53 protein-coding genes and 1 pseudogene (1 of these 54 cut by a window edge) are annotated in these 57281 nt (G+C 66.6%); 28 read left to right on the plus strand and 26 right to left on the minus strand.

The features are described from left to right. The 4 genes from HBE63_RS08840 to HBE63_RS08855 all read left to right on the plus strand — a co-directional run. The coding region (locus tag HBE63_RS08840) for a pyridoxal 5'-phosphate synthase lyase subunit PdxS (protein ID WP_243858576.1) at positions 1–639 on the plus strand (639 nt) is incomplete at its 5' end. A gap of 9 nt (positions 640–648) precedes the next feature. Then, complete coding sequence (gene tesB, locus HBE63_RS08845) at positions 649–1497, plus strand: acyl-CoA thioesterase II (RefSeq protein WP_166904415.1); 849 nt, start codon at positions 649–651, stop codon at positions 1495–1497. Between the two features lie 22 nt (positions 1498–1519). Beyond that, on the plus strand, positions 1520–2101 hold the full coding sequence (gene pdxT, locus HBE63_RS08850; protein ID WP_166904416.1) for a pyridoxal 5'-phosphate synthase glutaminase subunit PdxT: 582 nt from the start codon (positions 1520–1522) through the stop codon (positions 2099–2101). Positions 2102–2162: 61 nt separating this feature from the next. Beyond that, positions 2163–4094, plus strand: a complete 1932-nt coding sequence (locus tag HBE63_RS08855; protein ID WP_166904417.1) for a glycosyltransferase family 39 protein — start codon at positions 2163–2165, stop codon at positions 4092–4094. On the opposite strand, the gene HBE63_RS08860 is transcribed toward HBE63_RS08855, so the two are convergent. The 6 genes and pseudogenes from HBE63_RS08860 to HBE63_RS08880 form a co-directional block, all read right to left on the minus strand. Beyond that, on the minus strand, positions 4084–4947 hold the full coding sequence (locus tag HBE63_RS08860) for an SDR family NAD(P)-dependent oxidoreductase (RefSeq protein WP_166904418.1): 864 nt from the start codon (positions 4945–4947) through the stop codon (positions 4084–4086). The two genes, HBE63_RS08855 and HBE63_RS08860, sit on opposite strands and share 11 nt — an antisense overlap. Continuing rightward, positions 4944–5834 (minus strand): NAD(P)-dependent oxidoreductase, encoded by an 891-nt coding sequence (locus tag HBE63_RS08865; protein ID WP_166904419.1) that lies wholly within the window; start codon positions 5832–5834, stop codon positions 4944–4946. The genes HBE63_RS08860 and HBE63_RS08865 overlap by 4 nt, the downstream gene beginning before the upstream one ends. After that, positions 5831–6217 carry a carboxymuconolactone decarboxylase family protein gene (locus tag HBE63_RS08870; protein WP_166904420.1) on the minus strand — a complete coding sequence of 129 codons (387 nt, stop codon included), beginning with the start codon at positions 6215–6217 and terminating at the stop codon, positions 5831–5833. Before HBE63_RS08870 ends, HBE63_RS08865 begins: the two co-directional genes overlap by 4 nt. A 39-nt stretch (positions 6218–6256) precedes the next feature. Beyond that, a complete protein-coding gene (locus tag HBE63_RS31340) occupies positions 6257–6565 on the minus strand; it encodes an aldehyde dehydrogenase family protein (protein WP_371815017.1) in 309 nt (102 codons plus the stop codon). 58 nt (positions 6566–6623) lie between these two features. After that, a pseudogene (locus HBE63_RS08875) lies at positions 6624–7613 on the minus strand (aldehyde dehydrogenase family protein); the annotation flags it as partial. Then, positions 7610–8251 carry a TetR/AcrR family transcriptional regulator gene (locus tag HBE63_RS08880; RefSeq protein WP_166904421.1) on the minus strand — a complete coding sequence of 214 codons (642 nt, stop codon included), beginning with the start codon at positions 8249–8251 and terminating at the stop codon, positions 7610–7612. The pseudogene HBE63_RS08875 and the gene HBE63_RS08880, both read right to left, overlap by 4 nt. A 66-nt stretch (positions 8252–8317) precedes the next feature. Between HBE63_RS08880 and HBE63_RS08885 the strand changes: the two genes are divergently transcribed. The 5 genes from HBE63_RS08885 (at position 8318) to HBE63_RS08905 (ending at position 12476) form a co-directional block, all read left to right on the plus strand. Then, positions 8318–9655, plus strand: coding sequence for a hypothetical protein (locus tag HBE63_RS08885; protein WP_166904422.1), 1338 nt, complete (start codon positions 8318–8320; stop codon positions 9653–9655). Then, positions 9652–11088: an acyl-CoA reductase gene (locus tag HBE63_RS08890; protein WP_166904423.1), complete on the plus strand. Its 1437-nt coding sequence runs from the start codon at positions 9652–9654 to the stop codon at positions 11086–11088. The genes HBE63_RS08885 and HBE63_RS08890 overlap by 4 nt, the downstream gene beginning before the upstream one ends. 28 nt (positions 11089–11116) lie before the next feature. Further along, positions 11117–11443, plus strand: coding sequence for a hypothetical protein (locus HBE63_RS08895; protein WP_166904424.1), 327 nt, complete (start codon positions 11117–11119; stop codon positions 11441–11443). Between the two features lie 77 nt (positions 11444–11520). Further along, complete coding sequence (locus HBE63_RS08900; RefSeq protein WP_166904425.1) at positions 11521–12276, plus strand: YebC/PmpR family DNA-binding transcriptional regulator; 756 nt, start codon at positions 11521–11523, stop codon at positions 12274–12276. After that, on the plus strand, positions 12276–12476 hold the full coding sequence (locus tag HBE63_RS08905; RefSeq protein WP_166904426.1) for a hypothetical protein: 201 nt from the start codon (positions 12276–12278) through the stop codon (positions 12474–12476). The genes HBE63_RS08900 and HBE63_RS08905 overlap by 1 nt, the downstream gene beginning before the upstream one ends. Positions 12477–12550: 74 nt before the next feature. Here the strand turns inward: HBE63_RS08905 and HBE63_RS08910 are convergent, their stop codons facing one another. Continuing rightward, positions 12551–13210 carry an NAD(P)H-binding protein gene (locus tag HBE63_RS08910; RefSeq protein WP_166904427.1) on the minus strand — a complete coding sequence of 220 codons (660 nt, stop codon included), beginning with the start codon at positions 13208–13210 and terminating at the stop codon, positions 12551–12553. A 94-nt stretch (positions 13211–13304) separates the two neighbouring features. On the opposite strand from HBE63_RS08910, the gene ruvC reads away from it, so the two are divergent. From ruvC to HBE63_RS08930, 4 genes are read left to right on the plus strand one after another with little or no spacing between them, the layout of a single operon-like run. Then, positions 13305–13874 carry a crossover junction endodeoxyribonuclease RuvC gene (gene ruvC / locus HBE63_RS08915; RefSeq protein ID WP_166904428.1) on the plus strand — a complete coding sequence of 190 codons (570 nt, stop codon included), beginning with the start codon at positions 13305–13307 and terminating at the stop codon, positions 13872–13874. After that, on the plus strand, positions 13871–14458 hold the full coding sequence (gene ruvA / locus HBE63_RS08920; protein WP_166904429.1) for a Holliday junction branch migration protein RuvA: 588 nt from the start codon (positions 13871–13873) through the stop codon (positions 14456–14458). Before ruvC ends, ruvA begins: the two co-directional genes overlap by 4 nt. Next, the gene (ruvB, locus tag HBE63_RS08925) at positions 14458–15513 is read left to right on the plus strand and encodes a Holliday junction branch migration DNA helicase RuvB (protein WP_166904430.1); all 1056 of its coding nucleotides are present in this window, start codon (positions 14458–14460) and stop codon (positions 15511–15513) included. The genes ruvA and ruvB overlap by 1 nt, the downstream gene beginning before the upstream one ends. A gap of 23 nt (positions 15514–15536) precedes the next feature. Continuing rightward, positions 15537–15920, plus strand: a complete 384-nt coding sequence (locus HBE63_RS08930) for a DUF1304 domain-containing protein (RefSeq protein WP_166909563.1) — start codon at positions 15537–15539, stop codon at positions 15918–15920. Here the strand turns inward: HBE63_RS08930 and HBE63_RS08935 are convergent. From HBE63_RS08935 to car (HBE63_RS08945), 3 genes are all read right to left on the minus strand, one after another. Further along, on the minus strand, positions 15917–17185 hold the full coding sequence (locus tag HBE63_RS08935) for a DUF222 domain-containing protein (protein WP_166904431.1): 1269 nt from the start codon (positions 17183–17185) through the stop codon (positions 15917–15919). The two genes, HBE63_RS08930 and HBE63_RS08935, sit on opposite strands and share 4 nt — an antisense overlap. 204 nt (positions 17186–17389) lie before the next feature. Next, entirely contained in the window at positions 17390–20878 is a 3489-nt protein-coding gene (gene car / locus HBE63_RS08940) for a carboxylic acid reductase (protein ID WP_166904432.1), read from the minus strand. A 171-nt stretch (positions 20879–21049) separates the two neighbouring features. Beyond that, positions 21050–24535 carry a carboxylic acid reductase gene (car, locus tag HBE63_RS08945; protein WP_166904433.1) on the minus strand — a complete coding sequence of 1162 codons (3486 nt, stop codon included), beginning with the start codon at positions 24533–24535 and terminating at the stop codon, positions 21050–21052. Positions 24536–24800: 265 nt separating this feature from the next. Here car (HBE63_RS08945) and HBE63_RS08950 point away from each other — a divergent pair, with 265 nt between their 5' ends. Continuing rightward, entirely contained in the window at positions 24801–25421 is a 621-nt protein-coding gene (locus tag HBE63_RS08950; RefSeq protein ID WP_166904434.1) for a hypothetical protein, read from the plus strand. Positions 25422–25425: 4 nt separating this feature from the next. On the opposite strand, the gene gabT is transcribed toward HBE63_RS08950, so the two are convergent. Continuing rightward, positions 25426–26766, minus strand: coding sequence for a 4-aminobutyrate--2-oxoglutarate transaminase (gene gabT / locus HBE63_RS08955; RefSeq protein WP_166904435.1), 1341 nt, complete (start codon positions 26764–26766; stop codon positions 25426–25428). A 182-nt stretch (positions 26767–26948) separates the two neighbouring features. Here gabT and yajC point away from each other — a divergent pair, with 182 nt between their 5' ends. The 6 genes from yajC to HBE63_RS08985 all read left to right on the plus strand — a co-directional run bounded on the left by yajC (position 26949) and on the right by HBE63_RS08985 (position 35139). Continuing rightward, on the plus strand, positions 26949–27302 hold the full coding sequence (gene yajC / locus HBE63_RS08960; protein WP_166904436.1) for a preprotein translocase subunit YajC: 354 nt from the start codon (positions 26949–26951) through the stop codon (positions 27300–27302). A 72-nt stretch (positions 27303–27374) separates the two neighbouring features. Continuing rightward, positions 27375–29237: a protein translocase subunit SecD gene (gene secD, locus HBE63_RS08965; RefSeq protein WP_166904437.1), complete on the plus strand. Its 1863-nt coding sequence runs from the start codon at positions 27375–27377 to the stop codon at positions 29235–29237. Positions 29238–29241: 4 nt separating this feature from the next. Further along, a complete protein-coding gene (gene secF, locus HBE63_RS08970; protein WP_166904438.1) occupies positions 29242–30510 on the plus strand; it encodes a protein translocase subunit SecF in 1269 nt (422 codons plus the stop codon). Positions 30511–30516: 6 nt separating this feature from the next. Next, complete coding sequence (locus tag HBE63_RS08975; RefSeq protein WP_166904439.1) at positions 30517–32187, plus strand: ABC transporter substrate-binding protein; 1671 nt, start codon at positions 30517–30519, stop codon at positions 32185–32187. Continuing rightward, positions 32184–32711, plus strand: a complete 528-nt coding sequence (locus HBE63_RS08980) for an adenine phosphoribosyltransferase (protein ID WP_166904440.1) — start codon at positions 32184–32186, stop codon at positions 32709–32711. Before HBE63_RS08975 ends, HBE63_RS08980 begins: the two co-directional genes overlap by 4 nt. A 40-nt stretch (positions 32712–32751) precedes the next feature. Then, a complete protein-coding gene (locus HBE63_RS08985; RefSeq protein WP_166904441.1) occupies positions 32752–35139 on the plus strand; it encodes a bifunctional (p)ppGpp synthetase/guanosine-3',5'-bis(diphosphate) 3'-pyrophosphohydrolase in 2388 nt (795 codons plus the stop codon). A 21-nt stretch (positions 35140–35160) separates the two neighbouring features. Here HBE63_RS08985 and HBE63_RS08990 read toward each other — a convergent pair whose 3' ends face one another. Both HBE63_RS08990 and HBE63_RS08995 read right to left on the minus strand, forming a co-directional pair. Further along, positions 35161–36120, minus strand: a complete 960-nt coding sequence (locus HBE63_RS08990) for a peptidylprolyl isomerase (RefSeq protein ID WP_166904442.1) — start codon at positions 36118–36120, stop codon at positions 35161–35163. A gap of 5 nt (positions 36121–36125) precedes the next feature. Next, a complete protein-coding gene (locus HBE63_RS08995; RefSeq protein WP_166904443.1) occupies positions 36126–36992 on the minus strand; it encodes a peptidylprolyl isomerase in 867 nt (288 codons plus the stop codon). A 134-nt stretch (positions 36993–37126) separates the two neighbouring features. On the opposite strand from HBE63_RS08995, the gene HBE63_RS09000 reads away from it, so the two are divergent. Both HBE63_RS09000 and hisS read left to right on the plus strand, forming a co-directional pair. Continuing rightward, positions 37127–37807, plus strand: coding sequence for an MBL fold metallo-hydrolase (locus HBE63_RS09000; protein WP_166904444.1), 681 nt, complete (start codon positions 37127–37129; stop codon positions 37805–37807). Beyond that, complete coding sequence (hisS, locus tag HBE63_RS09005) at positions 37804–39069, plus strand: histidine--tRNA ligase (protein WP_166904445.1); 1266 nt, start codon at positions 37804–37806, stop codon at positions 39067–39069. The genes HBE63_RS09000 and hisS overlap by 4 nt, the downstream gene beginning before the upstream one ends. A gap of 38 nt (positions 39070–39107) precedes the next feature. On the opposite strand, the gene urtE is transcribed toward hisS, so the two are convergent. Genes urtE through urtA form a run of 5 tightly spaced genes read right to left on the minus strand, consistent with a single transcriptional unit; the run spans position 39108 to position 43926 of the window. Then, positions 39108–39800 carry an urea ABC transporter ATP-binding subunit UrtE gene (gene urtE, locus HBE63_RS09010; RefSeq protein WP_166904446.1) on the minus strand — a complete coding sequence of 231 codons (693 nt, stop codon included), beginning with the start codon at positions 39798–39800 and terminating at the stop codon, positions 39108–39110. Continuing rightward, complete coding sequence (gene urtD / locus HBE63_RS09015) at positions 39800–40555, minus strand: urea ABC transporter ATP-binding protein UrtD (RefSeq protein WP_166909565.1); 756 nt, start codon at positions 40553–40555, stop codon at positions 39800–39802. Before urtD ends, urtE begins: the two co-directional genes overlap by 1 nt. Before the next feature lie 35 nt (positions 40556–40590). Continuing rightward, complete coding sequence (urtC, locus tag HBE63_RS09020) at positions 40591–41742, minus strand: urea ABC transporter permease subunit UrtC (RefSeq protein WP_166904447.1); 1152 nt, start codon at positions 41740–41742, stop codon at positions 40591–40593. Continuing rightward, positions 41739–42623 carry an urea ABC transporter permease subunit UrtB gene (gene urtB / locus HBE63_RS09025; RefSeq protein ID WP_166904448.1) on the minus strand — a complete coding sequence of 295 codons (885 nt, stop codon included), beginning with the start codon at positions 42621–42623 and terminating at the stop codon, positions 41739–41741. The genes urtC and urtB overlap by 4 nt, the downstream gene beginning before the upstream one ends. A gap of 34 nt (positions 42624–42657) precedes the next feature. Continuing rightward, positions 42658–43926 carry an urea ABC transporter substrate-binding protein gene (urtA, locus tag HBE63_RS09030; RefSeq protein ID WP_166904449.1) on the minus strand — a complete coding sequence of 423 codons (1269 nt, stop codon included), beginning with the start codon at positions 43924–43926 and terminating at the stop codon, positions 42658–42660. Positions 43927–44171: 245 nt separating this feature from the next. On the opposite strand from urtA, the gene HBE63_RS09035 reads away from it, so the two are divergent. Continuing rightward, entirely contained in the window at positions 44172–44606 is a 435-nt protein-coding gene (locus HBE63_RS09035; RefSeq protein ID WP_166909567.1) for a hypothetical protein, read from the plus strand. A gap of 26 nt (positions 44607–44632) precedes the next feature. Here the strand turns inward: HBE63_RS09035 and HBE63_RS09040 are convergent, their stop codons facing one another. Further along, entirely contained in the window at positions 44633–46066 is a 1434-nt protein-coding gene (locus tag HBE63_RS09040; protein WP_166904450.1) for a hypothetical protein, read from the minus strand. A gap of 152 nt (positions 46067–46218) precedes the next feature. Between HBE63_RS09040 and HBE63_RS09045 the strand changes: the two genes are divergently transcribed. Then, a complete protein-coding gene (locus tag HBE63_RS09045) occupies positions 46219–47415 on the plus strand; it encodes a hypothetical protein (RefSeq protein ID WP_166904451.1) in 1197 nt (398 codons plus the stop codon). A 235-nt stretch (positions 47416–47650) separates the two neighbouring features. Beyond that, positions 47651–48661: an Rv2578c family radical SAM protein gene (locus HBE63_RS09050; RefSeq protein WP_166909569.1), complete on the plus strand. Its 1011-nt coding sequence runs from the start codon at positions 47651–47653 to the stop codon at positions 48659–48661. An 18-nt stretch (positions 48662–48679) separates the two neighbouring features. On the opposite strand, the gene HBE63_RS31700 is transcribed toward HBE63_RS09050, so the two are convergent. After that, positions 48680–48814 carry a hypothetical protein gene (locus tag HBE63_RS31700; protein ID WP_256367924.1) on the minus strand — a complete coding sequence of 45 codons (135 nt, stop codon included), beginning with the start codon at positions 48812–48814 and terminating at the stop codon, positions 48680–48682. A gap of 84 nt (positions 48815–48898) precedes the next feature. On the opposite strand from HBE63_RS31700, the gene HBE63_RS31345 reads away from it, so the two are divergent. After that, positions 48899–49078, plus strand: a complete 180-nt coding sequence (locus HBE63_RS31345; protein WP_243858577.1) for a hypothetical protein — start codon at positions 48899–48901, stop codon at positions 49076–49078. 79 nt (positions 49079–49157) lie between these two features. On the opposite strand, the gene HBE63_RS09060 is transcribed toward HBE63_RS31345, so the two are convergent. The 4 genes from HBE63_RS09060 to HBE63_RS09075 form a co-directional block, all read right to left on the minus strand. Beyond that, positions 49158–50432: an acyl-CoA dehydrogenase family protein gene (locus tag HBE63_RS09060; protein WP_166904452.1), complete on the minus strand. Its 1275-nt coding sequence runs from the start codon at positions 50430–50432 to the stop codon at positions 49158–49160. Next, the gene (locus tag HBE63_RS09065; protein ID WP_166904453.1) at positions 50429–51589 is read right to left on the minus strand and encodes an acyl-CoA dehydrogenase family protein; all 1161 of its coding nucleotides are present in this window, start codon (positions 51587–51589) and stop codon (positions 50429–50431) included. The genes HBE63_RS09060 and HBE63_RS09065 overlap by 4 nt, the downstream gene beginning before the upstream one ends. A 39-nt stretch (positions 51590–51628) precedes the next feature. Then, positions 51629–52858: an amidohydrolase family protein gene (locus HBE63_RS09070; RefSeq protein ID WP_166904454.1), complete on the minus strand. Its 1230-nt coding sequence runs from the start codon at positions 52856–52858 to the stop codon at positions 51629–51631. 112 nt (positions 52859–52970) lie between these two features. Beyond that, positions 52971–53609 carry a TetR/AcrR family transcriptional regulator gene (locus HBE63_RS09075; RefSeq protein ID WP_166904455.1) on the minus strand — a complete coding sequence of 213 codons (639 nt, stop codon included), beginning with the start codon at positions 53607–53609 and terminating at the stop codon, positions 52971–52973. Positions 53610–53719: 110 nt separating this feature from the next. On the opposite strand from HBE63_RS09075, the gene HBE63_RS09080 reads away from it, so the two are divergent. Both HBE63_RS09080 and HBE63_RS09085 read left to right on the plus strand, forming a co-directional pair. Then, a complete protein-coding gene (locus HBE63_RS09080; protein WP_166904456.1) occupies positions 53720–54556 on the plus strand; it encodes an LLM class flavin-dependent oxidoreductase in 837 nt (278 codons plus the stop codon). A 14-nt stretch (positions 54557–54570) separates the two neighbouring features. Continuing rightward, the gene (locus tag HBE63_RS09085; RefSeq protein ID WP_166904457.1) at positions 54571–55479 is read left to right on the plus strand and encodes an acyl-CoA thioesterase II; all 909 of its coding nucleotides are present in this window, start codon (positions 54571–54573) and stop codon (positions 55477–55479) included. A 15-nt stretch (positions 55480–55494) separates the two neighbouring features. Here the strand turns inward: HBE63_RS09085 and HBE63_RS09090 are convergent, their stop codons facing one another. Both HBE63_RS09090 and HBE63_RS09095 read right to left on the minus strand, forming a co-directional pair. Continuing rightward, positions 55495–56313, minus strand: a complete 819-nt coding sequence (locus HBE63_RS09090) for a mycofactocin-coupled SDR family oxidoreductase (RefSeq protein WP_166904458.1) — start codon at positions 56311–56313, stop codon at positions 55495–55497. Continuing rightward, a protein-coding gene (locus HBE63_RS09095; protein ID WP_166904459.1) for an NAD(P)/FAD-dependent oxidoreductase crosses the window boundary here: on the minus strand, positions 56310–57281 show its 3' portion. It continues 588 nt past the right edge of the window; only the last 972 of its 1560 coding nucleotides appear in the window; its start codon lies beyond the right edge, outside the window; its stop codon occupies positions 56310–56312. The genes HBE63_RS09090 and HBE63_RS09095 overlap by 4 nt, the downstream gene beginning before the upstream one ends.

Below are 57281 nucleotides of genomic sequence, written 5' to 3' on the forward strand. Positions count from 1 at the left end.
CGCATCGGTCACTTCGTGGAGGCGCAGATCCTGCAGAGCCTGGGTGTGGATTACATCGACGAGTCCGAGGTGCTCACCCCGGCCGATTACGCCAACCACATCGACAAGTGGAAGTTCACGGTGCCGTTCGTCTGCGGTGCGACCAACCTGGGTGAGGCGCTGCGTCGCCTGACCGAGGGTGCGGCGATGATCCGTTCCAAGGGTGAGGCCGGCACCGGGGATGTCTCCAACGCCACCACCCACATGCGCAAGATCGGCGGCGAGATCCGCCGGCTGACCTCGATGAGTGAAGACGAGCTGTACGTGGCGGCCAAGGAGCTGCAGGCCCCGTATGACCTGGTGGCGGAGGTGGCTCGGGCCGGCAAGTTGCCGGTGACGATGTTCACCGCGGGCGGTATCGCCACCCCGGCGGATGCGGCGATGATGATGCAGCTCGGCGCCGAGGGTGTGTTCGTGGGTTCGGGCATCTTCAAGTCGGGTAACCCCGCGCAGCGTGCTGCCGCGATCGTGAAGGCCACCACGTTCTACGACGATCCTGATGTGTTGGCCAAGGTGTCGCGTGGTCTGGGTGAGGCCATGGTCGGCATCAATGTCGAGGACATCGCCCAGCCGCACCGCCTCGCTGAACGCGGCTGGTAAATACCTCATATGGCGATTGAAGAGATCCTCGATCTGGAGCAGCTCGAGGTCAACATCTATCGCGGCGGGGTCTTCAGCCCCGAGAGCGGCTTCCTGCAGCGCACCTTCGGCGGTCACGTGGCCGGCCAGTCGCTGGTTTCGGCGGTCCGCACGGTGGAGCCGACGTTCCAGGTGCACTCCCTGCACGGCTACTTTCTGCGGCCGGGTGACGCCAGGGCACCGTCGGTGTACATCGTCGAGCGCATCCGCGACGGCGGCTCGTTCTGCACCCGTCGGGTCAGTGCGATCCAGCACGGCGAGACCATCTTCACGATGTCGGCGTCCTTTCAGACCGACCAGACCGGCATCGAGCATCAGGACGCGATGCCGGAGGCGCCCGGGCCCGATGATCTGCCTGGGTTCCGGTCCGGGGGAGCGTTCGACGACGCCGGCTTCGCGCAGTTTGCCGAATGGGACGTCCGTATCGTTCCGCGGGACCTGGTGACGCGGATTCCTGGCAAAGCCTCTCAGCAGCAGGTGTGGTTCCGCCACCGCGACCCGCTGCCCGACGATCATGTGCTGCACATCTGCGCGCTGGCCTACATGAGCGATCTGACGCTGCTGGGTTCGGCCCAGGTCAACCACCTCGACGTGCGCAAGCAGCTGATGGTGGCCTCGCTGGACCACGCCATGTGGTTCATGAGGCCGTTCCGTGCCGATGAATGGTTGCTCTACGACCAGTCCTCACCCTCGGCCTGCGGCGGGCGTTCGCTGACCCAGGGCAAGATCTTCAACCGCTACGGCGAGATGGTCGCCGCGGTGATGCAAGAGGGACTGACCCGCTTCCAGCGGAAATCCACCCCGGCGGAGGGCTCGTGACCCTCTGGGTCGGGGTGGGCTCGTGAGCCCCCGGGTCGGGGTGCTCGCGCTACAGGGCGACACTCGCGAGCATCTGGCTGCACTGCGTGCGGCCGGGGCCGAGGCCGGAACCGTGCGGCGGCTTTCCGAACTCGACGCGGTCGATGCCCTGGTGATCCCCGGCGGGGAATCCACGGCGATGAGCCACCTGCTGCGCGAATTCGAACTGCTCGAGCCGCTGCGGGCGCGGATCGCCGCGGGGTTGCCCTGTTACGGCTCCTGCGCCGGAATGATCCTGCTGGCCACCGAGATCAGGGACGCCGGCACCAGCGGGCGGGAGGCCGTTCCTCTGGCTGGCATCGATATGACGGTGCGGCGCAACGCCTTTGGTCGTCAGGTCGATTCCTTCGAGGGGGACATCGACTTCGAGGGGCTCGACACCGCGGTGCATGCGGTGTTCATCCGGGCGCCGTGGGTCGAGCGGGTTGGACCCGACGTCAAGGTGTTGGCCCGCGCCGCCGATCACATCGTGGCGGTGCGGCAGGGTTCGATGCTGGCGACGTCCTTTCACCCGGAGATGACCGGGGACCGTCGCATCCACAAACTGTTCGTCGATTCGCTCTGACCCCAGCAAACCCACGGCGGCCACATAGCTCAGTCATAGCCGGCGCCGACTTAATGGATGTGTGACGACGACGTTGGAGGATGCCTCCACCGAGCCTGCCCTCGAAGCCCCGCGAAGCACCCCGCGGATCGCTCGTGAGCGTCTGGCGCTGCCCGCTCTGCTGGCCGCGACGGCGCTGGCCTACCTGTGGAACATCACCGTCAACGGGATGGGCAACGACTTCTACGCGGCCTCGGCCTGGGCCGGCTCACTGAACTGGGAGGCACTCCTCTTCGGTTCACTGGATCCGGCCAACTTCATCACCGTGGACAAGCCTCCGGTGTCCCAATGGGTGATGGGCCTGTCCGGCCAGCTGTTCGGGTTCAGCAGCGCCAGCATGCTCATCCCGGAAGCGTTGATGGCCGTCGGCTCGGTTGCGCTGCTCTACGGGGCGGTCCGCCGGACCAGCGGCCCCCGCGCCGCGCTGCTGGCAGGTGCCGTGCTGGCGCTCATGCCGGTGACGGCGTTGATGTTCCGGTTCAACAATCCCGACGCGGTGATGGTCCTGTTGATGGCGGCCGCAGCCTACTGTGCGGTGCGGGCACTGGAGCACCACCGCGGACGCGAGGAGCAAAACCGGTACGGCGCCCGCTGGATGGCGCTCGCCGGTGTCGCGCTCGGGTTCGCGTTCCTGGCCAAGATGCTCGAAGGCCTGATGGTCATGCCTGCCATCGGGCTGGTCTACCTGATCGCCGCGCCGGTAGCGCTGCGTCGCCGGCTGCTCCACCTGCTGGGCTCGCTACTCGCGTTCCTTGCGTCATCGGGCTGGTTCGTGCTGCTGACCCTGATGTGGCCGTCCTCTTCGCGGCCGTACCTCGCGGGATCCACCGACAACAACTTCATGAATCTGGTGTTGGGCTACAACGGGTTCGGCCGGGTTCTCGGTCACAACCGCTACGGCACGCACGTCGACGTCGACCCGGTGGCCCCCGCAGGCCGGCATCACGGTGGCTTCGGCGGATTCGGCAACCAGACTCAGGGGCTGCCGCGATTGTTCACCGGTGAGTTCGGTTTCGAGATCGGCTGGCTGGTGCCTGCTGCCCTGCTGGCGGTGGTGCTGGTGCTGGTGTCACGGGGTCGCGCACCGCGCACCGACATCGTGCGGGCCGGGGCGATCCTGTTCGGCACCTGGCTGGTGATCGACGGCCTGGTGCTGAGCTTCATGAAGACCAACGTGCACCCGTACTACTGTCTGTCCCTGGCGCCCGCGGTCGCGGCGATGTTCGCGATCGGTGTCCACGAAATGTGGCGCCGGCGCGATGACCGGCTGGGCCAGGTCGGTTTGGCCACCATGCTTCTGGGTGCCGGGGTGTGGAGCTTCTGGATCCTGGCCCGCAACGCTTCCTGGCTGCCGCCGCTGCGGTGGACGATCTTGGTGGTGGCCGTGGCGGCCACCACGGTCCTGCTCTGGGCGCTGCGCGCTGGGTACCGCGCCGTGGCGATCATCGCGCTCGCGGTCGCACTGGCCGGTGGACTGGCCGGAACGACGGCCTATACCGTGGCCACCCTGGGACAGCCGCACACCGGAGGCGGCCCGAGCGTCGGACCCCCGGATCCCGACGACGGCCACGGACACGGTTGGTATTCCGACAACCCCGAGGTGAACGCGATGCTGCGGGCCACCACCACCAAGTGGTCGGCAGCCATCAACCGGTCTGGGGCTGCGGCCGGCCTGGAATTGTCCACTGACACAGCGGTCATGGCGATCGGTGGCTTCACCGGAAGTGATCCGGTGCCGACGCTTCAGCAGTTCCAGACCTATGTCGCCGACCGGCAGATCACCTACTACATCCTTGCGGAGCCCAAGGATCCCAAGTCGAACGGCGCCGGCCTCGGTGGGTTGTTCGGCAACAACTCGCACACCGACATTTCCGACTGGGTGAAGGCGAACTTCATCTCGACCAAGGTGGGCTCGGACACGGTGTACGACTTGAGCGCGCCGCTCAGGAAATAGGTGTCGCGCACAGGGATTCCGAAACCTCCCAGAGTCTTTCGGCCCGGTCCGGATCGGTGGCATAGGGTTCGGCATCGGTGCGCTCTGCGCAGTCAGCCAGGTACAGCCCGCCACGGCCGTCGAGGTCGGCGCTGGCGGCCGCCCAGACCTGGGTGGCCGCACCCTGCTCGGGCGTGGACACCTCGATGGCACGCGAGCGGGTCTGTCCGCTGACCGCGATGACATCTTCCCGCGACATGTGCCGGGCCAGGTTGGTGGCGACCATTCCCGGGTGCACGGCGAACGCGCGGATTCCCCGACCGCGAAGCCGTTGGTCGAGCGCGACGGCATGCAGGATGTTGGCGGTCTTGGCTGCGCCGTACGCGGCGAACTTGTCGTAATCGCGGCGCTCCCAGTTGGGATCATCCAGATCGACGTCATCGAGTCGATGGCCCTCGGAGGAGAGATTGACGATGCGGGTGCCCTCGACGAACTGTGGCCGCAATAGGTTTGTCAGCGCGAAGTGGCCCAGATGGTTTGTCCCGAACTGTGTTTCGAAGCCATCCTGGGTACGGCCGAACGGGGTGAACATCACCCCGGCGTTGTTCATCAGTACGTCGATCACCGGGGCGACCTCGGCGATCTGCGGTGCGGCCTGGCGAACACTGGTCAGGGAGGCGAGATCGATGACGACGCCGGACAGGTGCGCCGCGGGCATTTCGGTGAGGATGCGGTCACGGATGTTGGACAGTGCGTCGGCGTTGCGGGACGCCAACACCACGTGTGCTCCGGCCGAAGCCAGGGCGCGGGCGGACTCACGGCCCAGTCCGGAGGTGGCCCCGGTGATCACGATGGTCTTCCCACGCATGCTCATCGGTGCTCGCCCTCGACGATCACGCCCGCCGCCTTCTCCATCGGTTTGATGACGGAGGTGAAGTCGGATTCGGCACCTTCGGTGTTCAGCGTCTGCTCCCAGATCCGTTGCACGGTCGCGGCCATCTCGACCGGCAGGCCCAGGGAGGCAGCCTCATCCAGGTACAGTCCCACGTCCTTGGCCATCAAGCCGGTGGCGAACCCGTAGTCGAAGGTGCGGGGGAGTACCGCGCGCGGAAATTTGTCCCGGCTGGCGTGTGTCCCGCCAGACCCGGCATTGAGCACGTCGATCATCACGTCGGCGCTGAGTCCGGCCTTGACGCCCATCACCATCACCTCGGCGGTCGCGGCCAGGGTGGTGGCAGCCATCAGGTTGTTGATCAGCTTCATGGTTTGTGCGGCGCCGGGCTGTTCGGAGACGAAGATCGCCCGGCCAAGTGCCTCGAAAACCGTGGCCAGCGCATCGAATTCGGCGGGCGGACCGGACACCATCACCGCCAGGGTGCCGGCCCGGGCGCCGTGCATCCCGCCGCTGACCGGGCTGTCCAGCGCGGCAATGCCTTGTGCGGCCAGAACGGCGTGATTGCGTTGCGCCGCCTCGCCTCCCACCGTGGACAGGTCCACGAAGCGCTTGACAAGGGACCCGGCCGCGACGTCGGTCACCACGGCCTCGGAGATCTGCGGGGTGGGCAGACTGGCCAATATCGTCTCGGTGCGGTCCGCCACCTCGCGCACCGAAGTGGCCGGCTGGGCGCCCAGCGCGGTCGCCTTGGCGAGCACGTCCTTGCGGACATCGAAGGCCACCACCGGAAATCCCGCCGTCAGCAGCCGATTCATCATGGGCCACCCCATGTTGCCCAGTCCGATGAAACCGATCTCGGGATTCACGCACGCTCCTCGTCGAGGTCGGCGAACACGGCGCGGGCCAACCGGAAGCTGTCGACCGCGGCCGGGATGCCCGCGTAGATGCCGACCTGCAGGAAGATCTCGCAGATCTCCTCGCGGGTGACACCGTTGGTGAGCGCGCCGCGGATGTGCGTGCTCAACTCGTTCGGCCGGTTGAGTACCGCGATCATCGCCAGGTTCAGCATGCTGCGGGTCTTCAGTTCCAGGCCCTCACGACCCCACACCGCACCCCAACAGTATTCGGTGACCAGGTCCTGCAGCGGCTTGGAGAATGCGTCGACGTTTCCGGCCGCCTTGCGGACATACTCCTCACCGAGGACCGCTGTGCGGATCGCCAATCCCTTGTCGTACGTGTCTTGATCCATTGCGTGCCTTTCAGTAGTTCGAGCAGTAGCTCGGGCAGATCACAGGGCCACCACAACCGTCTTGGTGGCTGTCACGGCATCGAGTGCCTCGTAACCTTTTTCGCGGCCGTATCCGGACTTCTTGAAGCCACCGAACGGCAGCTCGACGCCGCCACCGGCGCCGTACGTGTTGACGTACACCTGCCCGGCGACCACCTCGGCGGCCAGTCGGTGCGCCCGGGACAGATCTCGCGTCCACAGTGCTGCCAGCAAGGCGTACTCGGTTCCGTTGGCCAGCGCGACCGCCTCCTGCTCGTCGTGAAAGCTGTTGACGGTCAGTGCCGGGCCGAAGATCTCCTGCTGGGCGATGGGCGATGGGCGAGGCCGGGTCGACGGCGTCGATCACCGTAGGGGCAAAGTAGGCGCCGTCGCCGAGTTCCTGCTCGTGCGGGGGTGCACCGCCGCAAAGGATTTCACCGGTGGTGTTGCCCGACACCAGAACGGTCACCCGCTGCTGCTGCCGGTGGGAGATCAGCGGACCCAGATCGCGATCGGCGATCCCGGGTCCCATGCTGACCTGCCGGAACCGGTCGAGAACCAGCTCCAGGAGCTCGTCGTGGATTCCTTCATCGACGAGCAATCGCGATCCGGCCGAACAGGTTTGCCCGGCATTCTGCAGGATCGCCTTGGTGATGAAGTCGGCTGCGCGGGGCAGATCGGCGTCGGCGAAAACAATCTGCGGCGATTTCCCACCGAGTTCCAGCACCACCGGAACCACCCGATCTGCGGCGGCCAGCGCGGCACCGGCTTCGGCTCCGATCCCGGTGACCACGTTGACGATCCCGGCAGGCAATCCCACCTCAACGGCGAGTCGGGCGAACTCGACTGCGGTGCGGGGTGTTTCATCGGCCGGCTTGACCACCACGGTGTTGCCTGTGGCGATCGCCGGTGCCACCGCCCGGGCGAGCAGCTGAATGGGGTAGTTCCAGGCGATGATGTGACCCGTCACGCCCAACGGCTCGCGCCGGGTGTAGACGTGCAGGTCCTCGGTCAGCGGGATGGTCTGGCCGTGGTAGCTGTCGATGGCGTGGCCGTAGAACCGGAAATATCGTGCGGCCACGGTGATGTCGGTTCGGGCCTGGCTCAGCGGCTTGCCAGTGTCCTCACATTCCAGCAGCGCCAGCCTTTCCCTGTGGCCGTCGATGACATCGGCGATCGCGACGAGCGCTTCGCAGCGGTGCGCGGGCGCGGTCTTGCGCCACCCGACGAATGCCCGCCGCGCAGCGGTGACCGCCCGGTCGATCTCGTCGGGACCGCCGCGTGCCACTGCGCCGATCGACCGTCCCGTGGCGGGATCGATGTTGTCGTACTGCTGAGCCGAGGGCACCGACGTGCCGTCGATGAATGATTCGGTCATCGCGGGCGCGCCCCGTCGAGGAACAGTCGCACCAAGGTCCGCATACGTTTGTCCAGGTCGTCAGGATCCCAGGACACACCCCAGAGTGCGCCGGTGGCGGGGCCGCCGACGACCATGCTCAAGAACGCGCCCCCGACCACCGCGGGATCGTCGATCTCGATGATTCCGGCCTCGGCGTGGCGGGCGAGGACCTCGGCGATGAACGTCAGCGCCGGCACGGTGCCCTGTTCGTACACGAGCCGGAACAGCCGGGGGAAGCGGTTGCCCTCCGCGTAGAGGATGCGCTGCAGTGCGATACCGGCCGGACTGGTGATGCCGGCCAACCGAATCCGGCCGATGGCGAGCAGGGTTTCCTCCAGGTCGTCGGTCTCGGTCGCGCGCAGCGTCTCGATGGGCACCAGCCACCGGTCCACCGCACGTTGCACGGAGGCTTCGAACAGGGCGGCCTTGTCGGGGTAGAGGCCATAGATGGTGCGCTTGGCCATACCGGCTGCTGCCGCGATGCTCTCGACCGTGGACCGCTCGAATCCGTTGTCCAGGAAGACTTCCAGAGCGCAGTCGAGCAGTTCACGGTGCCGCTGCTCGGCCTGTTCCCGGGTCGGCCGGCCCGCGCGCGGCCTTGACGAACTCTGGGGCATGAGCGCATAGTAGCATTAATGAAACGCACTAGGTGCTATTAATTTGATTTCTTTCAGGAGCCACCTATGACCGCAGTCGACCAACTCCTCGCCCTGCAGACCGCGCCGGATCGCTACGACGTCGCGCCCGCCGAGGTGCAGGGGCTGCAGATTGAAGCCGTCAACGAGCGCTTCGCCGCGCGCGTCGACCAGATCCCGTTGCTGCGCAATCGCGCTCAATCCGCCCAGATCGACAACGTGGCCGAGCGCACGGATCTGGTACAACTGCTGTTCGCGCATGGCGCCTACAAGAGTTACGCGCAGAGTTGGCTGACCGGCGGCCGGTGGGACCGGATGGCCAAGTGGGTGGGCACGGTCTCCGCCTGCGATCCGTCCGGTGTGGATGTCGACGGGGTGGCCGGGCTCGACGACTTCGTCGCCAGGATGGAGTCGGTGGGCTGCTACCTGAGCTGCTCCAGTGGAACCACCGGCAAACCCGCCATGATCGCCAGCGCGGCATCGGACATGGCGACTGCCTCGCAGGGCAACGTCACCGGGTTGACCTGGGCCACCGGCATCCCCGCCGACGGTAGCCGCAAGCTGTTCGGGCTTGGACCGCGTACCAAGGTCGAGCGCAACGAGCGCACCCGGATCGCGTTGGTCGAGGCGTTTTCCACCGAGGCCGACAGCTACCAGCTGCCAATCGAGCCCATCTCGGTCGGCTCGATCATGGAGATGATCGAGCTGCGGCAGCGCATCGCCGACGGCACGGCCAGCCCTTCGGAGATCACCGCCTTCGAGGCGACCAGCTCCGCGCGGCAGAGCGCGATGGACAACGCGATCGCCGACGCGGTCGATGAGCTGATCGCCAGTCGTGACCGGCAACTGCTGCTGACCTCGATGTTCGCCTCGCTCTACCAAGTGGCCCAAGGTGTGCGGGCAAAAGGCTTCTCCGGTAAAGACTTCCGCGACGACACCGCACTGCTGGTGGCCGGTGGACTCAAAGGTTCCGCGCTGCCGCCGGACTATCGCGAGTACATCTTCGACACCTTCAACATCGCCGACGAGCGGGTGTTCCACTTCTACTCGATGCAGGAACTGAACACCCCGTTCCCGAAGTGCCGGGCCGGCCGGTATCACGTCCCGCCGTGGGTGCTGCTGCTTCCGCTCGACGAACCCGGCGAAAATATCGTCGACACCTCCTCGGGGCGAGTGCTGGCGCGTGGGGCGTTCTTCGACCTGTCGCTGGACGGCCGCTGGGGTGGGATCATCTCCGGTGACCGCATCGATGCCGACTTCGGGGTGTGCGAATGCGGCCATCAGGGGCCGACGATCGGCCCGGACATCACCCGTTACGCCGATCTCGGCGGGGACAAGATCACCTGCTCGGGCACCATCGACGCCTACGTGCGGGGTGAGGCATGAGCGCCGCGATCGCCCTGTCGGCCCCGTTCGTGATCCGCGGGCAGTTGGTCGAGGGAGAAGGCGCACAGCACAGCTCCCGAGACCTCGGCGTCGACTTCGCCACGCCTGCAATCGAACTGGACGCGCTGGTGACCCCGCGATCGGAGATGCCACCACTGCTGAACGTGCCGCTGGCCGAGATCATCGATTTCCTGGTCGAAACCGGCGAACGGTTGGCGCTGGACCGCAATGCGCACATGCAGCGCTGCCTGGACCTGGTGGCCGAGACCAACCCGCTACCGCGCCGGGTGGTGGAGAACCTCTACCGCAGCGCACCGGCGCTGCTGCGGCGCGAGAGTCTGTGGGCCCAGGTGACGTCGAACTTCGCCGATCCGGCTGCGCTCGACGGCTGGGTGAGCCGCACCGACGCGACGGGCAATGCCGGTGCGATCCGGGCGTTCCCGCCGCGGATGGTGCACATGCTGGCCGGCAACGCCCCGGCCGGTTGCATCGCCTCGATTGCCCAGAGTGCGTTGGTCAAGGGCATCAGCTTGTTGAAGATGCCGTCCTCGGACCCGTTCACCACGGTGGCGGTATTACGCACCATGGCCGAGATTGATCCGAAACACCCAGTGGTGCAATCAATGTCGGCGGTGTACTGGGCCGGCGGTGACGAGGCGATCGAGCGGACGATCTACCGGCCGCAGTACTTCGACAAGATCGTGGCCTGGGGCGGCGGCCCGGCCATCAGCAACGTCATCAAGTACCTCGGGCCTGGGATCCAGCTGGTGTCGTTCGACCCCAAGAGCTCGATCTCGATGATCGGGCGCGAGGTGTTCGCTTCCGACGAGGTGCTCGCCGACGTGGCAGAGCGGGTAGCCGCCGACACCTGCGTGTTCAACCAGGAGGCCTGCCTGGCAAGCCGATTCGTCTTCCTGGAGGCCACCGACCGGGCCCAGGCTCAGCGGTTCTGCGCTGAGTTGCTGCCGCGCCTGGGCGTCGACCGGCTGTTCGGATCGGCCATCGCGCCGCTCCCGCCCAGCGACATCCGCGACGAGGTCGAGGTGATGGGCGCCATGGGCGATGAGCTTCAGGTGTTCGGCCGCTTCGACGGCCGCGGCGTGGTGCTGCTGTCGGATGCCCCGGTGGATTTCCATCCGTCCAACAAGACCTCCAATGTCGTCATGGTGGACTCCCTCGACGACGCGGTTCGCCATGTCAACGTCGCGACCCAGACCATCGGCGTCTACCCGTTCGACCGCAAGGCTCAGCTGCGCGACGCGTTGGCCAGTGCCGGCGGCCAGCGGCTGTGCCGGGTGGGCACCGCCAACGGTCACGTCGAGGGCGGCCCGCACGACGCGATGTACCCGTTGGCCCGTCTGGTGCACTGGATGGGTGATGACGACATCCTCGTTGCGGACGCGAATGCGGCGCTGCCGTTAGGGGCCGGATAACGCCCGTGCATCGGCGTACGCTGCCTGCATGTCTGCGTCGTCGCCAGCGTCCGTCCGGCGCAGACCGGGTGTCGCCGAGTCGGTGATCAGTTGGGCCGCATGGGCCGTCGTCGGCCTGCTTGCCATGTTGCTGGCGTTCGCCGCGATCTTTCCGTTGGGCTTCAGTGGGGCGTTTCCCGAACAGGCCGACGACGCTGGGACCGTGGCCGGATGGGCGGTGCTGACGCTCGCGCTGGTCGTCCTCGCGCCGATCGGCATGGCGATCGGGCATTGGCGGCATTGGCACATCTGGTACTGGCCGGTGCTGTGCGGTGCCGTGGCGGGCATAACGTTCGCCTCGTTTCAGGCCCTGTAGACGTCGTATCGAGCGTGGCAGGACCGGCCACGTAAACTGGAGGGCCGGAGTTTTAACCGGAAAAGGGGCGTACCTGTATGAGCGGCCATTCCAAGTGGGCCACCACCAAGCACAAGAAGGCCGTTGTCGATGCCAAGCGCGGCAAGATGTTCGCCAAGCTGATCAAGAACATCGAGGTCGCGGCGCGTGTCGGCGGGGGAGACCCGGCCGGTAACCCCACCCTCTACGACGCCATCCAGAAGGCCAAGAAGAGCTCGGTGCCCAACGACAACATCGAGCGCGCCCGCAAGCGCGGCGGTGGTGAAGAGGCCGGCGGCGCCGACTGGCAGAACATCACCTACGAGGGATACGGCCCCAACGGTGTCGCGGTGCTCATCGAATGCCTGACCGACAACCGCAACCGCGCCGCCGGTGAAGTCCGGGTCGCGATGACCCGCAACGGCGGCAACATGGCCGACCCGGGCTCGGTCGCCTACCTGTTCTCCCGGAAGGGCGTGGTGACGCTCGAGAAGAACGGTCTGACCGAGGACGACGTGCTGCTGGCAGTCCTGGAAGCCGGCGCCGAAGAGGTCAACGACCTCGGCGACTCCTTCGAGGTCATCTCCGAGCCCACCGACCTGGTTGCGGTGCGCACCGCGCTGCAGGACGCCGGCATCGACTACGACTCGGCCGAGGCCAGCTTCCAGCCGTCGGTGAGTGTGCCGGTCGACCTGGAGGGCGCCCGGAAGGTGTTCAAGCTCGTCGATGCGCTGGAGGACAGCGACGACGTGCAAGACGTGTACACAAACATCGACATCCCCGACGATGTCGCTGCGCAGCTCGACGAGGAGTAGTGGGGAGCATCCTCGACCCTGAGGGTGCGAAATGGACGGTACGCCGGCGTTGCTTGCCGTGGCGTCCGCGCCGAAAGATGCCCGACGACTGGGGTTTTGGCGACGCGTCCTTCGGCAACGGGGACGACATCATCAGCATCGTGCTGAACATCGCCCTGGTAGTGCTTTTGCTCGCCGTGGATCATCGTGGTCCGCCGTGACCACAAGCTCGTCGGCGAGGAAGCGGCGCGTGGTTGGGAGGCGACCAGCGCCCGCATCGCTCAGATCAAGTCGTTCATCGTGTCGGGTGCAGCGCTGCGTCGATAGGCGTCTCGCCCGAGATCACCTCGAAGGTCCGCCCAGCGGTCTCGGGCTCGTGCAATACCGCAAGCAGCACCAGCGCGACGTCCTCGCGCGGAATGCTTCCCCGGCCGGTTGATTCGCGGACCGTCACCTTTCCGGTGCCCGGTTCATCGGTGAGTCCGCCCGGGCGCACAATCGTGGTGCGCAATCCGGTGCGTGCCCGCACATCGGCGTCGGCCTCGGACTTGGCGCGTATGTAGGCCAGGAACACCTCGTCGTAGTTGGTATCCAGCGACCGGTCGTCGGCGGCGAGCGCCGACACCATCACGTAGCGGCCGACGCCCGCGGCCTCGGCGGCGTCGGCCAGCAGAATCGCGGCGTCGCGGTCCACGGTCTGCTTGCGGCTCGCCCCGCTGCCCGGCCCGGCTCCGGCCGCGAACACGACGGCGTCGGCGTCGCGTACCGCGTCGGCGACCTCGTGCACCGACGCCTGCTCCAGATCGAGCACGACGGCCTCGGCTCCGGCGGCCTGCAGGTCGGCCGCCTGAGCCGGATCGCGGATGAGGCCGGCTACCTCATCGCCGCGTTCGGACAACAACTGCTCAAGGATCAGGGCGATCTTGCCGTGGCCACCGGCTATCACTACGCGCATGGTTTCGACCCTACGGATGTGAGCGTGTCCCTGCCGCAGGCTGTCGCCGGCTCGCGCTAGGCTCTCGAACAGATGTTCTGACGAAGGGGTTCGTGTGCGGGTGATGGGAGTGGATCCCGGGTTGACGCGCTGCGGCCTGTCGGTGGTCGAGAGTGGCAAGGGCCGGCAGGTCACCGCGCTGGATGTGGACGTGGTCCGCACCCCGGCCGATGCACCGCTGCAGAAGCGGCTGCTGGAGATCAGCGATGTGGCCGAGTACTGGATGGACACCCACCGGCCAGATGTGATCGCGATAGAGCGGGTCTTCGCTCAACAGAATGTTTCCACCGTGATGGGCACCGCCCAGGCGGGCGGAGTGATCGCGCTGGCCGCCGCCCGGCGGGACATCGAGGTGCACTTTCACACCCCCTCGGAGGTCAAGGCGGCGGTCACCGGGAACGGCCGCGCCGACAAGGCGCAGGTCACCGAGATGATCACCAGAATCCTTGCGCTGCAGGCCAAGCCGACTCCGGCAGACGCCGCCGACGCGCTGGCCCTCGCCATCTGCCACTGCTGGCGCGCCCCGATGATCGAGCGCATGGCTGCCGCCGAGGCGATGGCCGCCGAACAGCGCCGCAAGTACCAGGCCAAGCTGAAATCCACCGCGAAGGCGGCCCGGGCATGATCGCGTCGGTTCGCGGTGAGGTCATCGACATCGCCCTCGACCATGCAGTGATCGAGGCCGCCGGCGTCGGCTACAAGGTGATGGCGACCCCGTCGACCCTGGCCAACCTGCGCCGTGGCACCGAATCACGGCTGATCACCGCGATGATCGTGCGTGAGGATTCGATGACGCTCTACGGATTCGCAGACGGGGAGGCCCGTGACCTGTTCCTCACCCTGCTGGGGGTGTCCGGCGTTGGCCCCAAGATCGCCCTGGCGACGCTGGCGGTCTACGACCCGCAGCACCTGCGTCAGGCCCTGGCCGACAGCGACGTGACGGCCTTGACTCGGGTTCCGGGCATCGGTAAACGCGGAGCCGAGCGGATGGTGCTCGAACTGCGCGACAAGATCGGGCCGGTCACCCCCGGGGCGATCGGCGGGAGCACCGGTCACGCGGTGCGCGCCCCGGTGGTGGAAGCCCTTGTCGGACTTGGCTTTGCAGCCAAACAGGCCGAGGAGGCCACCGACAAGGTTCTGGCCAACGATCCGGAGGCGACGACGGCTTCCGCGCTGCGGGCAGCGCTGTCCATGTTGGGTAAGAAGTAATGGGCCGATTCGACGATGACGAGGAACCCGACGAGCGGGAGGTCTCACCGGCGCTGACGGTCGGTGAGGGTGATGTCGACGCCAGCCTGCGCCCGCGCTCGCTGGGGGAGTTCATCGGTCAGCCGCGGGTGCGCGAGCAGCTGTCGCTGGTTCTCGAAGGCGCCAAGAATCGCGGTGGCACACCGGATCACATCCTGTTGTCCGGCCCGCCTGGGCTGGGCAAGACCTCACTCGCGATGATCATCGCGGCCGAGCTCGGCTCCTCACTACGGCTCACCTCGGGTCCCGCCCTGGAGCGGGCCGGTGACCTGGCTGCGATGTTGTCCAACCTCGTCGAGCACGACGTGCTGTTCATCGACGAGATCCACCGCATTGCCCGGCCTGCCGAGGAGATGCTGTACCTGGCGATGGAGGACTTCCGCGTCGACGTGGTGGTCGGGAAAGGCCCTGGTGCCACGTCGATCCCGCTCGAGGTCGCGCCATTCACTCTGGTGGGGGCGACCACCCGGTCCGGGGCGCTGACCGGCCCACTGCGGGACCGGTTCGGGTTCACCGCGCACATGGACTTCTACGAACCTGTCGAACTCGAGCGGGTGCTGGCCCGGTCGGCCGGCATCCTGGGCATCGATTTGGGCAGTGAGGCCGGTACCGAGATCGCCCGACGCTCCCGTGGCACGCCCCGTATCGCCAACCGGCTGCTACGCCGGGTCCGGGACTACGCCGAGGTGCGCGCCGACGGGGTGATCACCTGCGATATCGCCAAGGCCGCGTTGGAGGTCTACGACGTCGACGAGCTCGGCCTGGATCGCCTGGACCGCGCCGTCCTGTCGGCGCTCACCCGCAGTTTCGGTGGCGGTCCGGTCGGGGTGTCGACGTTGGCAGTGGCCGTGGGGGAGGAAGCCACCACGGTCGAAGAAGTCTGCGAGCCCTTCCTGGTGCGCGCCGGCATGGTGGCCCGCACCCCACGAGGCCGGGTGGCCACTCCGCTGGCGTGGACGCATCTGGGCATGCAACCGCCGATTACGGGACTGGGGCAGACCGGGCTGTTTGAATAGGCGGCATGGTCGACGTCGGTTGGGTGTCCGTAGCAGGTTTGGTGTTCGCCGCGCTCGCCGCGGCCCTGCATGTCTACATCTTCGTGATGGAGTCGTTGACGTGGACTTCGCCGCGAACCCGCGCCACCTTCGGGATCAGTGCGGAAGAGGCCCAGGCCACCAAGGAGCTGGCCTTCAACCAGGGCTTCTACAACCTGTTCCTGGCGATCGTCACTGTCGTCGGTATCGTCGCGATTGGCCTGGGACACAACGCGGTTGGGTCCGCACTGGTGTTGGCCGGAGTCGGCTCGATGCTGGCCGCCGCCGCGGTGCTGTTGACCAGCTCGCCGGACAAGGCTCGCGCCGCGATCACCCAAGGTGCCTTCCCGCTGATCGCTGTCGTGTTGCTCGCGATCGGCCTGCTCTAGGCCGCGGATCTGTTGAACACCACGTGAATTTCGCGGGTGAGTCCTCGGATTCCGCCGGGTAAGGGTGGCGCGGTTGAACGGTAGACGGCGCCGGTCGGAGTGATGTGTTCGGTGCAGTGGCGACCGAATTCGTCGACGGACGCCACTACCCGCCAGCCCGGTGTTTCCTTGACGTAGTTGCAACGTTCGCACAGGCCTTCGCCGTTGGCGGCGCTGGTGGGACCGTGCTGGTGGTGCGGGGTGACGTGGTCGATGTGGCGGATGGGGGCGTTGCAGTAGGGGGTGCGGCAGATTTCGTCGCGCAAGGCGATGAATTGGGCGAGGCCTTTGGGAAAGCGTCGTGATCGAGATTCCATGGCGACGAGGGCGCCGGTGTCGGGCGCGGCGTACAGCCGTCGCAGGGTGGCCCATGAGTTGTCGTTGGCGACGGCATTGCTGATCAGGCGGCGCGCCATGGCGGCGGGGATGGGTCCGTAATTCTCCAGGTGTGCGGGCTGGGCGGCGCCGCCGAACAGGGTGTCGTCGGACAGTACGAGGTTGACTGCGGCGGGGACTGCTGTGGCGACGTCTCGGCCGGTGATGCGGGCGGTCAGGGTGTCGGCCATGGCTTGGCCGCGGTTGCGGCCGTCGGTGCAGCGGTCGGCTGATCGGGAGAGTGTGGCTTGGACGGCGGCGCCGTCGGTGGCGGGTAGGAGTGCGGTGACGCGGGTCATGTTGTCGGGGGCGGGGCGGAAGGTGACGTTGCGGTCTTCGGGGGCGCGGGTGACGCGGTCGATGACGGCTTGTGGGTCGAGTTGGTAGGCAATGCTTTTGGCGTCCGCGCTGAGCCGGGTATCGCCGAGGCCGATCAGGGTGGTGGCGTTTTCGCAGAGTTGTTGATCGAGGCGGCGTCGATCGGCGGGGCAGAGGCAGGCGGCCTCACGCACGATCAGGTGGGCGCGCCATTCGGTGAGCACCCCGGTTTCCAGGGCGGCCAGGGTGTAGGGCAGATCGTGGACCAGGATGCGCGCGTCGGCGAGGTGGTGGCTGCCGCGGTTGGGGGAGCCCAAACGGGCCAATCCGATTTCCGAACCCAACCCGCGGCCGCGCCGCAAGGCAGGCACGCCCCTGGCTGCTTCGGCGGTGCGGCGGGCGATTTCCAGGGCGGCGGTGGCGCGGGCTTGGCCGGCTGCGGCCGCCGACTTGAGTCGTTCGAGTTCGGCGATGCGGTCCCGCAGTGCTGCCTCGTCGGCATCGGGATCGACGTTCGCGAACTCTTCGAACATGTGTGCGATGCTACGTCACGTGGGTGACAACCCGCGGAGAATGCGTCTAGCTGCGGTTTTCCACCCACCCGGCCAGTGCCGCCAGCGCCATCTGGGCGCTGGGGACGTGGTTGACTCGCGCATCGCCACGCAGAAACTGATTGGCCGCGGTCCTTGATAAGGACCGCGGCCGCTCAGGGGGTTCTTCCCTTGTGGGGAAGCCGGTTACAGCAGTCCGAGCTGCTGCAGGTTGGTGATGTACTGCACGATGACGGGCGCTGTGACATGCGGGATGTCCTTGTCGGGCCCGATCTTGGCGTCCTGCACGGCCGCCCGGAACCGGTCGGTCGGCGCGGCTGCACCGAGCAACGGGTACGACGGCTGCTGGTAGTTGTGCAGCAGCGGCAGCAGCGAGGCCTGACGCTGCTTGTCCGGCAGGGCACGCAACGCGGTCTCGAAGCGCTGCAACCACTGCCCGTAGTCGTCGATGGGGTGCACCGGGTAGCCGGCCTCGATCAGCCAGTCGGTGAACTCGTCGAGTCCGAGGCCGTCGTCGTGCGGGTTCATCACGTGGTAGGTCTCGAAACCTTCGGTCACGTGTACGCCCAGCGTCGAGATAGCCTCGGCGATGAACTCGACGGGCAAGCCGTCGTAGTGGGCACGTTGACGGTTTCCGTCAGCATCCAGTTCGTAGAACGATCCAGGTGCGATGCCGGTGGCCACCAGGCTCAGCATCAACCGGGTGAACATGTCGGGAAGGTTCAGCTGGCCCGAGTAGGTGGTGTCGGCCAGGATCATGTCGCAGCGGAACACCGAGACGGGCAGGCCGCACAGATCGTTGGCCTCGCGCAGCAGGACCTCGCCGGCCCACTTGCTGTTGCCATAGCCGTTGGCGTAGGAATCGTCGACCTGCCGGGTCGGGCTGATCACCCGGATGTCGGCATCCTCGACGAACTCGCCGGGCTTGATGCCTCCGGCCACGCCGATCGTCGAGACGTACACGAACGGCTTGATTTTCGTGGTGAGTGCGATACGGATCAGCTCGGCAGTACCCAGGGCATTCGCGTCGAACATCTGGCTGTAGGGCAGCACGTGGTTGACCAGTGCGGCCGGGTCGACGATCAGGTCGACATCGTCGGCCAGCCGCTGCCAGGTGTCGTGATCGAGACCCAGATCGGCCTCGCCCTTGTCGCCCGCGATCACTTCGAGGTGGTCGGCGGCCAATTCCTGGTAGTGGGCAAGCAGTTTCGGGTCGCCGCCGCTGTTAGGTCCAGCACTGTCGAAGGTGGCATCCAGGCGCGCACGTGCCTCGGCATCGCTCTTGGCGCGGACCAGGGCGATGACCTTGCCGTCGACCAGGTCCATGCGCTCCAGCCATTCCAGGGCCAGGTAGCGGCCGAGGAAGCCGGTGGCGCCGGTGAGCAGCACGGTGCGGACCTCGGCCGGAGCCTTGGGCAGCGACGGTGCGGCGGCCAGGGTGTCGGCGTCGAGGAACTTGTCCAGCGTCAGGTCGCGGGCATGCACCTCGGTGGCGTTACGTCCGTGCACCGACGCATAGGTCGGGCGCTTCGATCCGTGGCGCTGCGCCTCGATGTAGCCGGCGATGCCGGCCAGATCGGTGGCCGGGCTGACGATCACGCCGACCGGCACGTCCACGTCGAAGATCTCGTGCAACAGGTTGGAGAACGTCAACGCCGACAAGGAATCTCCACCCAGGTCGGTGAAGTGGGCATCGGGCGCCAGGTCGGTTGTCGCGGCACCCAGCAGTGCGCCGGCGGCGCGGCCGACGGTGTCGAGAACGGGGGCGTGAGCTCCGCTGCGCCTCAGCTCACTCAGCTCGTTGGCCTGGCCTTCGGCCAGTTCGGTGTACAGCTGCTCCAACCGATCGCCGTAGTGGCTCTTCAGATTCGGGCGGGCCAGCTTGCGGATACCGGTCAGCAGGCCGTTCTCCAGGCTGAAAGGTGTTGTCTCAACGAGGAAATCGCGAGGAACCTCGTACGACTGCAGGCCGGCGACACGGGCCGCGTCCTGGAGTGAATCGTTGATCGCCTGCTTGGATGCGGCGAGATCGGTGGGCACCACGACGGCCAGCAGGTAGGAGCGGGCGCTGTTGCCGTAGATGAAGATCTGGCGCACCAGTGGGCTGTCCCCGAAGACCGCCTCCAGCTTGGACACGGTGACGAACTCGCCCTGCGAAAGCTTGAGCACGTTGTTGCGCCGGTCGAGGTACTCGACGTGGTCCGGTCCGAGCTCGGCCACGATGTCACCGGTGCGGTAGTAGCCGTCCTCGTCGAACATCTCGGCGGTGATCTCGGGACGCTTGTAGTAGCCGGGGAACATCTGCTCGGACTTCACCAGCAACTCACCGCGCGGGTGGGGTTGGTCGGTGCGGAAGTAACCCAGATCCGGGACGTCGACGAGCTTGTAGTCGATCACCGGCGGGCGCTGGATGTGCCCGTCGACGAAGACCGAACCGGCCTCGGTCGAGCCGTATCCCTCCAGCAGGTGCATGTCGAGCAGGCGCTCGACCCAGGTCTTCATCTCCGGCGAGATCGGCGCGGAGCCGGTCATCGCGGAGACGAACCGTCCGCCCAGCAGGTGTTCACGGACCTCGGTGAGGACTGCGTCCTCGGATCCGGCTCCGGCACGGTCGACCCGGCTCTGATACTCCTGGAACAGCATGTCCCAGATCCGCGGCACGAAGCTGAGCTGCGTGGGCCGGACCAGGGTGAGATCGTCCAGGAAGGTGGACAGATCGCTGCGTGCGGCGAAGTATGCGGTGCCGCCCGAGCTCAGCGTGCCGATCAGGATGCCGCGGCCCATCACGTGGCTCATCGGCATGAAGTTCAGGGTGATCGCGGGCAGCACGGCCTGGTTCTCGTCCCAGGTGGCCTTCGAAACGAGCTGCCACATGTTGGCGACCTTGCTCTCCGGGTACATCGCGCCCTTGGGGGTGCCGGTGCTGCCGGAGGTGTAGATCAGCATGGTCAGCGGGTCGGGCTGGCCCGGGGTGTAGAGCGGTGCGTCGGCCAGCGAGCGTCCGCGGTCGAGCACGTCGGCCAATGGTTCGACGATCACGTCGGTACCCGCCAGTGCGGCCTTGGCCGCCTCGAAGCTCTCACGCTGAGCGTCCACCTGGGGCCGGTAGTCGAATACCACCAGGCGCCGCGGTGCGGGGCCCGACCGGACCAATTCGACTGCGTCGTCGAGGAAGTCGATGCTCGCCGCGATCACGGTCGGTTCCGTTTCGGCGACGATGGGACGCAGTGTGGTGACGGGGGCGCTGGTCTGCAGCGGCACCGAGACAGCGCCCAGTTCGATGAGGGCGGTGTCGATGGTGGTGTAGTCCACGCTGGTGAACCCGAGGATGGCGACGCGGTCGCCGGGCTTCACCGGATGGTTGTGCCAGGCGTTGGTCACGGCCTGAACGCGGTCTCCGAGCTGGCGGTAGGTGATGGTCTCGAACCGAGGCTGGAGTACCGCGGTGGTGCGGCCGGCGGCATCGGTGACAAGATCGACGGCGCGCTGCCCGAGCGCGGGGCGGTCGGCATACCCGGCGAATACCCCTTTGACGATGGCGGGCAGCCGCAGTTCCGGCTGGGCGAGGGCGGTGTTGACGGCGTCGCTGGGGCGGGCGTCGGCGAACTGCGTATCGGTGTCATACAGGTGTGCGATCCGGCGTTGGAGCCGGTCCTCGCGTGTTTCGGTGGTCATATCGGGTCCCCTGAGCAAATCAAAATAACTATGGTCGGCACGTTTGCCGCGCCTACTAATTACTACGTTAGTAAAACTAATTATATTTCGAGATGCCAGTCCGGCGCATGCGAGATTCGTCACGCCGACGTGCGCCCGTCCCACTCCGATGTGGAACGGGCGCACGGGGGCTTAGAGCAGGCCGAGCTGCTGCAGGTTGGTGATGTACTTGACGATCACCGCCGGGCTGACATGGGGGATGTCCTTGTCCGGCCCGATCTTGGCTTCCTGCACCGCGGCCCGGAAGTGGTCGGTCGGGGCCAGGGCGCCCAGCATCGGCCGCTCGGGCTTCTGGTAGTTGTGCAGCAGCGGCAGCAGGGAGGCCTGACGCTGCCTGTCCGGCAGGGCGCGCAGGGTGCTCTCGAAGCGCTGGATCCACTGCCCGTAGTCGGCGATGCGCTCGATCGCGTAGCCGGCCTCGATCAGCCAGTCGGTGAACTCGTCCATGCCGAGGCCGTCGTCGTACGGGTTCATCACGTGGTAGGTCTCGAAGCTCTCCACGGACTGCCCGCCCAGGGTCGAGATGGACTCCGCGATGAACTCGACGGGCAGGCCGTCGTAATGCGAGCGCTGCCGGTTGCCGGCCGCGTCGAGCTCGTAGAACGAGCCGGGCGCGATACCGCTGGCGACGAGGCTGAACATCATCCTGGTGAACATGTCCGGCAGGTTCAGCTGACCCGAGTAGGTGGTGTCGGCCAGGATCATGTCGCAGCGGAACACCGCCACCGGCAACCCACACAGATCGTTGGCCTCGCGGAGCAGGACCTCACCGGCCCACTTGCTGTTGCCGTAGCCGTTGGCGTAGCCGTCGTTGACCTTGCGGACCGCGCTCATCTGGCGGACATCGACATCCTCGACGAACTTTCCGGGCTCGATCTGATCGCCCACGCCGATGGTCGACACATAGGTGTACGGCTTGATCTTCGTGGTGAGTGCGATGCGGATCAGCTCGGCGGTGCCCAGGGCGTTGGGCCCGAACAGTTCGCTGTAGGGCAGCACGTGGTTGACCAGTGCGGCCGGGTCGACGATCAGGTCGACGTCATCTGCCAGTCGCTGCCAGGTCTGCTGGTCCAGTCCGAGGTTCTCCTCGCCCTTGTCGCCGGCGATCACCTCGAGGTGGTCGGCGGCCAGATCCTGGTAGTGCGCAAGCAGTTTCGCGTCGCCGCTGTCGAACGTTGCATCGAGGCGCGCACGCGCCTCGGCATCGCTCTTGGCGCGGACCAGCGCGATGACCTTGCCGTCGACCAGGTCCATGCGCTCCAGCCATTCCAGGGCCAGGTAGCGGCCGAGGAAGCCGGTGGCGCCGGTGAGCAGCACGGTGCGGACCTCGGCGGGGGCCTTGGGCAGGCCTGGCGCAGCGGCCAGGGTTGCGGCATCGAGGAACTTGTCCAGCGTGAGATCGGAGGCACTGACTTCGGCGGCGTGCCTGCCGTGCACCGATGCGTAGGTCGGGCGGTGGGATCCATTGCGCTGCGTTTCGATGTACTCGGCGATGCCGGCCAGATCGGTGGCCGGGCTGACGATCACACCCACTGGCACATCCACGTCGAAGATCTCCCGGAGAAGATTGCCGAAGGTCAACGCCGACAAGGAATCTCCGCCCAGGTCGGTGAAGTGGGCGTCGGGCTCCAGATCTGGTGCCGCGGCACCCAACAGGGCGCCGGCGGCCCGGCTCACGGTCTCCACCACCGGGGCGTCGGCCGCACCACTACGCAGCGCGCGCAACTCGTTGGCCTGCGTCTCGGCCAGGTCGGCGTAAAGCTGCTCCAACCGATCGCCGTAGTGCGCCTTCAGCTTCGGCCAGGCCAGCTTGCGGATGCCGGTCAGCAGGCCGTTCTCCAGGGTGAAAGGTGTTGTCTCCACGAGGAAATCGCGGGGGATCTCGTAGGACTGCAGGTCGGCGTCCCTGGCGACCTCCTGCAGGGATTCGTTGATCGCTTCCTTCGAAACCGTCAGATCGGTGGGCACCACGACGGCCAGCAGGTAGGGCTGCGCGCTGTTGCCGTACACGTAGATCTGTTGCACCAGAGGGCTGTTGCCGAACACCGCCTCGAGCTTGGCCAGCGTGACGAACTCGCCCTGGGCGAGCTTGAGCACGTTGTTGCGCCGGTCGACATAGCGAAGCTGGTTCGGGCCGATCTCCGCGACGACGTCGCCGGTCCGGTAGTAGCCGTCCTCGTCGAACACAGAAGCGGTGACCTCGGGACGCTTGTAGTAGCCGGGGAACAGATTCTCGGTCTTGATCAGCAGCTCTCCACGCGGGTGCGGCTGGTCGGTGCCGAAATACCCGAGATCCGGGACGTCGACGAGCTTGTAGTCGATCACCGGCGGTCGCTGGACCACACCGTCGAACAGTGCCATACCGGCTTCGGTCGATCCGTAACCCTCGAGCAGGTGGATTCCGAGCATGTCCTGGGTCCAGGCCTTGAGGTCGGCCGAGATGGGTGCCGAGCCTGTCATGGCCGCGACGAACCGTCCGCCGAGGACCTCGTCACGCACCTCGGTCAGCACGTCGGCCTCGACCGCGTCCCGGTCCTGGTCTGCCTCGACCAGGCGGTGATCGACCCGGCTCTGGAACTCGCTGTGGATCATTTCCCACACGCGCGGAACGAAATTCAGCTCGGTGGGCCGCACCAGCGCGAGGTCCTCCAGAAGCGTCGACAGGTCGCTGCGGGCCGCGAAGTAGCAGGTGCCGCCGGCGGCCAGCGACGCGTACAGGATGCCGCGGCCCATCACATGGCTCATCGGCATGAAGCTGAGATTGATGGCCGAGCTCACCGGTCCGAGCCAGGCTTTGCTGTTGCGCCGCCAGAATTTGCCGACAGAGCTCTGCAGGTACATGGCGCCCTTGGGGGCGCCGGTGCTGCCCGAGGTGTAGATCAGCAGCGCGAGCGGATCGGTGCCGTCAGCCTTGGGTGCCTCGGGCGAGGGCAGCTCGCTCCCGCGGGCCAGCAGGTCGGCGAGGGTCTCGACGGCGACGCCGGTCCCCGCCAGCCGCTCGGCGGCGGATGCGACGGCATCGCGATGGTCGTCGATCTCTGCGTGGTGGTCGAAGGCCACCACACGGGCCGGGGTGTGGGAGGTGAGCGCCAGCTCGACGGCATCGGCGAGGTGGTCGACACTCGCGGCGATCACGCGCGGCTCGGTCTCGGTCACGATGGGCGCCAGCGCGTCGGGCGAGGAGCTGGTCTGCAGTGGGACCGACACCGCACCGATCTGGCCCAGTGCAGTGTCGATCACGGTGTAGTCGGCGCTGGTGAAACCCAGGATGGCAACCCGGTCGCCGGCTGCGACGCCCGATGCGTGCAAGGCGGCGGCGACGGCGCGGACCTGGTCCCAGAGCTGGCCGTAGCTGATGGTGTCGAACCGGGGGAGCAGGCGGGCAGTGGTCCGACCGGTGGTCGGGTCGGTGACGAATTCTTGTGCGCGTTCACCGAGCGCCGGCCGTTCGGCATAACCCTGCAGGAGGGTCTGGACGATCTCGGGCAACAGGAGGCCGGGGACGTCGACGGCGGCGGTGACGGTGTCGCTCGGTATCGCGGCGGCGAACTGCGGATCGGTAGCGGTCAGATCGGCGATACGGATCGCCAGTTGTTCATCGCGAGTGTCAAACGACATCAAGAACCCTCTTTACAGATAGCAGAAATAATCACCGGCGCAACGTTGCGCTAACGAACTACTACGTTAGTGAAACTAAACTTATTTCCGGAAAACCAGCTTTACGGCTGTCAATGTGCTGTGAGTCTGGTCATTTCTTCGCGTGAACCAGGGAGGTCTGATCCCGAGTCAGCCGATAGCTGGAACAGCAGTCAAGTCGACCTCCGGGTAGGAGCGTTACTGCCACTGAGTTTGGGGTACCCACCGGGATGTCAAAGGAGGCATCATGACCGAATTCGATACCCGCGGCAGCCGGCTACGCATGCCACGCAGCCGCGGAGCAGCCAGCGGGTTTCTGCTGGTGCTGCTGGGAATCTGGGGTGCGCTGATCCCGTTCATCGGGCCGTACTTCGACTTCGCGTTCACGCCGGATCAGAGCTGGTTCTGGACGTCCGCGCGCGGTTGGCTGGAGGTGCTTCCTGGCGCTGTCACGGCGCTGGGCGGTCTGCTACTCCTGGTTTCGGGTAACCGGGCCACGGCTCATTTCGGTGGCTGGCTGGCCGTACTGGGCGGAGCGTGGTTCGTGGTGGGCCGTGCGTTGGCGGGGCCGCTGGGCATCGGCGACGCCGGGATGCCGATAGCCGTGACCGACGCCAAGCGCGTCAGCCTCGAGCTGGCCTACTTCTCGGGGCTGGGCGCATTGATCGTGTTCCTCGGAGCCGTCGCGGTGGGCCGACTGTCGGTCCGCAGCGTGCGCGACGTCGAATACGTGCGACGGCCCGTCGCTTCGGCTGTGTCAACCGAGCCCGAAGCGGTCGCCGACGCTCAGCCGACCGAAGCGGTGGGCGCGCGCAAGCACCGGTCGTGGGGCGGAATGTTCGGCAGGCGTCACACGCACGCGCATTGACGCGTCAGAGGTCGCGCAGGATCAGCTCGAGCACATCGAGCCCCTCGACGAGCAGCTCGTCGCTGATCGTCAGCGGCGGCAGGAAGCGCAGCACGTTGCCATAGGTGCCGCACGAGAGCACGATCACGCCGGCCGCATGGGCGCCGGCGCACAGCGCCTTGGTGAGATCCGGGTCGGGTGTGGTTGTGCCTGCCTTGACCAGTTCGACGGCGATCATCGCGCCCCGGCCGCGCACGTCGCCGATCCGGTCGTCCTCGGCCTGCAGCCGGCCCAGCCGGTCCTTCATCAGCAGTTCGATGTGCTGGGCGCGGGCTACCAGACCGTCGGCCTCGATGGTCTCGATGGTGGCCAGCGCCGCCGCGCACGCGATCGGATTGCCGCCGTAGGTGCCGCCCAGTCCCGACACGTGCGGCGAGTCCATGATCTCGGCGCGTCCGGTCACCCCGGACAGCGGCAGACCGTCGGCGATACCCTTGGCGGTGACGATGAGATCGGGATCGATGCCCTCGTGCTCACACGCGAACATCGCGCCGGTCCGGGCGAACCCCGTCTGCACCTCGTCGGCGATGAACACGACGTTGTTGTCGCGGCACCATCCCAGCAGCGCGGGCAGGAACCCGTCGGCCGGGACGATGAACCCGCCCTCGCCCTGGATCGGTTCGATGATGACCGCGGCGAGGTTGTCCGCGCCGATCTGCTTGTCCATCACGTCGATGGCGCGCTTGGCCGCGAGCGCGCCGTCGGTGGCCAGCTCCTTGCCGAACTCGGCATCGCGGAAGGGGTAGGACAGCGGCGCCCGGTAGATCTCGGGTGCGAACGGGCCGAAACCGTGCTTGTAGGGCATGGACTTTGCGGTCAGCGCCATCGTGAGGTTGGTGCGCCCGTGATAGGCGTGGTCGAAGGCGACAACGGCAGACTTGTGCGTATAGGACCGGGCGATCTTGACCGCGTTCTCCACGGCCTCGGAACCGGAGTTGAACAAGGCCGAACGAGTCTCGCCGCGCACCGGTGTGAGCCGATTGAGGTGCTCGCAGACCGCGACGTACTGCTCGTACGGTGTCACCATGAAGCACGTGTGGGTGAACTCGCCGGCCTGTGCGGCCACGGCCTCGACCACGCGCAGCGACGAGTTGCCGATGGTGGTGACGGCAATGCCCGAGCCCAGGTCGATGAGCCGATTGCCGTCGACGTCCTCGACGATGCCGCCCCCGGCGCGGGCGGCGTACACCGGCATGGTGTTGCCGACACCACGGGCAACCGCGGCCGTTTTCCGGCCGATCAACGCTTGCGATTTCGGGCCCGGGATCGCGGTGGCCAGATGGCGGCTCTGCTCGGGATGGCTCAACACTGCCTCCTGAAAACTGCAACGGCACCGCCGGTTACTGCAAGGGCGGGGTCGGAAAGAACGCGTTTCGAGCCTAGTCGTCTCACCCGCCTGTCGGCGGCGAATGGGGTGGCCCGGGTCGGCGGCGGTATCGTGGCCTCGGTCGCCCTGACATATGACACAACACGAAAGACATAGTCGACATGGATCTCGTCATTTTCCTGCCCCTGCTGATCGTCATGGGCGCGTTTATGTTCTTCGCGTCGCGTCGTCAGAAGAAGGCCATGCAGGCCACCATCGACCTGCACGAATCGCTGCAGATCGGTGATCGCGTGCACACCACCTCGGGCCTGCTGGCCACGATCACCGGTATCACCGACGACAACGTCGACCTGGAGATCGCTCCCGGCGTCGTCACCACCTGGATGAAGCTCGCCGTGCGCGATCGCATCGAGGTGGACACCGACGAGGACACCGATCCTGAAGTATCGGCGGCGGCGACCGAACTGACCGAGAGCACCGGTGTCACCGACACCGACAGTCTCAAGAAAGACTGACCGCAGAGCACCCAGGACAAGCACGTACCCTTTGCGGTGCTGACGAACTGATCTCGAGGAGACCCTAGAAACGTGGCATCGTCTTCGGCGCCGGTGCATCCTGCGCGCTACCTGACACTTTTCCTGGTCCTTCTGATCGGCGTATATCTGCTGGTGTTCCTCACCGGCGACAAGCAGGTCAAGCCAAAACTCGGCATTGACCTGCAGGGCGGTACCCGGGTGACGCTGACAGCGCGCACCCCGGACGGCTCGACGCCGACCAGAGAGGCACTCAACCAGGCCCAACAAATCATCAGTGCCCGCGTCGACGGTCTCGGAGTCTCGGGCTCAGAGGTCGTCATCGACGGCGACAACCTGGTGATCACTGTTCCCGGCAACGACGGCAGCGAGGCCCGCAACCTGGGCCAGACCGCCCGGCTGTACATCCGGCCTGTCGTGCACGCGATGCCCGCCAAGCCGCCGGCCCAGCAGGGACAGCAGCCGGGTGCCGGAGCGCCGGGTGCCCCCGCGGCTCCGGGCGCGCCGGTCGCACCGGGAGCACCCGGTGCGCCGGGTGCTGTGCCCGGCCTGCCCGGTGCGATTCCGGGGCTGGCGCCGGGTGCGCCGGGCGAGGCCCCTGCGCCACCTCCGGCGGGAGAGCAGCCCGCGCCGCCGGCCGGGGAGCCTGTCCCGGCACCCCAACCGCGGCCCTACCCGCTGGACCCGGCACCGACTCCGGGTGAACCGACTCCGGCCCCGGCCCCGGGTGAGCCCGGCCCGGCGCCTGCACCCGGCTCCGCTCCGGCTCCGGCGCCCACGCCCAAGCCCGGTGACGCCAAGGCAGCAATGGCGCAGCGCATTTCCGACGAGAAGGAACTGCGGCAGAGCAACAACCCGTCGATCCAGATCCTGGCGCTGCAGTACCAAGCCACCCGGTGCGGTGAAGAAGATGTCCTCGCCGGCAACGACGATCCGAATCTGCCCTTGATCACCTGCTCGCAAGACGGGCAGACGGTGTACTTGCTCAGCAAGTCGATCATGAGCGGTGAAGAGATCGAGAACGCCACCTCCGGCCTGAACCAGCAGCAGGGCCAGTACGTCGTCGACGTGACCTTCAAGAGTGGGGGAGCCAAGACCTGGGCCGACTTCACGGCGGCGAACGTGGGCACACAGACGGCCTTCACCCTCGACTCGCAGGTGGTCAGCGCCCCCGAGATCCGGGAAGCCATTCCCGGTGGCAACACCCAGATCACCGGCCAGTTCAACGCGGACACGGCCAAGGAACTGGCCAACGTCCTCAAGTACGGGTCGCTGCCGCTGTCGTTCGAGTCGTCGGAAGCCGAGACCGTTTCGGCGACCCTTGGTCTGTCCTCGATGCGGGCCGGTCTGATCGCAGGCGCAGTGGGTCTGGCGGCGGTGCTGCTGTACTCGCTGCTGTACTACCGGGTGCTCGGTCTGTTGGTGGCCCTGTCGCTGGTCGCTGCCGGCGCAATGGTTTTCGCCATCCTGGTGCTGCTCGGCAGATACATCGGCTACACGCTGGACCTGGCCGGTATCGCCGGTCTGATCATCGGTATAGGCACCACCGCGGACTCCTTCGTGGTGTTCTTCGAGCGAATAAAGGACGAGATCCGCGAGGGCCGGTCCTTCCGGTCGGCGGTACCTCGAGGCTGGGCGCGCGCCCGCAAGACGATCGTGTCCGGCAACGCCGTGACCTTCTTGGCCGCCGCGGTGCTGTACTTCCTGGCGATCGGTCAGGTCAAGGGCTTCGCGTTCACACTGGGGTTGACCACGATCCTGGACATCGTGGTGGTGTTCCTGGTGACCTGGCCTCTGGTGTACCTGGCGTCCAAGTCCCCGATGATGGCAAAACCTGCCCTCAACGGTCTCGGTGCGGTGCAGCAGATCGCGCGGGAACGCCGGGAGGCTTCGCATGCGACCGCGGGACGGGGATAGGCACATGGCAGCAAAGAATGACACCACCGCTGAGGACGTGAAGGACACCTCGGTGGAGACGCCGAGCATCGAATCCACGTCTGCGGCACTGCCCAAGCACGGGTTCTTCGTCCGGCTCTACACCGGCACCGGCGCCTTCGAGGTGATCGGCCGTCGCAAGCTCTGGTACGCGGTCAGCGGCATCATGGTCGCGATCTGCATCGCCAGCATGGTGCTGCGCGGGTTCACGTTCGGGATCGACTTCGAGGGCGGCACGAAGGTGTCGATGCCGTCGGCCGGCTCCGCAGGGATCGTCTCGGTCCAGCAGGTCGAGGACGTCTACAGCAAGACCCTGAACCGGACGCCCGAGTCGGTCGTGTTGGTCGGCAGCGGCGCCTCGGCCACTGTCCAGATCCGTTCGGAGACTCTGTCCGAACCGGAGATCGAGCAGCTGCGGACCGCGCTGTTCGACGAGTTCCACCCCAAGGGCGCCGATGGCCAGCCCAGTAAGCAGGCGATCAGCGACTCGAAGGTGTCGGAGACCTGGGGCGGCCAGATCACCAACAAGGCGCTGATCGCGCTCGTGGTGTTCATCGTGCTGGCCTCGATCTACATCGCCTGGCGCTATGAGCGCTACATGGCGATGGCCGCGATGGCCACCCTGGTCTTCGACCTGGTCGTGACCGCCGGCGTCTATTCGCTGGTCGGATTCGAGGTCAGCCCAGCCACCGTGATCGGCCTGCTCACGATTCTGGGCTTCTCGCTGTACGACACGGTGATCGTGTTCGACAAGGTCGAGGAGAACACCCAGGGCTTCGAGCACACGACTCGCCGAACCTTCGCCGAGCAGGCCAACCTCGCCGTCAACCAGACGTTCATGCGTTCGATCAACACCAGCTTGATCTCGGTGTTGCCCATCGTGGCGCTGATGGTGGTGGCGGTGTGGCTCCTGGGCGTCGGAACCCTGATGGACCTGGCTCTGGTCCAGCTGGTCGGCGTCATCGTGGGTACGTACTCGTCGATCTACTTCGCCACGCCGCTGCTCGTGTCGTTGCGCGAACGCACCGAGCTGGTGCGCAAGCACACCAAGCGGGTGCTCAACCGCCGGGAGAAAGGCGCCAAGTCGGCGACTGCCACCAAAGACACGGCCGCGACCCCTGACGCCGAAGACACCGCCGGCGAGACCGTGTCCGTGTCGGTCGCTGCCGAGCCTGCACCCGCCAAGCCGGCACCGGGCGCACGTCCGGGCCCGCGGACCGGGCGTCCGTCGGGCAAGCGGAACACCCGCCGGTAAACGCCGATGGTTCATTGGCGGGCCGTTGGCCGGGCACGGACAACGGCGGCGGTGGTGGCCACACTGTCCGTGGTCGCCGGGATGGGTCTGGTGGCATGTTCGGGCAGTTCGGCCGACGAGATCGACTATGCCGTGGACGGCTCACTGACCACCTACAACACCAACACGGTGGCCGGAGCCGCGTCCGCCGGACCTCAGGCATTCGCGCGGGCGTTGACCGGGTTCGCCTATCACGGCCCCGAAGGTCAGGTGGTCGCCGACAACGACTTTGGTTCGGTGTCGGTGGTGGGCCGCGCCCCGCTGGTGCTCGACTACGTGATCAGCGACAAGGCCGTCTACTCCGATGGCAAGCCGATCACCTGTGATGACCTGGTGTTGACCTGGGGCGCTCAGTCCGGCAGGTTCCCCGTGTTCGACGCCGCCAGCCAAGCCGGCTACCGCGACATCGGCTCGGTGGACTGCACACCCGGTCAGAAGCGGGCCCGGGTGTCCTTCGCCCAGGACCGCGGATTCCTCGACTACGGCCAATTGTTCGCGGCCACCGCGCTGATGCCTGCACACGTCCTCGCCGACGAACTCGACCTGGGCGACGGGGGGGTGGCCACGGCGTTGCAGAACGGCGACCAGCCGACCATCGACCGCATCGCCAAGGCGTGGAACAACATCTGGGATCTCAAGCCCGACCTCGACCTCAAACGGTTCCCCTCGTCGGGTCCCTACCGGATCGACTCGGTGTCCAAAGACGGCGTGGTGGTCCTGGTCGCCAACGACAAATGGTGGGGCACCCCGCCCGTCACCAACCGGATCGCGGTATGGCCGCGCGGGGCCGACATCCAGGAGCGGGTCAACCAGGGATCCTTCGACGTTGTCGACATCGAGTCCGGATCCTCGGGCCTGCTCAACCTGCCCGATGACTACGTCAGCACCGAAAGCCCGTCCGCCGGTATCGAGCAGTTGATCTTCGCACCGGGTGGTCCGCTGGCTGCCCCACCGGCGCGGCGTGCCGTTGCGCTGTGCACGCCCCGTGACGTGATCGCCCGTAACGCCGCGACGCCCATCGTCAACTCGCGGCTCAGCCCGGTCAGCGACGACGCGTTCAGCGCGGCCGAGAATGTCGGCGAGGCCGCGCAATTCGCTGTGGCCAACATCGGTGCGGCCCGCGCCGCCCTGAACAACAAGCCGTTGACCGTACGCATCGGGTATCAGACGCCCAACGCCAGACTGGCCGCGACCGTCGGCGCCATCGCGAAATCGTGCGCCGCCGCGGGCATCACCGTGCAGGACGCAGGATCAGCGACGGCCGGGCCGGTGGCGTTGCGCAACAACGAGATCGACGGGTTGCTGGCCAGCACGGGCGGGGCCGCGGGCAGCGGTTCCTCGGGTTCTTCGGCGATCGACGCCTATGCCTTCCACTCCGGTAACGGCAACAACCTGCCCGCCTATTTCAACGAGCGGATCGACGGCATCATCGACGCGCAGGCCGTCACGAGCGATCCGAAGGAACTGGCCCGGCTGGCAGGGGAGGGCGCACCGATCCTGTGGAACGACATACCGACCCTGCCGCTGTACCGCCAGCAGCGCACCGTGCTGACATCGAACAAGATGTATGCCGTGAGCAGCAATCCGACGCGGTGGGGCGCGGGCTGGAACATGGACCGCTGGAAGTTGTCCACATGAGCCAAGATGTTTCCCGGCTGGTCAGGAGACTGATCCGGGAGGTCCCCGACTTCCCCGAACCCGGGGTGCAGTTCAAGGACCTGACCCCGTTGCTGGCCGACGCCGAGGGCCTGAGCGCGGTAACCGACGCATTGGCCGCCACCGCGGCCGACGCCGACCTGGTCGCAGGCCTGGACGCGCGCGGTTTTCTGTTGGGTGCCGCGGTCGCGACCCGACTCGGCACCGGTGTCCTGGCGGTACGCAAGGGCGGGAAACTGCCGCCTCCGGTGCACAGCGTGACCTATCAGCTCGAGTACGGCAGCGCGACCCTGGAGATCCCGGCCGACGGGATTGACATCGCCGGGCGCAACATTGTGATCATCGACGATGTCCTGGCCACCGGCGGCACGCTGGCAGCGGCGATGCGGCTGCTCGAGGCCGGCGGTGCCAACGTGCTGAGCGCCGCTGTGGTGCTGGAATTGACGGCCCTGGGCGGCCGGGACGTGGTGGCACCGCTGACGGTCAGCAGCCTGCACACGGTGTGAGGGATATCCTCGGGATCTGAGCGAAAATCGGGAGGTGACGATGGCCGGCGATACGGGTACGGACGCAACTACGGGCCAGACAGTCAAGTTGCCCCCGACGCTGCCGGGATCCACCGAATCCGACCCCACCAAGGCGCTGGACGCGGCGAAGCTTCCGGATACGACCAAGACCAGTGCCTCCCGCCGGGTGCGCGCGCGGCTGGCCCGCCGGATGACCGCGCAGCGCAGTGCGTTCAACCCGGTTCTGGAGCCCCTGGTCGCGGTACACCGCGAGATCTACCCCAAGGCCGACCTGCAGTTGCTGCAGCGGGCCTACGACGTCGCCGACCAGCGACACGCCGACCAGTTGCGCAAATCGGGTGATCCTTACATCACCCATCCGCTGGCGGTGGCCAACATCCTGGCCGAGCTCGGCATGGACACCACCACGCTGGTGGCCGCCCTGCTGCACGACACCGTGGAGGACACCGGCTACACCTTGGAGGCGTTGACCGCCGAGTTCGGGGCCGAGGTGGGTCACCTGGTCGACGGGGTCACCAAGCTGGACAAGGTGGTGCTCGGCTCGGCCGCCGAGGGCGAGACGATCCGCAAGATGATCATCGCGATGGCCCGCGATCCGCGGGTGCTGGTGATCAAGGTGGCCGACCGGCTGCACAACATGCGCACCATGCGGTTCCTGCCACCCGAGAAGCAGGCGCGCAAGGCCCGCGAAACTCTGGAAGTGATTGCGCCGCTGGCACATCGGCTCGGTATGGCGACGGTCAAATGGGAGCTCGAGGATCTGTCGTTCGCGATCCTGCACCCGAAGAAGTACGAGGAGATCGTGCGACTGGTCGCGGACCGGGCGCCGTCGCGCGACACCTATCTGGCCAAGGTGCGCGCCGAGATCGGCGTGGCACTGAGCGCGATGAAGATCAACGCGGTGGTCGAGGGCAGGCCCAAGCACTACTGGTCGATCTATCAGAAGATGATCGTCAAGGGGCGCGATTTCGACGACATCCACGACCTGGTCGGCGTGCGGATCCTGTGCGACGAGATCCGGGACTGCTACGCGGCCGTCGGCGTCGTGCACTCGCTGTGGCAACCGATGGCGGGCCGGTTCAAGGACTACATCGCCCAGCCGCGCTACGGCGTCTACCAGTCGCTGCACACCACGGTCGTGGGTCCCGAGGGCAAGCCGCTGGAGGTGCAGATCCGCACGCGCGACATGCACCGCACCGCCGAGTACGGCATCGCGGCGCACTGGCGTTACAAAGAAGCCAAGGGCCGCAACGGAGTTCCGCACAGTCACGCCGCCACCGAGATCGACGACATGGCGTGGATGCGCCAGTTGCTCGACTGGCAGCGAGAGGCCGCCGACCCCGGTGAGTTCCTCGAGTCCTTGCGTTACGACCTTGCGGTAAAAGAGATCTTCGTCTTCACCCCCAAGGGTGACGTGATCAACCTGCCGACCGGATCGACGCCTGTCGACTTCGCCTACGCAGTGCACACCGAGGTGGGGCACCGCTGTATCGGAGCCCGGGTCAACGGCAGGCTCGTCGCGCTGGAACGCAAGCTGGACAACGGTGAGGTCGTCGAGGTGTTCACCTCGAAGGCCCCCAACGCCGGTCCGTCGCGCGACTGGCAGACGTTCGTGGTGTCGCCGCGGGCCAAGGCCAAGATCCGGCAGTGGTTCGCCAAGGAACGCCGTGAAGAAGCCTTGGAGTCCGGCAAGGACGCCATCGCGCGGGAAGTCCGCCGGGGCGGACTTCCGTTGCAGCGCTTGATCAATGCCGATTCCATGGGCGCGCTGGCTCGCGAGTTGCGCTACACCGACGTCTCCGCGCTGTACACCGCCGTCGGCGAGGGCCACGTCTCGGCGCGCCACGTCGTGCAGCGTCTGCTCGCCCAGTTCGGCGGCGACGACGCGGCCGAGGACGAACTCGCCGAGCGGTCCACGCCCTTGACCATGCCGGTGCGTCAGCGCAGCACCGACGACACCGGTGTCGCGGTACCGGGGGCGCCCGGAACCCTGACCAAGCTCGCCAAGTGCTGCACCCCGGTGCCGGGCGACACCATCATGGGCTTCGTGACCCGCGGTGGTGGGGTCAGCGTGCACCGCACCGACTGCACGAATGCGGCTTCGCTGCAACAACAGTCGGAGCGCATCATCGAGGTGAACTGGGCGCCGTCACCGTCGTCGGTGTTCCTGGTGGCCATCCAGGTCGAGGCGCTGGACCGGCACCGTCTGCTGTCCGACGTCACGCGGGTGCTGGCCGACGAGAAGGTCAACATCCTCTCCGCATCGGTGACCACCTCCAACGACCGGGTGGCGATCAGCCGATTCACCTTCGAGATGGGCGATCCCAAACACCTCGGCCACTTGCTGAGCGTGGTGCGCAACGTGGAAGGCGTGTACGACGTCTACCGCATCACCAGCGCGGCCTAGTCGCGATCCGGCTGTGCCCGATCAGTCCACGCTCGCCGATGTGATCGTCACCGGTGTGGCGGGCTTACCGTCATCGCTGCCGTCGGCCACCCCGCCCGCGGCGATCGCGTCGAGCGTGGCCAGCCCGGTCTTGTCGATGGTGCCGAACACCGTGTACGTCGGCGGCAGCAGCGAGTCCTCGTACACGAGGAAGAACTGGCTGCCGCTGGTACCCGGTCCGGAGTTGGCCATCGCGACGGTGCCGCGCGGGTAGACCACGGGCCGCTGCACGGCGGGGTCGGAGAGCCGGTACTGGTTGGTCGGGTACTCGTTGGGGAACCGGTAACCTGGCCCGCCGGTTCCACTGGCAGATGGGTCGCCACACTGCAGTGTCGCGAGGTCGCCGGTGGTCAGCCGGTGGCACTGGGTGCTGTCGAAGAATCCCTGCCCGGCCAGGCTCGCGAAGTTGTTCACCGTGCATGGCGCCTTGCCGTTGGCCAACGTGAGGCCGATGGTGCCACGGTCGGTGACGATGCTCGCGGGCACCGTGGCGGGTTCGGTCGGCACGGTGCCGGCGCGTGGCGGGATAGCCGGCCTGGCGGCCGGTTCGGTGGTGGCCGGGTACTGGCAGTTGGCGCCGAGGTGCTGCGGCGGCGCGAATGCGGGGAGTTCCTGACCGGCCCCCGGTGAGGCCGTGTAGCGGTCCTGGCGTGGCATGTTCTCCGCGGCCTTGACGACGATGACGGCGAACAACACCGTCAACACCACCGCCACGAGAGCCAGCGCCGTCATCACGTATCCGATGACCAGGCCCGCGATCGCGATGCCGCGACCCTGCTCACCGCTGCGTTTGAGCTGCGACAGCGAGATGTGCCCGAAGAGGATGCCCAGCGGCGCGAACAGGACCGAGCACACCAGTGCGGCGACCGCCATGCCGTTGGTGTGGGCGGGCGGGGGATAACCGGCCGGCTGGTAACCGCCGTAGGGGGGCGGGACAGTCAAGGGGTCTAGTCCAGGGCCACTGACTTCAGCTGAACATCCAGTGCCGGCTTACCGTCGGCTCCGCCTCCGGCCACACCGGCCGCGGCGATCTTGTCGAGGGTGGCCAGGCCGGTGTCGTCGATCTTGCCGAACACCGTGTAGCCCGGGGGCAGCTGGGAGTCCTGGTACACCAGGAAGAACTGGCTGCCGTTTGTGTTGGGTCCGGCGTTGGCCATGGCCACCGTGCCGCGCGGGTACGTCACCGGCTTCTGCAGCGCCGGGTCGTCCGGCTGGAACTGGTTGGTCGGGTACTCGTTGGCGAACTGGTAGCCGGGGCCGCCGGTGCCCTGGCCGGTCGGGTCACCGCACTGCAGCACCGAGATACCGCTGGTGGTCAACCGGTGGCACGGGGTGTCGTTGAAGTAGTTCTGCCCGGCCAGGTTCGCGAAGCTGTTGACCGTGCAGGGCGCCTTGCCGTTGTCGAGCTGGAGCCCGATGTTGCCCTGGGTGGTGACCATGCTGACGCTGACCGTGGCCGGATCGGTGGGGACCTTGCCGGTGCGCGGCGAGGTGGCCGGCTTGCTGGCAGCGGCAGCGGCCGGGTACTGGCAGTTGGCACCGAGGTCGGCGGGTGCGGCGAAGGCCGGCAGCTGACCTTCGGCGGCCGGCAGGGCCGGCGTGGCGGTGGTGGTGGCCGCCGAGGCGGTGGTGCTGCCCGAGTCCTTGTTCGTGAACACGAACGTGGCCACGACCGCCCCGATGATGACGAGGGCCGCGACCGCCGTCCCGGTGATGGTCAGGATGCGTCGTTTGCGTTCCTGGGCGGCGCGGCGTTCCAGCTGGCGCTCCAGCTTGCGCTTGGCCGTCGCACGCCGTTGTTCGTTGGTCGGCACCGCTGCAGTCCTCCTTGTAGGCGGTTGAGGTTGGCCACGAGTCTGCCAGGCGAACCTGCGTGCTGGTTCTGCGACCCGCGGGAACCGCAAGGTCGCGGCGCTTCGGGGAAGCGGCCACGTGGGAAACTGGGGCCGTGTTCATTACCGGATTCCCGGCCGGGATGCTGGCGTGCAACTGCTACGTCCTGGCGCAGCGACCAGGCGCCGACGCGATCGTCGTCGACCCGGGTCAGCGGGCGATGGACCGGCTGCGCCGGATTCTTGACGAAAACCGCCTGACCCCGGCGGCGGTCCTGCTGACCCACGGCCACATCGATCACATCTGGTCGGCCCAGAAAGTCGCCGATACCTATGGCTGCCCCGCCTACATCCACCCCGAAGACCGCTTCATGCTGACCGATCCGATCAAGGGGTTCGGGCCACGCTTGGCGCAGCTCGCCTTAGGTGTGCTGTTCTCCGAGCCGAAACAGCTCGTTGAGCTGGACCAGGACCGCCAGACGCTCGATTTCGACGGTATTTCGGTCACGGTCGATCACACGCCGGGGCACACCAGGGGATCGGTGGTGTTCCGGGTCTCCGGCGGCCCGGAGAACGCATCGGCCGCCCAGACGGCATTCACGGGCGATACGCTGTTCCGGTCCTCGGTGGGCCGCACCGACCTGCCTGGTGGCAGCGGACGTGACCTTCTCGAGTCGATCGTGACAAAGCTGTTGGTACTCGACGACGACACCGTGGTATTACCAGGGCACGGCCCGCGCACGACCATCGGGCAAGAACGCCGTACCAACCCGTTTCTCGAAGGTTTGACTCTGTGACTTCTGCATTCCAGGCGCCCAAGGGCGTGCCCGACTATCTACCGCCCGAGTCGGCACAGTTCGTGGCGGTCCGGGACGGCCTGCTGGCCTCGGCGCGCCGGGCCGGCTACGGCGACATCGAGCTGCCGATCTTCGAGGACACCGCGTTGTTTGCCCGCGGCGTCGGCGAGTCGACCGATGTGGTGTCCAAGGAGATGTACACGTTCGCCGACCGCGGTGACCGCTCGGTGACCCTGCGCCCGGAAGGCACAGCCGGGGTGATCCGGGCGGTGATCCAGCACCGCCTGGACCGGGGCGCGCTGCCGGTCAAGCTTTGCTATGCCGGTCCGTTCTTCCGCTACGAACGCCCCCAGGCCGGGCGCTACCGCCAGCTGCAGCAGGTCGGCGTCGAGGCCATCGGGGTTGACGATCCGGCACTGGACGCCGAGGTGATCGCGATCGCCGACGCCGGGTTCCGCTCACTGGGCCTGGACGGTTTCCGCCTCGAGCTCACCTCGCTGGGCGATGACACCTGCCGCCCGGCCTACCGGGAGCTGCTGCAGGAGTTCCTGTTCAAGCTGGACCTGGACGAAGAAACCCGGCGCCGTGCCGAGATCAACCCGCTGCGCGTTCTCGACGACAAGCGACCGCACGTGCGCGAGATGACCGCCGACGCGCCGCTGATGCTCGACCACCTGTCCGACAGCGCCAAGGCCCACTTCGAGGTGGTGCTGGCGCACCTCGACGCACTCGGCGTGCCGTACGTGATCAACCGGCGGATGGTGCGCGGCCTGGACTACTACACCAAGACCACCTTCGAGTTCGTGCACGACGGCCTCGGTGCGCAGTCCGGCATCGGCGGCGGTGGCCGCTATGACGGTCTGATGAGCCGGCTCGGCGGGCAGGACGTCTCGGGGATCGGCTTCGGCCTCGGCGTCGACCGCACGGTGCTCGCCTTGCAGGCCGAGGGCAAGTCGGTGGCCGGCGTCGGCGGCGTCGAGGTGTTCGGCGTGCCGCTTGGCGATGCCGCCAAGCTGGAGTTGGCCAAGCTGGCCGCGCGGCTGCGGGCCGACGGGGTGCGCGTGGACCTGGCCTACGGCGACCGTGGGCTCAAGGGCGCGATGAAGGCCGCCGACCGCTCCGGCGCCAAGTACGCGCTGGTGGCCGGCGACCGCGACATCGAGGCCGGCACCATCGGTCTCAAGGATCTCTCGACCGGCGAGCAGGTAGATGTCGCCGCCGATTCCGTTGTCGCCGAGGTGCTTTCCCGCCTATCCCGCTAGCTGGTCCCGCCCGCCCCTATGCACCGCGAGCTAAGGAGTCAGATCGCCATGGCGGCGCGGACGTCGGCTTCTGATGCGGCGCCTCCGGTGCCGCTGGAGGTGATCCGGCCGGACTCCAAGATGTAGTAGCTCTGGGCGGATTCCAGCGCGAACCCGATGTGTTGTTCGACGAGCAGTACGCCCAGATCACCGCGGGCGGTCAGCGAGGTGATGGCCGCCTCGATCTCGGCCACCACCGAGGGCTGGATGCCCTCAGTCGGCTCGTCGAGGATCAGCGTCCGTGGGCTGGTGATCAACGCCCGGGCAATCGCGAGCTGCTGACGCTGCCCGCCCGAGAGCAGGCCGGCCCGCCGGTTGAGTAGTTCCTTCAGCGCGGGGAACAGGTCCAGTTGCTCGTCGATCAGCGCCTTGCCGTTGCGGCGGCCATCGGCGACCACTTGAAGATTCTCCGCGGTGGTCAGTTGGCCGAACGACTGCTGGCCCTGTGGTACGTACGCCAGACCACGGGCCACCCGGGCACTAGGGCGCAGTCTGGTGATGTCCTCTCCCTCGTAGAGCACCTTGCCCGCGGTGCATTTGAGCAGGCCGACCGCCGCCCGCAGCAGCGTCGTCTTACCCGCGCCGTTATGACCCATCACCGCCGCGACACCGTCGGAAGGCACCGCGATGCTTGCGCCGTGAATGACTTCGGAGCGGCCGTAACCGGTTCGGACATCGAGCATTTCGAGCATCAGGGCATTCCTTCCACGCCGGCTGCGGCCGTGCCGAGGTAGACCTCTTGGACCTTTGGGTTGGCCTGTACCTCGGCCACCGAACCCTCGGCGATCACCTGACCACGGGCCAGCACCGTCACTGAGGTCGCGAATGCCCGCATGAAGTCCATATCGTGTTCGACGACCACTACGGTGCGAGCTCCACCGATGCGACGCAACAGGTTTCCGGTCTCCTCGCGTTCCTCATGGCTCATCCCGGCCACCGGTTCGTCGAGCAGCAGGACATCGGCGTTCTGCACCAGCAACATGCCGATCTCCAGCCATTGCTTCTGGCCGTGGGCCAGCACCCCGGCCGGTTTCTCGGCCAGATCCGCCAGCCCGGTGATCTCCAGAGCTTCCTCGATCGCGGGCAGGATCCCGCGCCGCCGGCGCAGCAGCGTCCAGGGGGATCGGCCCGCGCCTGCGGCGATGTCGAGATTCTGCAGCACCGTCAGCTGTTCGAACACGCTCGCGGTCTGAAATGTGCGGCCCACGCCGGACCGGGCGATCTGGTGCACCTTCTTCCCGAGGAGTTCCACCCCCGACTTGTTCGCCGAACCGGTGGCTCCCACCAGTCCGGTGATCGCGTCGATCACGGTCGTCTTGCCTGCACCATTGGGGCCGATCAGAAAGCGCAGATCACCCTGGAACAGCGTCAGATCGACATCACTGACTGCCTTGAAGCCGTCGAAATCGACTGTCAAACCGCGTACTTCGAGGTACTCGGTGCCCATCCCGGCGTTTCCGCCGGCCACCGGTTCGGTTTCGGTCACGACGCGGCACCTACTCTCTCGGCGTCAGGATTGGCGTCCGGCGCGGTCTCGGGCTGGGAGCCCCCGGGATCCGGTGAGGCCGACCGTTCGCGCCGCCACCGGGCGAACAGCACACCGAGCCCGGCCAGCCCGGCGGGGAAGAACCCGACGACGACGATGAACAACAGACCTTGTGCGTAGATCCATCCGGACGGAAAGCGTTCGGAGAAAAGGGTTTGCGCCCAGGCCACGCCGATGGCGCCGAGCGCCGGGCCGAGCAGTGTGGAACGCCCGCCGATCGCGACCCCGATCAGGAACGCGATGGACGGCACGATGCCGACCTGTGACGGCGCGATGAATCCGACGATCGGCACGAACAACGCACCGGCGATGCTGGCGAACAGCGCTGCCAGCGTGTAGGCGACGACCTTGATATTGGCCGGGTCGTATCCCAGGAATCGCACCCGTTCCTCGCCGTCGCGCACGGCGACCAGCAACTCGCCGTAACGGCTGTACATCAGTTGGCGTACGACGGCGACCACGATCAACAGGGTGGCTGCCGCGATGAAGTACACCATCCGCTTGTTCGCCGGATCATTGAGGTTGAATCCGAAGAAGGTCCGGAAGTTGGTCAATCCGTTGCTGCCGCCGAGGCTGGTCTGGCCAACGAGCAGGATCGCCAGCGCCGCTGCCAGTGCTTGCGAGAGGATCGCGAAGTAGGCGCCCTTGACCCGGCGTTTGAACACACCGAAACCGAGCAGGGCCGCGATTCCGGTCGGGATCAACAGGATCGCCAGCAGCGCGAACGCAGGGGAGCCGAACGGCTCCCAATAGCCCGGTAGCTGACGTACCCCGGCGATCTGCATGAAGTCGGGTACGTTGTGCCCGCGGATCTGGGCATCGGCGATCTTGAGATGCATCCCCATCATGTAGCCGCCGAGGCCGAAGAACACGCCCTGGCCGAGGACCAGCATTCCTCCACGGCCCCAGGCCAATCCGATGCCCACCGCCACGATCGCAAAGCACACGAACTTGCCGAGCAGACTCAGCCGGAAGTCCGACAGTGCCGCAGGAGCCACACCGAACAGCAACACCGCCGCCACGCCGAAGCCGGCCCAGGTCTGCCAGCGTCCCAGGTTTGTTCGTAGTCCTTGCGTGAGTGTGCTCATACCAGACTCCTGGTTCGAACCGTGAACAATCCCTGCGGTCGTACCTGCAGGAAGACCACGATGATGACGAATACGATCACCTTGGCCAGCGACGCCGTGGTGCTGTATTCGATGAACGAGTTCAGGAAGCCCAGGGCGAACGCGGCGATGACCGTGCCCTTGATCTGGCCCAGTCCGCCGACCACAACAACCAGGAACGCGTCGATCAGGAAGCTCTGGCCGATGGTCGGACTGGTGGAGCCGATCAGGGTCAGCGCCACACCGGCCACTGCGGCCAGTCCCGATCCGATGAAGAACGTGGTGATGTCGGTCTTTCGTGAGGAGATACCGCTTGTCTCCGCCAGATCCCGGTTCTGCACCACCGCCCGGATGCGCCGCCCCATCGGGCTGGTCTTGAGAACGGTGGCGAGCACCGCCACGCACACGACGGCCAGCACCAGGATGAAGATTCGGGTCTTGGGCACCACCGCGCCGAGAATCTCGACGCCGCCCGAGAGCCAATCCGGGGCAACGACGTTGACCGCGGGCGCACCGAAGATGTCGCGGGCCACCTGTTGCAGGATCAGGCCGACGCCGAAGGTGACCAGCAGCGTGTCCAGCGGGCGGCCGTACATCCGCTGGATCAGCGTCACCTCGAGCAACGCACCCATGGCGCCACCGACGAGGAACCCGACTGCCAGCGAGATCAACAGTGAGGCACCGGCATTGGTGATCATCTGCTGCACCACGTAGGCGGTGTAGCAGCCGGCCATGATGAACTCGCCGTGCGCCATGTTGATGACCCCCATCTGGCCGAAGGTCAGTGAGAGGCCCAGTGCGGCCAGCAGCAGGATTGAGCCGAGGCTCAACCCTGTTGCCAGCTGGCCGATGAGGATGTCCATGCTGTGATTGGTTCCCCGTCGCTTCGCTCGGCCGTCAGCCGGACAGGCCCGCAGCCCACGGGTAGGACTTCAGATACGGGTCGGGATCGATCGGATCCTTGGACTCCCAGATCGTGTAGATCAGGCCGTCCGGGCGGATCTCGCCGATGCGGGCGGTCTTGGTGATGTGGTGGTTCTCGCCGTCGATGGTGACCTTGCCCTCTGGCGCGTCGAAGCTGACGCCGTCAGCGTTGTCCTGAATCGCCGCGACGTCGAACGACTTGGCCTTCTCGACGGTGTTCTTCCACAGATAGACCGAGACGTAGGCGGCTTCCATGGGATCCGAGGTGGGCTTCTTGGGATCCTTGACGAAATCCTTGTAGGCCTTGACGAAGGCGTTGTTCACCGGGGTGTCGATGGTCTGGTAGTAGTTCCACGCGGTGAGCTGACCGGCGACATTCTGCACACCGATACCGCCGACCTCTTCCTCGGCGATCGAGACCGACACCACGGGCATCTGTTCCGGAGTCAGGCCGACGTTCTTGTACTCACGGAAGAACGCGACATTGGAATCGCCGTTGAGGGTGTTGAACACCGCGTCCGCATCGGCGCTACGGACCTTGTTGACGATGGTGGAGAAGTCGGTCGAGCCCAGCGGGGTGTAATCCTCGCCCTTGATCTCGATCCCGTTCTCCTTGGCGTAGGCCTTGATGATGCGGTTGGCCGTCTGCGGGAACACGTAGTCGCTGCCCACCAGGTAGAGCGACTTGACGCCCTTCTCCTTGAGGAAGTCCAGCGCCGGGACGATCTGCTGGTTGGTGGTGGCGCCGGTGTAGAAGATGTTCTTGCTCGACTCCAGGCCCTCGTATTGCACCGGGTAATACAGCAGGGAGTTGGCGCTCTCGAACACCGGGAGCATGGCCTTGCGGCTTGAGCTGGTCCAGCCGCCGAACACCGCGGCCACGCAGTCGCTGCTGATCAGCTTCTCGGCCTTCTCGGCGAACACCGTGGGCTCGGAGGCTCCATCCTCACCGATCAGCTCGATCTGTTTGCCCAGAACGCCACCCTTGGCGTTGATCTCCTCGACCGCGAGTTTGATAGAGTCGCGCACCGTCACCTCGGAGATGGCCATTGTGCCCGACAGCGAGTTCAGCGATCCGACTTTGATCTTCGGGCCGGAGGTGTCCACGCATGATGCCGCGTTTGCTGCGTCGGTCTCGCTCGCCCGGCTACCGCAGCCGGCCAGCAACAGGCTGGTGGCTGCGATCAAACTCCCTGCGGCTATTGCCGACCGGCGTAACTGGGCACGTTGCGGAACTCGCATGGGCGACCTTTCCCTTGAATTGCAGCGCTTCTCGGCCGATCTCGGCCGGCGGCGGTGCAAGAGGTTAAACACACTGTGCGGGTGTCGAATCGGGACGTTAGAGCGCCGCTGTTACTGGGAAATGTCTGTGTGTGACAAACAAATTAACCTCAAGCTAGGGCGAGTTGGTTTGCCGTTGGCTCGGGCTCACCCCACTCATTCGTCGCACCTGTAACAACGCGGTAGCGTGCTGGGATATGACGGGTATGACGAATGTGCGAAAAGCGACAACCACGGTCGGTGCGGCGCTGGTTCTGGCGGCTGCGGGTATGGCGGTCTCCAACGCAACGTCGAATGCGGACCCGGCGGGCCAAGGCCATCAGGTGAAGTACACGCTCACGTCCGGCGCGCCTTACGAATTCGACCTCTACTACCTGACGACGCAGCCTGCGAGTAAAGACGCCTACAACGCTGATGCGTACAAATACCTGCAGAAGGCGACGGTGAACGTCGGTCCCGACGCGCCCTGGGTCTTCGAGACCACGCTCGCCGACCCGCAGTGGGCGATCTTCACCGTCGCGAGCACGACGCACGGCGGCCAGGCCCAGCCCAACGCGCACTGTGAGATCGCTGTCGACGGTCAGATCGCCGTCCAGAACGATCATCCGTACAGCCCGCGGTGCCAGCTCGGTCAGTGGTAGGTCGGCAGTAGTTCGATCTGCTCGCGTTATCCGGCGAGGTACTCGCCGGATAACGCGTAGATCGCGGTCCCGCCGTGGGCGTCGTGAAAATTCATCTCGATAACGATCTCGTCCTCGCGGGCACCGCCGCTGCCCCATTCACCGATGGTGACGTGCGCCTTTCCGCGGTCCACCGGATCGACGTCGTACCGGCGCATGGCGTCGTCGCGCGCCGCGGACAGGACGTCAGGGGAGACGTCGGCGAGCCGGAAGCGGGTGCTGTAACGACCCTCTCCGATGGGATCGTCGGGCGACGCGAATCCGCCTGCCTTTCCGCGGGTCCGGTAGTACATGTCGCCCCGGTAGAAGTCGACCGAGAAGTTGCCGTCACTGCCCGTGGAAAGGTCGATGTTCTTGATGTCGGGTGCATCGGCGGGAACCCCTCGGGCGGCCAATGCGGCCTCGACCTGGCGCAGCCCTGCCGCGAGATCGTCGACGGGCCACCACGGTGCGATGGTGCCGTCTGTCTTACCTCTGATGTAAATGCTCGGTTGGCCGAACGTACCTTTGGCCAGGACCGGACGCTCGGCGCCGAAGATGTTGTCGCTGTTGCGGGCGATCTCCAACTCGGATGCCACTGTGTGGTCGGCGGGCAGCTGCGCCGCCGCGCCGGTCAGGAAGTCCTGTGCGGAGAATCCCTGCAGGTCGTCGATGGTGAACGTGTCGCGGCTGCGGGAGTTGGTGGACTGTTCGCTGGTTTCCCAACCGTCGACGTCGCCCTGGTAGGCCCGTATCCGGTCGCCGCCCAAGTACACCTCTACATCGACGCGGGTATCACGGATGTCGAAGCTCAGCAGGGCGCCGAGCGATTCGGGCGCTTCGGTGCGCAGGTGGTTGAGCGCCTCGTCGTACCACTGCCACAGCGGGCGCGCATCGGGGTCGTCAGACTCAGACGTGATGCCGGGGACCGCGGCCGACACGCTGCGCGTCAGAGGCTTGAGGTCCCAGATATCGGTCGGAGGCAGCAGCATCGTGGCCCACATCGCTGCCACCGCCGTCAGGGCCGCCGGTGCGTGTGCCCGCATCGTGCGATGCTCGGTGACCGCAGGGCTGCCCGGCGTACCGAGGACCTCCGTCGGCAACTCGCCGTGACCGTCGGCGACGATACCTGCGAGCTGGGCGCGAAACAGGTTCGCATGGCTGTGAAACCGGAATGGAGCGTCGCCCGGTGGCCGCGCCTCACCGGCGATGACGGTGGACGCAACCGCCGGGTTCGACGCCGACCGGTCGATCAGGTCGACGGTGACCGGGATGAGTTCACCGCCCGCGCCGGGTTTGACCGACTGCGTGAGCGCACCGGCGACCAGTCCGATCCCCATCGCGGCGAGAACGACCGCGAGCACGAGGAACCAGCCACCCGAGTAGGCGCCGATCGCGATGCCGCCACCGACACACACGCCGCCCACGATCGCGCGAACCATCGGATTCACCTCTGCCCAACCACCTTTCGGCGGCCAGGCCTGGCCCGTCGGCGTTGCTGCGGGTCTTCAGGCATGGGTCAACCATACGCAGACGCCACTGGCCAGTGGCCGCACGGTAGTGTCGTCGGGGTGCGTTGGACGGTTGCGGCAGCATGAGCGTTGACGCGCCGGCCGGCGAGAATCTCGCGCTGATTTCCCGCACCGAATACCTCGATAGCCAGGCCCGCGTCCGCAAGGGCGTCTGCGCGGCGCTGGTGCTCGCCGCGGTGCCGCTGCTGCTCATCCTCGTCGCCAGTGGAGTCGCCCCTGGGATCGTCATGGTGGTGGTGGGCGGGTCACTGACCAGTTCGGTCCTGTACAGCGTCGTGGGTCGAATGACAGGTCGACGAGCCGCGGTCCGGCTCGCGCTGGTCGACGGACAGGTTCTCATCGGCACCGAGGACAGCGGGGATGTCGTGCGCCCGCTGGGCGATCTCGTCGACGTCGGTCTGTCCGCCGAAGAGTCGCCGGAGACCCGCATCGCGCCTGCTGGCCGGGATCTTCGCGTCAAAGGTGCGCGCTATCTGCAATTGACCTTCCGCGATGGCGCCGACTATCACGTCGCGGTCCTGGAGGACGATCCCGTCGCCGCCGAGATCCTGCGGCGCCTGCGGCGCGCGGTCCCCGAGAAGCCGCGCAAGCACAAGCCGATGAGGCCGGCGGGTCAGCGCGGCACATCCACAGAGTCCACTGCGGCGGCTGCGCAGGGAGCACCGCCCGAGCCCGTCGAATCGGAGGTCGCGACGGCCGAGCCGTCTGTGTCCCCGGTGCCCGGGCCGAGCGCGTCTCCGGCGGCGGACCTCCGGCTGTGGGAGGCCGCGCGTGTCGTCCACCGGCGGGTGCTGTCCGAATACGGCGCCTACGAGCTGGATCCCGCGCTGTACCTGCGGTATCCGGGAGTCACCGACATCACCCGTGATCACGTGATGGATTTCCATACCGCGTTGGAGGAGGCCCAGGCGCTGGCCACCGACACCTACCCGGGCGACGCCGGATTCGCCGGCCGTTACCGCGCGGCGGTCGACGCACTGCGGCGCCGGTGGGCACGGTGCGAGCGCGACGGCAAAGCCACGGGAACCAGTTACCTGGCCGACGAGGACCGTGCCGACCTGGACACCGCCGCCAAGCTCTACAACCATGCGCAGGCCACCGATCAGCCCGGGGAGAAGACGTCCTACCTGCGCAAGGTGCAGCAGATAGTCGTCGATCTCGATGGGCGCGGCCGGGTGCACCTGCCTCGTCCGGTCGTCGCCGCGATCGAATCGCAGGTTCGGCTGGCACTCGAGCCGGGGCGCGGCTCGACAGACTGACCCTGATCCCACGGATTGGGATCAGGGTTGCGAGATGGTTCGAACTGTTGTTCGATAGTCGGGTGCGTATGGAGCGGTTCCGCTGCCCCCTGAATGCGCAAGTGGCTGGGCAAGCGCCCACGGCGCGCGCCGATGCCGTACCCGAAACCGCGGCATCGGCGCACCCAGCCTCCTTCGAGATCGACACGGGCGGAATTACCTTGACATACATATCGAACAATTGTTCGATATGGGTATGCGATGGGACGGCCAGTCGGTGCGCGTTGACGACGGGTCGCTGCCCGGGCTACAGCGGCTCGGCTTCGTCCGCAGCGTCCGCACGCCCCAATTCGACGGGATCACGTTTCACGAGGTGCTGTGCAAGTCGGCGCTGAACAAAGTGCCGGCGGCGTCGATGCTGCCCTTCCGGTACACCGTGAACGGCTACCGCGGCTGCAGCCACGCCTGCCGGTACTGCTTCGCCCGTCCCACCCATGAGTATCTCGAGTTCGACAGCGGCACAGACTTCGACACCCAGGTGGTGGTGAAGACCAACGTGGCCGACGTGTTGGCGCGCGAGCTGCATCGTCGATCCTGGACGCGCGAGACTGTCGCGCTCGGCACCAATACCGATCCGTATCAGCGTGCCGAAGGTCGATACGCCCTGATGCCGGGAATCATTGCGGCGTTGGCGGATTCGGGAACTCCGTTCTCCATCCTCACCAAGGGCACGTTGTTGCGGCGTGACCTGCCGCAGATCGCCGAGGCATCCCGCCGCGTCGAGGTGAGCGTTGCGGTGTCACTGGCTATCGGTGACCAGGACCTTCACCACGGTCTGGAGCCGGGTACCCCGTCGCCGCAGGCCCGGCTGGCGCTGATCGCCGCAATCAGGGATGCCGGCCTGGACTGCCACGTCATGGTGGCACCGGTGCTGCCGTATCTGACCGACTCGGTCGGGCAGCTCGACGCGCTGCTGGGCCGGATCGCGTCAGTCGGAGCCGGCGGTGTGACGGTCTTCGGCCTGCACCTGCGCGGCTCGACCAGGGGCTGGTTCATGTCCTGGCTGGCGCAGTCGCATCCCGAATTGGTCGGTCGGTATCGCGAGTTGTATCGGCGGGGCGCATATCTGCCCGCCGAGTACCGCGCGATGTTGCGCGACCGAGTCCGGCCGTTGATCTCCCGGCACGGGCTGGCCTCCGGGTCGCGGCCGATGCCAACCGCCGGTGTCGAGCGAATCGGGCCTGTGCAACAGCCAACGCTGTTCTAGCGGTGCGTCGGCCACGGATCACCACGGTGCCGCCCCAACCTGATCGGTGAGTGCCCGCATCGCGGGGGCGGCCTTGTCCAATGCGCTGACGTAGCGTTCGGGGATTGCCGCGAGTGCGGCCGAGACCCTTGCGGCAACCGCATCCGTCGGCACGGCTGGTTCGCACCGTCTCGCCACGCAAGCTTCTGTTCGGCGGCGTCTCGGCGATGGTCATCGTGACGCTGCTGATGCTGCTCGATGTCACCGTCGGTCGGTCTGGCCGGCGACCACAGCGCGGTGCCGATGGGTGCGGTGATGTTCGCCTGTGCCGCGCTGGCGGCGACGGTGCTGTTGGTCTTGACTCGCGGGCACGTTCCGGGTGGCGAAGACGAAATCGAGGAGCTTACTCCCGAACAAGCAGGCAGCGCCACCTCTTGAAGCACAAGAGATTGCTCTGGATTCGGACGCCCCCAAAACCGTTGAAATTGGGTACATATGCGTCTGCTCGCGGAGAGATTCAGCTCTTGTTGCGCTTGACCTGATTGAACGGTACGCCGCGGTCGGCTGCGAGCTCGCGTGGGAAACCGAGGATCCGCTCGCCGATGACGTTGCGTGCCATCTCCGAGCTGCCGCCGCCCAGGGACCCGGTCTGCCGAGACAGGTAGCGCACACCGATCTCCATCAGACCGGCCAACTCTGGGGTACCTTCGGCGCCTTCATCGACCACACCGGCCGTGCCTGCGATGGCCAACGCGGTGTCCACCTCGAGCTCGGTGGTCTCGGCATGGAACAGCCGGATCAACGTGCCGGCATTCGGTGGCAGCGAACCGTTCCCGATCGCCTTGCTGACGTGATCGATGAGCTGCTTCTTGACGATGCGGCGCACCAGGGCACGACCGGCCAGATCCTGAACCCGGGCGTCGTCACCCTGCCCGGTGGCCTCGGCCAGCCCGACATGGTCGGGCGGCATCTCGTTCGCGTTCTCGGCCCCGGTCCCGCTGGCGAACTCGGAACCGCCACCGACAGCCCGACGTTCGTGGTGCAGCTGGCGAGAGGCCACGGTCCAGCCGTCGTTGACCTCGCCCACGACCGCGTCGGCGGGAAGCTCCAGGTTGTCGAAGAACTCCTCGCAGAATTCCTCGTTGCCGTTCACCTCGGTGATCCGGCGCATCGTGATACCCGGTGCATTCAGTGGCACCAGGAACATGGTCAGGCCCTCGTGTTTGGGCACGGTCCAGTCGGTGCGGGCCAGCATCAATCCGTAGTCGGCGGCGAACGCGCTGGTGCTCCAGGTCTTGGCGCCGTTGATGATCCACGTGTCGCCCTTGAGCTCGGCTCGGGTGATCACGCCGGCGAGATCCGACCCGCCGCTGGGCTCGGACAACAACTGGCAGAGCACCTCGTCACCGCGGATCGCCGCCGAAATGCGCTCACGTTTCTGATCTTCGCTGCCCATGTCGAGAATCGTTGCGCCGCAGATGGTGAACGACGGGGTGTTGAGGATCAGCGGCATCTCGTAGTTTCGGCACTCGTCGTTGAATGCCTTCTGGTACGCGTAGTCCAGGCCGAGGCCGCCGTACTCGCGGGGAAAGCAGATGCCGGCGAATCCACCTTCGTAGAGCCGCTTCTGCAGTTCCTTTGCCCGTTCCCAGGATTCGGATTCCGCACGTACCGAGAACGGAGGGTTGTCCGGATCGACGGGCGGCATGTTCTCGGCCAGCCAGGTCCGGGCACGGAGGGCGAACTCCTCGACAGACTCAGTGGTTGCAGTGGTGCTCACGGTGTCGGTCATGCCCCGATCTCCTCGGCTGCGCGGTTCTTGCGGCTCAGTGCATACACCGTGCGATGGTGGTCTTCGGGTGAGCCGTACAACGCCCGATACAACGCAACCCGCCGCAGGTACAGGTGCAGGTCGTGTTCCCAGGTCACGCCGATGCCACCGTGTAACTGCACACAGTCCTGCAGCATCACGGGAGCACGTTCGGCCACATAGGCTTTCGCGACGCTGACGAGCTTCGGCGCTTCCGGGGACCGTTCGGCCACCGCGGCGACGGCTCCTGCGGTGGTGGCGCGCGCGGCTTCGAACCACATCTTCATGTCGGCGGCACGATGTTTGAGGGCCTGGTATGAGGCCAGCGGACGGCCGAAACTGTGCCGGTCTGCCAGCCACTGATTGGTCATCGTGAGCACCGCGTCCAGGATTCCGACGATCTCGGCGCACTGCAGGACCAGGGCCACCTGGCGCTGACGTTCGATGATCCCGGGCGTCTGCTCGGGGGTGCCGACCACGGCGGACTCACCGACGGTGACGCCGTCGAACTGCACTCGGGCGTAGCGCTTGACCAGGTCCACCGAATTCTGGGGAGTGACGGTGACCCCATTGGCATCGGCCGGCACCATGAACTGCCGGATCTGGCCGTCGCAGGCGGCCACCACCAGCAACATGTCACTCTGGTCGCCGGCTTCGACGCGGTCCTTGACGCCGTCGATGCGGTAGCCCGCCTCGGTCCGGGTGGCGGTCGTGCCGATCCCGGTGACGGCCTCGAGAGCTCCGAACGGCCGCTTGGGTTCATAGGCCGCCCAGGACGCCACGGCGTCGCCGGCGACCAGCGATTCGATCAGTTCCTCGTGCCCGCCGGGTGATTCGACGAGTCCGGCCAGCACGATGCTGACCGGATGCAGCGGACCGGGGGCCACGGTGTGGCCGGCCTGCTCGGCGAGCAACGCCAGGTCGGTCACACCGTCCCCCGATGGGCTGCCGCCTCCCAGTTCCTCGGACACCAGCAGGCTGGCCCACCCCAATTCGGCTGCGCGGCCCCACCATCCGGTGTCGAACGGAATGCGCGCGGCATGTAGTTCACGCACTCGGCTCAGTGGCATCTCCTTCTCCAGGAAGGCCTGTGCGGTGGAGGCGAACAGCATCTGTTCAGGATTTGCCACATCTGTCATGTAGTCGGCTCAGCTTCGTAGGTAGAGGGGAGGACTGAATCAGTTCAGTACGAGCGCCGGGACATCGGGCCGGTAGACCTTCTTGTTCTCGACCTTGAAGAGATCGACGAGGTTACCGCCCATGACCTTTCGGACGCCTTCATCGTCGAGGCCGTGTGCCTGCAGGTCGTCGACCAGGTTGATCGGATCGGCCAGGCCCTCCGGATGCGGCCAGTCGGAGCCGAAGATCACCCGGTCGATGCCGCACAGGTCGGCCATCTTCTTGAAGTCGTCCTCCCAGAACGGCGCGACGTACACGCAGCGCTTGAACGCTTCGATCGGATCCTCCGGGAATCCATCCGGCATCTTCGAGTAGACGTCCTTGAACTGGTAGTGCAGGTAGGGCACCCAGGAGGCGCCGTTCTCCACCGACAGGATGCGCAGGTCCGGGTTACGGGTCAGCGCGCCATGACAGACCAGCGCGGCCATGGTGTCCTCGATCGGACGCTTGCCCATGGCGACCATCCGGAACGAGGTAGGTGAGAAGGGCTTGAACTCGGTGGCAGGTTCCCAGTCGTTGAGGTAATTGGAGTACCCGCTGTCGGAGGCGTGCATCGACACCGGGATACCGGCCTTCACGCAGGCGTCCCAGAACGGGTCGAACTCCTCCACACCCATGGAGCGGCTACCGCGATAGCCCGGCACCGGTGCGGGTCGGACCAGGACGGTCTTGGCGCCGCGCTCCAGGCACCATTCCAGTTCCTCGAGTGCGCGGTCGACGTTGCCCAGATTGATGACCGGCGTGGAGAAGATACGGCCCTCGTAGTTGAACTGCCAGGTCTCATACATCCACTCATTGAGTGCGTGCACGATGTCGAGGATCAGGTCCGGATCGTCCTTGAGTCGCTCCTCGACCAGGCTGGCCAGCGTCGGGAACATCAGGGTGTAGTCCAGGCCGAGGCTGTCGAGAACCTCAAGGCGCGCTTGCGGATTCCGGAAGGCGGGGATGGCCTTCATCGGCTTGCCCATCACCTCGCGGTAACTCTTGCCACCGCTGCCGTGCCGGAAGTAGTCCTCCTGCGCGCCGGGGCGGGCGACCACTTCGAATGTCGGGTTCGGGATGTAGTCGCTGACGACGTTGCGAACCATGATCTTGGTCCGGCCGCGGACATCGATGTAGTCGATGACGCCCTTGCGGTGCTCCGGCAGGAATTTTGTGAGGGCTTCCTTGGGCTCATAGAAGTGGTTGTCGGCGTCGAACACCGGATAGGGAAGCTCGCGTGACGGCATGTTCGCCTCCTGGGAGAGTCGTGTTTTCGAAACTGGTAATGACGTTACCACGGGGCGACCAGCGCGGACGAGCGCATTCGGGCGATCGCTCAGGAAGGCGGGGAACTCCTGGTCAGGCTGGGGATTCAGGCACCTGTAGGCCGCGCACGCAGAACTCGTAGATGTGCTCGCCGTCGATCGGTGCGCCGTTGAGTTCAACGCCCAGTGAACGCAGTCGCATCGCACCCAGCACCGACTGCATGATCAGGGCCGCGGTGCTCTGAACGTCGATCCCAGAACGGAAAGCGGCCGTTTCGATTCCGCGCCGCAGGATGTCGCCGATGAGCTCGTGTAACGGCGCCAGCACCCGTGCGTATTCACGGGGCAGGGACTCGGCGAGATGGTCGTTGTAGAAGGTCAGGCCGCGGTTGATGCTGTCCTGGGTGCTCGAGGCCGCCGGGACGGTGATTCGCTCGATGAGCGACCGCAGCGCCTCGGGTCCGGCCAGCCCCTCGGTATCCGCGCGCCAACGCAGTGTGGACTCGGCCATGATCTTGTCGATGAGGGCCAGCAGCAGCTCGTCCTTGCTGGAAAAATGCTGGTAGAAGGACCGCAATGAGGTCTTCGAGCGCTCCACGACTTCCAGCACGGTGAAGTCGGTGCGCCCGGTCTCGCCAAGGATGGCGAGCGCCGATTTCATGAATCGGCGGGCCCGGTCCGCCTGCGCCTCGGCGCGCGCGCCTTCGGTCGGTCTTCCGGCCGGACTGGCCATTGCGCCATCACCTCCGTCATGCTGCACTTGCGAGAATGACGTTACCGTTTCGGTAGAAGCAATAGGCGGCTTGTGATTACTGTGTTGGATCGACCGCGGGCGGTGCAGCGGTGAGTGAGTGGTTCCTGTTCCTGCCCCAGGTACGGCTCGGCATCGACGACGTCGTCGAACGGGCGCGGGTGGCCGAGGCCAGTGGGTTCGATGGCATCGCGTTCATCGACCATCTGGAAGCGCCGGGGGCAACCCACCAAAACATCTGGGAGGCAATGACTGTCGCCACCTGGGTGGCGGCCCGCACGGAACGCCTGCGGATCGGCCACCTGGTGTTGTGCGACGCCTTCCGTCATCCGGCGGTGCTGGCCAAACAGGCCGTCACGCTGTCGGCGGCCAGCGGCGGCCGGTTCGAGCTCGGGCTGGGCTCGGGTTCGTGGCCGCAGGAGTTCGAGCGGTTCGGTGTCGAGACCGGTGACGCCGCGGCCCGGGTACGCAGGCTCGGTGAGAATCTGGCTCTGCTGCAGCGGTATTGGGGCGGCGACGACGACCGGGCGCAGAACCCGCGTCCTGACCATCCAATTCCGTTGGTACTGGGCGGAACCGGCAAGCGCATGATGGAACTGGTGCGCGCCCACGCCGACTGGTGGAACATTCCGTCGCATCAGCTGGATCGCTTGCCCGCATTGCTGCCCACCGTGGGTTCGGCACGGGTCTCCCTGCAACAGATGGTCGGCTTCGTGGGGCGCGGTGCCGATCGCTCGGCGGTGATCGAACGTAGCACCCGGTTGTTCGGGCACCTCGGCGGCGGGTTGGTGTGCGGCGACGCTGCCGAACTCACCGCCCATTTCGCCGGACTGTCGGCCCAGGGCGTCGAACGCTTCTACGTGTGGTTCGCCGATTTCGCGGCACCCCAGACGATTTCCGAGTTCGCCGAGACAGTCATCAACACGTGACAGAGAGGAACGACATGACAGCTGGAACCAACGAGGCACCCGCCGCGACCGGGACCGAACCGACGCAGTGGACGCTGCAGATGCTGCTCGACCTGTTCGATGCAGAACCGGCGGGGGAGAACCGTTTCACCGTCCCGACCGGTATCGCCGGTGTGGACGAGCGCCAGGTGGTCGAAGGAACGCAGATCGTCGGCGCGGCGATCGTCGCGGCGGCGAAACGCTTCCCGGACAAGTCGATTCGCTCGGCACACGCGGTATTCGCCCGCGCGGTCATGGTGGGCCCGCCGGTGGAGCTCGACATCGATGTGATCAGCGAGGGCCGATCAACGGCCACGGCGGTGATCGCCGCCTCGCAGAACGGCAAGCGGTGCATCACCATCACCGTGTTCACCGACGTGCCGTCCGGTGACGTCATCCGCCATCACCTGCCGCGGCCTGAGGTCGCCGGCCCGGCTGATGCGAATGTCTCGCCCATGCCGATGATCGGACGTGAGCTGCGACTGGTCGACGTCGTCGACGTCAACAGCCCCGACGAGGTCGGCCCGCCCGAGCTGCACGCCTGGCTGCACTATGACCCCGTGCCGGTCCGCGACGACCTGGCCAAGGCACTGATCGCGTATTTCACCGGGCACCTGGGTATTTCGACCACCATGCGCGCGCATGAGGGCATCGGCACCGCCCAGGCCCACCTCACCGTCTCGACGGCGCCGATGACGGTCACGGTGAGTTTCCACGAGCCGGTCCGGTGGGACGGCTGGCTCCTGTACAGCCACGAGAGCACCCAGGTCGGCTCGGGCATGTCGTACGTGCGCGGTGCGGTGCACACCGAAGAGGGCGAACTCATCGCGTCGTTCAGTCAGGACGGGCTGATCCGTCCGCTGCGCACCACCGACACCGGTATTTCCGCGCACTCGCGGTTGTGAGTCCGGCGCCGCCGCTCAGATCTTCAGATATCCCTTGTCCGCGGGGATCTGGGCGGCGGTGACCAAAGACGAGGTGTCGCCGGCCAGCCACACCACGATGTCGGAGATGGTGTCGGGCGGGGCCAGCGAATCCGTCGGCAGGGCACCGGGGGAGAAGCTGTGGATGTAGTTGGGGTGGTCGGCGAACATCTGATACATCGACAGGTCGTTGCCCATCGGGGTGTCGGTGCCGTACGGGTGGATCGAGTTGACCCGGATACCGAACTCACCCAGCTCGACCGCGAGTGAATTGGTGAGCCCGACGACGCCGAACTTGCTCGCACAGTAGTGACCGCAACCTGGAACGGCCTTGATGCCGGCGGCTGAGCTGACCGCGATGATCGAACCACCGTTGCCCGCCTCGATCATGGGCGGCACCACCGCCTGAACCGTGTTGAACACCCCGGTGAGATTGATGTCGACGATGTCCTGCCACTGCTGTGCCGAAATCTCCCACAACCGGCCCCAGTTGAGCACACCGGCATTGGCCACCACGATGTCGAGGCGGCCGAACTGTTCGACAGCATCGGCCACCAGGCGGCGCTGGCCTTCGGCATCGCGGACATCCACCTCACGGGCCAGGATCTTGCGTCCCTCACCCTCGACCAGCGCCACGGTCTCGGCGAGATCCTCCGGAGTGGCGGCGGCATAACCGTTCTGCGCGGCGACGGGCGCGCAGGCGTCGAGCGCGACGATGTCGGCTCCGGCACGGGCCAACCGCACGCAGTGCGAGCGGCCCTGCCCACGCGCGGCGCCGGTGACGTAGGCGACCCGCCCGGCCAGTGGGGTAGTCATGCGAGTTGCTCCTCGGGTAGTGCCGCGACGCGGGCATTGGTGAACTGATAGTCGGACAACGGGGAGTGGCGGGCGAACTGTCGGGATCCGGTGATCGTCTGCGGCCGGTAGTACGGAGTCTCGTACTGGGAGTTGACGAAATAGGAGTTCAGGCCCGACGCCGCCGTGTAATAGAGGTGGGCGACACGGCCATCCCGGCGCATCCGGGCATTCCACACGTTGAACGCGTCCTGACTGACGGTGGCGACCTGCGCGCCGCGGTGGCGGGTCTCATCGATGATCCGCACGGCGTGTGCGGCCACGGTCTCGACATAGTCCAGCCAGGCGAATCCGACGAAGCCGAGCGGGCCGACGATCTCCCAGCGGTTGGGCAGGCGCGGATGTGCCGTGCCCGCGTAGCTGTGCAGACCGTGTGCCCGGTAATACTCGGCGAGATCGAATCCGTTGGGGCCGAGGACGGTCCCCGGCCGGTAGGTCTCCGGGTCGATCCAGAGTTCGTAGCCGGTGGCCAGCACCAGCAGGTCGGCCGGATGATCGACGCCGTCGGTGGTGCGGATGCCGGTCGCGGTGATCCGTTCGATCGGCGTGGTGATCAGGTTGGTGTTGGGATTGTTCAGCGCCGGCAGGAACGCGCTGGAGATCACCGGCCGTTTGGCCAGGATCCCATAGCGCGGCACCAGCTTTCGCCGGGTCGCGGCATCGTCGACGACCGCGCGCAGCAGCAGCCGGTACAGCAGCCGGGACCAGCCGTCGTAGAGCGGCATGAGGCGGCGTAACCACGTGTCCGGCAGCCGGGAGAAGACGTGGACTATGGGCGCCACCATGAAGATGTCCATCGCCAGCCGGCCGGCGGCGTTGACGACTGGGACAAGTCCGGGCAGCCGGAACAGCCGGCGCATCCACGGCGAGATGTCGAAGTCGACCTTCGGCAGCACCCACGCCGGGGTGCGTTGGTAGACATCGAGATT

This window comes from Mycobacterium sp. DL440 (assembly GCF_011745145.1).
GTDB lineage: Bacteria > Actinomycetota > Actinomycetes > Mycobacteriales > Mycobacteriaceae > Mycobacterium.

Excerpts from the sequence above, each read along its gene's own strand:
- yajC (WP_166904436.1), top strand. The coding sequence starts at position 26,949 with ATGGATCTCGTCATTTTCCTGCCCCTGCTGATCGTCATGGGCGCGTTT.
- HBE63_RS08895 (WP_166904424.1), top strand. The coding sequence starts at position 11,117 with ATGTCTGCGTCGTCGCCAGCGTCCGTCCGGCGCAGACCGGGTGTCGCC.
- HBE63_RS09075 (WP_166904455.1), bottom strand. The coding sequence starts at position 53,609 with ATGGCCAGTCCGGCCGGAAGACCGACCGAAGGCGCGCGCGCCGAGGCG.
- HBE63_RS08900 (WP_166904425.1), top strand. The coding sequence starts at position 11,521 with ATGAGCGGCCATTCCAAGTGGGCCACCACCAAGCACAAGAAGGCCGTT.
- ruvA (WP_166904429.1), top strand. The coding sequence starts at position 13,871 with ATGATCGCGTCGGTTCGCGGTGAGGTCATCGACATCGCCCTCGACCAT.
- tesB (WP_166904415.1), top strand. The coding sequence starts at position 649 with ATGGCGATTGAAGAGATCCTCGATCTGGAGCAGCTCGAGGTCAACATC.
- HBE63_RS08975 (WP_166904439.1), top strand. The coding sequence starts at position 30,517 with ATGGTTCATTGGCGGGCCGTTGGCCGGGCACGGACAACGGCGGCGGTG.
- HBE63_RS08950 (WP_166904434.1), top strand. The coding sequence starts at position 24,801 with ATGACCGAATTCGATACCCGCGGCAGCCGGCTACGCATGCCACGCAGC.
- HBE63_RS09035 (WP_166909567.1), top strand. The coding sequence starts at position 44,172 with ATGACGAATGTGCGAAAAGCGACAACCACGGTCGGTGCGGCGCTGGTT.
- HBE63_RS09090 (WP_166904458.1), bottom strand. The coding sequence starts at position 56,313 with ATGACTACCCCACTGGCCGGGCGGGTCGCCTACGTCACCGGCGCCGCG.
- urtB (WP_166904448.1), bottom strand. The coding sequence starts at position 42,623 with ATGGACATCCTCATCGGCCAGCTGGCAACAGGGTTGAGCCTCGGCTCA.
- HBE63_RS09065 (WP_166904453.1), bottom strand. The coding sequence starts at position 51,589 with ATGACAGATGTGGCAAATCCTGAACAGATGCTGTTCGCCTCCACCGCA.
- car (WP_166904432.1), bottom strand. The coding sequence starts at position 20,878 with ATGACCACCGAAACACGCGAGGACCGGCTCCAACGCCGGATCGCACAC.
- HBE63_RS08870 (WP_166904420.1), bottom strand. The coding sequence starts at position 6,217 with ATGGATCAAGACACGTACGACAAGGGATTGGCGATCCGCACAGCGGTC.
- HBE63_RS08980 (WP_166904440.1), top strand. The coding sequence starts at position 32,184 with ATGAGCCAAGATGTTTCCCGGCTGGTCAGGAGACTGATCCGGGAGGTC.
- urtC (WP_166904447.1), bottom strand. The coding sequence starts at position 41,742 with ATGAGCACACTCACGCAAGGACTACGAACAAACCTGGGACGCTGGCAG.
- HBE63_RS09050 (WP_166909569.1), top strand. The coding sequence starts at position 47,651 with ATGCGATGGGACGGCCAGTCGGTGCGCGTTGACGACGGGTCGCTGCCC.
- HBE63_RS09060 (WP_166904452.1), bottom strand. The coding sequence starts at position 50,432 with ATGACCGACACCGTGAGCACCACTGCAACCACTGAGTCTGTCGAGGAG.
- HBE63_RS08885 (WP_166904422.1), top strand. The coding sequence starts at position 8,318 with ATGACCGCAGTCGACCAACTCCTCGCCCTGCAGACCGCGCCGGATCGC.
- HBE63_RS09085 (WP_166904457.1), top strand. The coding sequence starts at position 54,571 with ATGACAGCTGGAACCAACGAGGCACCCGCCGCGACCGGGACCGAACCG.
- HBE63_RS08880 (WP_166904421.1), bottom strand. The coding sequence starts at position 8,251 with ATGCCCCAGAGTTCGTCAAGGCCGCGCGCGGGCCGGCCGACCCGGGAA.
- urtE (WP_166904446.1), bottom strand. The coding sequence starts at position 39,800 with ATGCTCGAAATGCTCGATGTCCGAACCGGTTACGGCCGCTCCGAAGTC.
- HBE63_RS31345 (WP_243858577.1), top strand. The coding sequence starts at position 48,899 with ATGTCACCGTCGGTCGGTCTGGCCGGCGACCACAGCGCGGTGCCGATG.
- HBE63_RS08985 (WP_166904441.1), top strand. The coding sequence starts at position 32,752 with ATGGCCGGCGATACGGGTACGGACGCAACTACGGGCCAGACAGTCAAG.
- HBE63_RS08860 (WP_166904418.1), bottom strand. The coding sequence starts at position 4,947 with ATGAGCATGCGTGGGAAGACCATCGTGATCACCGGGGCCACCTCCGGA.
- secF (WP_166904438.1), top strand. The coding sequence starts at position 29,242 with ATGGCAGCAAAGAATGACACCACCGCTGAGGACGTGAAGGACACCTCG.
- HBE63_RS09070 (WP_166904454.1), bottom strand. The coding sequence starts at position 52,858 with ATGCCGTCACGCGAGCTTCCCTATCCGGTGTTCGACGCCGACAACCAC.
- car (WP_166904433.1), bottom strand. The coding sequence starts at position 24,535 with ATGTCGTTTGACACTCGCGATGAACAACTGGCGATCCGTATCGCCGAT.
- HBE63_RS08890 (WP_166904423.1), top strand. The coding sequence starts at position 9,652 with ATGAGCGCCGCGATCGCCCTGTCGGCCCCGTTCGTGATCCGCGGGCAG.
- ruvB (WP_166904430.1), top strand. The coding sequence starts at position 14,458 with ATGGGCCGATTCGACGATGACGAGGAACCCGACGAGCGGGAGGTCTCA.
- HBE63_RS08935 (WP_166904431.1), bottom strand. The coding sequence starts at position 17,185 with ATGTTCGAAGAGTTCGCGAACGTCGATCCCGATGCCGACGAGGCAGCA.
- HBE63_RS09045 (WP_166904451.1), top strand. The coding sequence starts at position 46,219 with ATGAGCGTTGACGCGCCGGCCGGCGAGAATCTCGCGCTGATTTCCCGC.
- urtD (WP_166909565.1), bottom strand. The coding sequence starts at position 40,555 with ATGGGCACCGAGTACCTCGAAGTACGCGGTTTGACAGTCGATTTCGAC.
- urtA (WP_166904449.1), bottom strand. The coding sequence starts at position 43,926 with ATGCGAGTTCCGCAACGTGCCCAGTTACGCCGGTCGGCAATAGCCGCA.
- HBE63_RS09040 (WP_166904450.1), bottom strand. The coding sequence starts at position 46,066 with ATGGTTCGCGCGATCGTGGGCGGCGTGTGTGTCGGTGGCGGCATCGCG.
- HBE63_RS08910 (WP_166904427.1), bottom strand. The coding sequence starts at position 13,210 with ATGCGCGTAGTGATAGCCGGTGGCCACGGCAAGATCGCCCTGATCCTT.